The organism is Philodulcilactobacillus myokonensis (genome assembly GCF_027923585.1).
Classification (GTDB): Bacteria; Bacillota; Bacilli; order Lactobacillales; family Lactobacillaceae; genus Philodulcilactobacillus; species Philodulcilactobacillus myokonensis.
Genome location: NZ_BRPL01000002.1, coordinates 115,343 through 173,013 on the forward strand (window position 1 = coordinate 115,343; position 57,671 = coordinate 173,013).

Sequence of the window (57,671 nt, forward strand, 5' to 3'; positions counted from 1 at the left end):
GAACGTCCAAATTGTGAAGGATGCCAGTAGTAACTTAATTGGGACTTTAAGTGGGGATATGTTCACGATGGGATTAGGCCTGATGTTGCTGGATCAAACCCATTCAGCAATTAGTTTTGGTGTTGATATGTTAATTTCACCTATTGTTGGTATTTTATTTCTGGTGCCGATTGGAAACATTGTTGATACATACAAGCATAAAACAATTTTAATTTGGAGCATGATTGCTAGAATTGCTGCGATTATCCTTTTAGGACTGACAATTAATTTATTTCATGATAGTGGAAAACTTATTCCAGTTGTTCTATTTTTAATTTGTGATTCGATTTCAGTTAATTTTAATGGAACTAGCTATAGTGCTTCTGTTCATGAGTTAGTGAATAACCATAGCCTTCAACGCCTGAATTCATTGACCCAGAGTGCTAGTTCATTTTCCTCTATTTTTTCGCAAATGTTAGGTGTCGTTCTTTATAGTGTCGTTGGATTTGAAGGCTTCCTAGTGATTGAAGTGATTTCAAATGTAATTACATTATTAATTACTTTGACGATGCACTTTCATTATGATGCTGATATGGACGTTGAAAAGAAAAAAGAGGAAAAATTATCTTCATGGGGCAAATTTAAGGTGGCGATGCAATACGTTAACCATTTTAAATTGATTAAGTACTTTATGATTATTGGGGTAGTATTCAATTTTGGATACACTGCTTTGACGGTTGGGATGCCATTCATGATTAAGACCCGGTTAGGTTTAGGTAATTATCCAGTCGGGGTTCTGAGCACCTGTATATCAGTTGGAATGCTGGTTGGCAGTATTTTTATGAGCATTATTCCAGATCGAAAACCACACTTCTTTTTGAAATTCGTGATTCCAATTTATGTTTTTAACCTTTTACTAATTGCTTTAGGATTCATATTTATGAATGTGCATACCGCAATGACCATGTCAATTTTAGGTGGCTTAGACGTCTTCATCATGGCATTTGTACTTCTAATTATTAATATCACCGCCCAGGTTGTGATGCAAAAGAAAGTCGCTCCCCATTTGTTAGGTCGGGTGAGTTCTACTTTGATGACCGTTAATATGTCAATCATGCCAATTGGAATTTTGCTATTTACCTTTTTATTCCAAACTATTCATAACGGTGGAATTCTTTATGTCGTAATTGGAATCGTTTTAATTACTTACATTAGTTTATTATTACCCCGCATTCCAAAAGTTCTAGAGAATATGAAGTCAATTAAATAAAGGATGAAACTTATGAATGAGCAGATCAATTTAAAATGGGTCATAAGCAAACTGCCGTGAACAATTACCATGGTTGTTATCGTTCTATGTATTTTAAGTTCTTTTGAGGCGGTTTTAAATGGTTTTGTAATTGGTCAAATTGCAAAATTAAATTTTAATGATTTACATGCCATTTCAATTTTTTTAATACCGTATTCTTAGCTTACTTAATTACATATCTATCCGCTTTTGGCTTCTTAATCGTTAAAAGTAAGGCAATTCAAATTTTAAACCAAAATTTAAAAGCATTGTTTTTTAAAACTAAATTTAATGATTCATTTAATCAAACGGTGGAAGCTTCAGATGCGATTAATACGGTTTCAAATGTTGCCAAACAAATTGAACAACAGTATTTTTCACCAGTATTTATGATGGCGCAAACTGCAGTTGCGGTTATCACATCAACTGTTTTTGTCTTGAAAACTAATCTAGTTTTAGGATTCATCTATATTATGTTGTCAACATTATCATTCTTGCCAAGTCATATTGGTAAAAATGAAATGGGGCGGTTTGCTTCCCGATGGAGTCTAGCTAATGCAAAATTAGTTGCCATTATGAAGGATATCTTTCAGGGCCGAATGGAAATTCGTAATTTTAACGTTAAAGCAATTTTCATGAATAAATTTGCTCAAAAATTGAATCATGAGGAAGCCAAATACCAAAAAATGACGGCATTTCAATATTTGATTCAATTCTGTGCATGGGTGTTTGCCATTGTGTCCTTCTTTTTACCAATCATAATTGGAATTGCATTATCGCATGTTCCAGCATTAAGAATTACACCTAGCGTGATCATTACATTAATGCTAACGGCAGATTCAGTCGTTGGTGGGATTCGTGAACTAACATCATTTCAAAGTATGATTGTAAGTACTAACAAATTAAGAACGGTTAAATTAGATTTTGGGCCAAATCATGGAAATGATCAGCCTAAATTAGATGTTAATCAAGGCCTAAATATTAGCCATTTAGCTGCTGAACGAAACCATAAAGTGATTTTTAAAAATGTTAATTTAAAAGTGGCTAAAAATAAAAAGGTCATCATTACAGGGCCATCAGGCGTTGGTAAATCAACACTACTTGATATGATTGCAGGACAGCTGACCTCTAGTTTCGGAAGTGTTAGATTTGAAGATGGTTCGATTCAGCCACAGGATTTCGTCTTCATTTCACAATCAGTATGGCTTTTTGACGGAACGATCCGTGATAATTTGACCCTTTATCAAAATTATTCTGATCAACAGTTGGAAAAAGTAATGACAGCGGTTGGATTAAATCAAGAATTAGGACACCACGCATTAGATTTTAAAATTATAAATAACGGTGGTAATGTTTCCGGCGGACAAGCACAACGAATTGCAATTGCCCGTGGTTTGTTAAGAAAGAAACCCATTTTTATACTAGATGAAATTACATCAAGTTTGGATGAAAAAAGAGCAGATGAAATTCATCAATTAATTTATCATTTACCATCAATTGTTTTAGAAGTTGCTCATAATTTTAATGTAAAATTAGCACATGAAAATGGTGTTAGTATTTATCATTTGTCATCTAAAGGATTAAAAGAAATATAACATTATAAAACTGTCATTTAACTGGCAGTTTTAATTTTTGAATCCATGGTAAAATAGTAGGTATCTATTATTTGATTGAAGTGGGGTTCAGAAATGAAGTTTAAAAAATTAATTGCTTTGGGTATCATTGCACTATCAGGTGGATTATTAGTGGGATGCCAAAGCTCATCTGATCAGAGTCAGTCTGCCAGTATGCAGAACCAGCAGGTTAAACAGACTGCTAAAAAGAAACATGTTACAAAGACTGATCTAGCAAAATTAAACTATCAGTCGGGAAATGTAGCCTACGTGGAATTAAATCATAATCATTCAACGTTAAATCCGAAAGATTGGAAAACTAATCACGTGATTTATAGTGATCTGGATTCATTAAACCGTGCATCTTCCGGTAATACTGCCTATTTGGATCGTAAAAATGTTGCCAATGACAGTTTAAGAACGACGCAGTACTTCCAACCAACTGGATGGCACCAAAAGTTCGTTAATAATGAAGCCATTATTAACCGTGGGCATGAAATTGCTTACAGTTTATCCAAGGGCATCAGTGTCAACGGTAAGTATGAGCCGGATGTTCAGAGTGGGGATCAAAACAATCCCAAGAACTTGTTTACCCAAACCGCCTTTAGTAATCAAAAGGTTCAAACCATTTATGAAAGTAAGGTCCGCAATGCACTTCGAAACGGGAAAAAAGTTATTTATCAGGTTCAGCCAATCTTTAGAAATGACGAATTAATGGCACGGGGTGTTCATCTGCAAGCTATTTCTACCGATAAAACGCTAAATTTTAATGTCTATCTATTTAATGTTCAACCCGGTATCAAATTTAACTATGAAAATGGCCGTTCTGAAATTGACCGTTCAATGAAAGTACCAACACCAGCCGGTGCACCAACTTTTAATGACCGTCGTGAAAGTCGGACCGGTAGATACTATCCTCACCACCGTCATCATTATGTCCGGGATGCGGTAATCGCGGGTGCCGTTCATCATGCAGTTAAACGACACTATGAGCGGAAATATGAGCGGAGATATTACCGTCATTACTATCACCACTATGATTATCATTACCATCCATATCACCATTCTTATTATCACCGCCATCGTTTCTAATTGAACGCAAAAACACGTTGCCAATTTAATTTTGGTAACGCGTTTTTATTTTTTTATATTTTGATTTGACTTAGTGTTACTGTAACCTAATATCATTAATAATTGTTTAAAGGAGGAATTAAAATGAAAAAAACCGGAATTTTATTATTTCACCCTAATTTTAATCAATCAAATGTAAACCGCCACTTAGCAAGTGAAGCAACTAATCATGGAATCGAAGTTAGAAGAGAATATGATTTATACCCAGGTGGCAAGATTGATGTTGAAGCTGAACATCAATTTTTATTAAAATACGATCGAATTGTCTTACAATTTCCAATGTATTGGTATAGTAGTCCATCTTTGTTGAAAAAATGGGAAGACCAAGTTTTGACTTACGGCTGGGCCTATGGTTCTTCTGGTAATCAATTAAAAAATAAAGAATTATTAATTGCCGTTTCACCAGGCGCGACTGGCTACAGTCATGATGGTCAAATGCACTATACCGTTCATGAATTGTTAAGACCGTTTCAAGCTACCAGTAATTTAATCGGGACCAAGTTCACTAAACCATTCATTACTGAAGGGGCTTCAAGTATTTCTGATGATGATTTAAAACGTCAGGCTGTTAAATACGTTCAATATCTAGAAAAAGATCAATTACCGATTTTAGGTATGAATGAATAGGAGAGTGATTTAAAATGGACGTAATTCAAATCAAAATTACTAATTTCGATGACGAAAAAATTAAAGGTCACAGACAATGGTTCATGAAATACTTTAAAAAGGGGAATTTCTTAATTTTAGGACCTAGTCAGACATTTAAAAATGCTGGTGTCATCATCGCTAAAACCAAGAACGATGATGAACTTCATCAAATTTTAAAAGGCGACCCATTCTACCCTAACGATGCTGAATATCAGATTAACCACTTTATTCCGAAGGAAATTAATTCGAAGATTGTTAAATAAAAAGAGGATGATTTAATATGGCAATTACCTTGCATTTGTTTTACACCGGAAAAGGCGACAATGCCTTTCAATTTGCTAAGGAAATGGAGTCGAAGGGGATTGCAGATCAAATCAGGAATGAAAAAGATAACCTTAGTTATAAGTATTATCAGCCATTTGACGATGCACACACGGTCCTTTTGATTGATAAGTGGACGAGCCAGGAAGCATTAAATGCTCATCATGGTACTAAGATGATGAGTGAGATTGCTAAATTAAGGAACAAGTATGACTTGAAGATGAAAGTGGAAATGTTTCATCAAATCAATGTCAATCCTGAAAACGATAAATATATCCGAAAATAAAATAATCCGTTAACAGAAAATTGATTCTGCTAACGGATTTTTATTTTTTAATCATTTAGTTTAACAGCGGTTCCATATGCCACCACTGATTGCATATCTTGACCGATCGATGCGGAATCAAAACGCATCATCACGATGGCATCGCCACCCTTATCAATGGCTTCCTGTTTCATCCGTTCAATTGATTTTTCCCGGGATTCTTGGAGCATTTTAGTATAACCTTTAATTTCACCACCGACAAGGTTCTTAAGACCGGCACCAATGTTGGAAAAGACATCTCTTGATTGGGTGGTGACACCAAAAACTTCACCAATCACTTCATACGTATGGCCAGGTAAATTTTCGGTCGTTGAGATCAATACATTTTTCATTTTATAACCTCCATTTTTAATTATTTGAATTATAACATAGTCATTTTAAAATGGGGATGTAAAATCAATATGGTGGGGATGATGATTTGGATTATCGAATGAAAAAGATCAGTAAGCGGATGTCATATGTTCTGAGGCACCATCCAGATAAAATTGGGGTTCATTTAGATCCATATGGACGCGTCAACGTTAATTTATTTATAAAAAAATTCAATAATCATTATGGGCATCCAATTGATATACCAATAATTCAAAAGATCATCCGAAATGGTGATAAAAAACGGTTTGCAATTGAAAACGGCCAAATCAGAGCTTTATATGGTCATAGTATTCCAGTTAAATTACTGACGACTAATAAGATGCCACCGGATATTTTATACCATGGCACCACCCATTCAGCTACTAAATTGATTTTAGTTGAAGGCATTAAAAAGATGGATCGTGATTTTGCCCATTTATCAACCACTACAAAAATGGCGCATCAAGTTGGCGCTAGACGGGATCCAAATCCAATTATTTTAATTGTACATGCTAAACTGGCAGCTCATGATGGATTATCATTTTATCCGACCAAAAGTGGAATTTGGCTGGTTGATTACGTTCCAGTTAAATATTTAGAAATTATGAAGTAAAATATTTGCCTTCTAGTTACACGAGGGTGTTTTAATACAGATGAAATACGAAATGAATGGAGGAATTGATATGGCAAAAGAATGGACTAAAGAACAATTAAATGGATTTGCAAAGGCTGATGACATGCACATTTCACCATTTTATTCCGATGGTAAAACGTACGGAACCCCAACATGGATTTGGTCAGTTGTTGCTGACAACCACCTTTACGTTCGGGCATTTAATGGTCAAAATTCTAGATGGCATCAATCAGCAATGACTCAAAAAGCTGGCAAAATCCATTTGAATGGACAAGATTATGAAGTGACTTTTAAGGATGCTTCTGGCGATAAAAATCTGGATGCTAAAATTAATCAAGCATATCAAACTAAATATGCTGGAAGTCCTTACATGCCACCAATGTTAGAAGATGGACCCGTTTCAGCAACGGTTGAAATTGACCCTAGATAAAACTAAATAAATTGACCTTGATTGAAAAATCCTTTCAAATAAAGCCCACATTATTAAAATGTGGGCTTTATTTTATTTGATTTTAAAGTAGTAATTATTGGGATTAAAGATATCTTCATCCTGATCACTATGCATTAATTTTTGGTATGCATTCAATTTAAATTTTAAAAAATCCATTTGTTTTTGATCGGCTTTAATTTTATCAACTAATTTTTGCTGTTGTTTAACTAACATTTGATATCTTGTCGGAACGGTTTCTTTGCCCACTAAACAAAGGTGGACATATTGTTGTAACTGTTTGATGGACATGCCAGTCTGTCTAAGGTATTTGCATACTAATAGCCATTCTAATGCGATGTAATCATATTGACGTTGGTTATTATTATTTCTTTTAATGGTTGGAATTAATCCCTTATCAGTATAGAATCTAACGGTATAAGTGCTTAAACCGGTTTTATCGGCGGCTTGCTTGACCGTTAATAATTGTTCTTTGGTTTTCATTAATTTCACCTCAAATCTTCAGTCTTATAGTTACTATAAGGGAAGATTAATTAATTGTGAAATTATTAGCACCGTTTTAAATAAATAGTGAGAGGGTAAACATTATTACAACAATCATACTTGCTCCAATAAATCCATTTAAAGCACCTTTAGCCTCGTTAACATCCGTGTGACGATTTTCAAAATAGTTGAATAAAAATAAGATGGCAAAGACTAAACAAATCCATTTAACGACTTTAGCTGTGAATAATAACAGAGTTAACAGTAACATTATTATCATTTCCTTTATCTGATCTACCATGCTATTCTATGTAAAATAGTATACGACATATAATATAGTATGTAAAGTAATTTAATAAATTTAAAATGAATAGAAAAAAAACCGCTTGATAGAGCGATTCTTTATTATTGATCGTTGAATTGTAAACTATAATTTTCCATTAATAAATTGCATTTCACCATCACCAAAGCTCCAGTCATCGTCGTGATTAGACACCATCGTGAAAATAACATCTTCTTTTCTGATGTGCAGTTCCTGATTTAAGCGGTTGACTAGCGTTGTATAGAATTGTTGCTTTTCTTTCGTTGATTTAGGACGGTGAATTACGTTAAATATGACAACGTTTTTAGTGTGTTTATATCCTAAACCAGTGTCACCGATTTGCATTTCAAATGGTTCGTGCTGAGTTAAAACTTGATAACGATCACCGACGGGGGTGTGAAAAGCATCGGTTTGAGTTCTGTAAGCAATTTGCATTAGTTTCTTTAAAAATTCTTGGTCGTGACCCTTGATAACATCGATTCTCATTAGTGGCATTTGGCATTCCTCCTTGGTGGCTAAAGTTATAGTAGCACTAAAAATCACAAATATCTAATAAAAAATTCAATGAAAACAAGTTTGCTTTCATTGAATCTTTTAAATTAAATATACTGGATAATGGTCATCAAAATTGGAATAACAACGATGAACAGAACGGTTGATGTTGTGACAATGTTGGTTGCATATTTAACATCACCGTGGGCATCAGCAGCTAGAATTGGAAGAACCGCTAACATTGGTGTTGCCGATTGAATAATCATGGTTTGTGATAGCAATTTTGGTAAATCTGGAACCATGTGGCCGGCAATGATCATTAAGATAATCATGACAACCGGGGACATTACGAAACGGCCTAGTAATGCAACCACGGTATCACGATCAAAACGAATACTCTTTAATCCAGCATCAGCTAAGACGATTCCAATGTAGATTAGTGATAATGGTGTAACTAAACTGCCGACGTACCCTAGACTTTGGGCAACAAATGGTACCTTTAAAACTGGAATGTTAGTCAACAAGAACACAAGGGCGACAAGAAAACCAACGAGTGGCATCGGCAAAACTTGTTTCCAATTAATGTGATGCTTTTCTTTTGGTTGATTTTCCTTGGTCGGATCATCATTACTAATTAAGAAGACCCCAAATGCCCAGGTAGAAACGGTATTAATAATATAATAAACCAGGAAGTAAGTCATACTATTATCACCAAAGAGGGCAAGGTTTAGTGGCAAACCAATGAAAATGGTGTTGGCATTGACGATGGCATTGATGAATACACCACGACGCCCCTTCCTGACTTTTAATACTTTGACTAGGATATACGAAATGATGTAGCCAATAATGACTGAAATGATTCCCCAAATCAGATAACTAGAGAAACTAATTAGTTTATCACGGGTTAATTTTTGCAAAACCGAAACAAAAATGGATGCTGGCAGTGCGATGTTTTTGATAAATTTAGCAATGTTAGCACCGAATGTATCAGCAAACCAGCCGGTCTTTCTTAAGATATAGCCTAAGATCATAATGATAACAACGACTAAGACACTTTGGATTGAGTTTAAAAAGGTACTCATAATTTCACTCCTTAAAATTTAAAATTACTGTTTAAAATATTACATTGATATCCAGCATATAGTCAAAGCAACGTTCCTTAATAAGAAATATTAATAACTCTAAATTCAAATGGACATATAGTTGTTATCGCTATGACTTGGTGCTATTATTCACTTATAAAGAGTTAGTAATAAGGGAGAATCCAATTGCGAGGGGTAAGTCGTAATGCTAAACTTAATTGGAAGTATTTTACTAATACTATTAATGTTATTGATTGCTGTAGTAGCCGTTATTGATGCTTTTAATGAATTAAAGAATGATGATTATGAAACGGGAATCATCATCGCTGATATCATTACTTTTTTAGCTGGCATCATTCCATTAGAATATTTTATTGTTAGCCGCGAAACTTTCATTGTAATTTCCATCGTATCAAGTATCGTTGTCGTTGCATGTGCGATTGCTAATGGCATTTACTCCCGTCATTTTCACATTATGCACCACGTCATTCGGATCATTATTTTAGGAATCTTATTAACAATGATTATCGTTTAAAAATGAACATGAAAAAAGTCCCATGATCACGATGTGATTGTGGGATTTTTTATTGATTATATTTCATCGACCAATTTTTCATTTGATACAAAATTGGTGCTAGAGCTTTTCCTTTTGCTGTGAATGTATATTTAACGGTTGGTGGATTGTTATCTAAAATATGACGTTCAAGAATATTTTTTGTTTCTAGCTTTCTTAATCTTAATGATAATGTCCTTGTACTAATTCCGGGGATACTACGTTTGAGTTTTCCGTAATGATTATTTCCGTTATAGATTTCCCACAAGACGATTGCTGACCATTTTCCACTAATAATTTCAATAAATGGTTGAATTGGGCAGTCATTGGTTTGATTCTTTTGCAAAGTAACACCTGCTTTAACTTTACTTTAGTAAAGTATGAATATTTTTTGATAGATAGTGAATTAATTTTGCCTTCTTATATTTATCATTACGATTCATTATGATAAATAAAAGGGGATGAATTAACATCAAAATTCTAATTATTTATGCTTACCCTAATCATACTGGTTTTAACCATATAATTGAAGAAAATATTATTCAACATCTTTCAAATCAAAATCAAATTAAGGTGATTGATTTGTATCAGGATCATTTTGATCCGGTTTTGCATTTTGATCGAAAACATCGGAGACGGAATTTAATTTATGATCCTGAAATTCAAAAATACTGTGAATTAATTAAGTGGTCTGAAAAAATTATCTTCATTTTTCCAATTTGGTGGAGCGGAATGCCAGCTATTTTAAAAGGATTTATTGACCGAGTGTTCGTTAAGAATTTTGCGTATTATTATCAAGGATTATTTCCGATTGGTTTATTAAAGGGCCGGACTGCATGGATTGTTAATACCAATGATACTCCAATGATATACGTTAAACTATTTCAACAGGATTATGGAAATGTACTGAAGAAACAATGCTTAAAAATGTGTGGAATCAAATCAATTAAACATACTTCTTTATACTATATGCGTGGTATTTCACAGCAAAAACGGAAACGCTTCTTAAAGAGGATTGCTAAGATTGCGGAATGTTTTCGTTAATATTTTTATAAAATACATGTACGTAAAATAGGTACATAGTATAAATAAATATACAGAAAGGTGGTACTTATTATGACTAATAAAACATTCTTTTCTCCTACTTCTGCACGTCAAAAGTTTTTTGGAATCTTAAAACAAGTTAATGAAAATCATTCTCCAGTCATGATCAATAGTTCTCAATCCACCGGTAAAGAAGCTGTTATTATGAGTAAATCAGATTATGATGCATTACAAGAAACAATGTCATTAATGATGAATGGACAACTTCCTGAAGCAATTAAGCGTGAGAAAAAAGGTGGAAAGGTAACTCCTTTACCAGAAAATAAAAATGGAAATATTGATTGGAGTAAAATTTAATGTGGAAAATTCAAATCTTGAATTTGGCATTAAAAGATATTATTAAAATAAAGAAATCTAATTTAACTAAACAATTTGATTCTGTTTATAGTCATTTAAAAGTTAATTCTTATGAAAATAATCAGCGCTTTGAAAAATTATTTCTACCTGGTGCTGGTAAGTATTCAAGAAGAATAAACATTCTGTGGTATATACAATTGATGAAAATAACAAAATGGTTTTAATATTATCTGCTTATGGGCATTATTAAGAAGAAAAATTCTAAAAATAGAATTTTTCTTCTTTTAATTTTCGTTAATATTACCAATCGTTTCTTTAATAATATCAATGATTTTTCGCTGGATCGGATTAAATACCTGTAGATGACGGGTTGCCATGCTCATAACAAATTGGGGAACATCATGATCTTTTAATGCTAGCTTGGTAATTCGATTTGGATCGACAGTTAATGATGACATGAAGAACCCAATCCCGACGTCATCAGCAATCATGTTCAGTAAACTATTAGTGGTGTACGATTGAAAGGCAATTTTAGGTGTAAATTTGTTGCGCTGTGCTAGCATTTTAAGGGCTTCATTTTGAATAAAACCATTTTTAAAAATCACAAAATCATAATCTTTTAGTGCTTTGAAATGAAGATTATGATTGTTGTTTAATCGATTATTCTTGGATACAAAAATTTTGAAGGGTTTTCTGGCAAATTCATGGAGGTCAATATCATTATCATTTAATGAATTGAGGGTTCCTAAAAAGGCAAAATCAATTTTACCCTGCTTTAATTGTTTCAATAAATTTTCGGAACCAAATTCAAAGGTTTCAATGGATTGAAGTAGGCCATTATCCTTTAATCGTTTCGCAATTGGTGCAAAGTATTCGGCTTCGATGATCGGTGGTAAACCAATCCGTAGCTTCTTTCGCTTTAAATTAGCAATTTCTTTTTTGGATATTTGGCTGCTTTTCACGATTTGCTTGGCATGCTTTAATAACTGCCTACCGCTATCCGTAACGATTAATCGTTGATAACGGTTTCGAATGATTAATTGAGCGCCCATTTCATTCTCTAATCGTTTCAAAGCAAGGGTAATGGTCGGTTGTGAAACATGAAAATGTTTAGCGGTTCTTGAGAAATTTTTTAGCTCAACGAGGGTAATAAAATATTCGAGGTCGCGGATGTTCATGGATAACATTCCTTTTTCAAATTAATTAGTTTTATTTTATCATTGTTATAAAAATTACTTATAATAAATGCTTCTTTTGACTATATCTGAGGCGGCATTCTAAAATGACGTTATAAATTTTAGCAATGAAAGGGGAATTATAATGAGTAATATTTTAAACGACCCATTTAAAAATAAAGGAACCGCTTTTACAAAAACTGAACGAAAAAATTTACACTTAGAAGGCATGTTGCCACCTTACGTCCAGACGTTGGATGAACAGGCTAAACAAGCATATGCTCAATACAAAACGAAACCATCTGATTTATTAAAACGCCAATTCTTGATGGAAATTTTTAACGAAAACCGCGTTTTATTCTACAAATTATTTAGTCAGCACGTCGTTGAATTTATGCCAATTGTCTACGATCCAACAATTGCAGATTCAATTGAAAATTATAGTGAAATTTTTGTTGATCCACAAAATGCCACTTTTCTTTCAATTGATGAACAGAAATCAAAAGCTTCCATCAAAGAAGCATTGAAAAATGCTGCTGATGGTCGCGATATTCGTTTAATCGTTGTTACCGATGCAGAAGGAATCTTAGGAATTGGTGACTGGGGAACCAACGGTGTTGATATCGCAGTCGGTAAACTGATGGTTTATACTGCCGCTGCCGGAATTGATCCGAGCCAAGTCCTTCCCGTTTCATTAGACGTTGGAACCAATAATCAAAAATTATTAGATGATCCAATGTACTTAGGTAACCGTCATCAACGTGTAACTGGTCAACCTTACTATAACTTTGTTGATCAATTTGTTCACGCCGCTGAAGAATTGTTTCCCAAAATGTACCTTCACTTTGAAGACTTTGGTCGCAGTAACGCTGCCAACATTTTAGACAAGTATAAGGATCAATACACCGTTTTTAACGATGATATCCAAGGAACAGGAATTATTATTTTAGCTGCCATTCTAGGGGCTTTGAATATTTCCAAAGAAAAAATGGTTGATCAAAAGTACCTTTGCTTTGGTGCGGGAACCGCTGGTGCTGGAATTACCAGCCGGGTTTATGATGAATTTTTGCAACAAGGGTTAAGTCCCGAAGAAGCTAAGAAACATTTCTACATGGTTGATAAACAGGGCTTATTATTCGATGACGATCCTAGTTTGACACCGGAACAAAAACCGTTTGCTAGAAAACGAAGTGAATTTGATCATCCCGAAAAATTGAATAATTTATTAGGAGTCGTTAAAGCGGTTCAACCCACCATCATGGTCGGCACTTCAACCCAGCATAATGCCTTTACCAAGGAAGTGATCCAGGCAATGGCGGCTCATACTAAACGGCCGATTGTTATGCCAATTTCTAACCCCACTAAATTAATCGAAGCAACCGCTGATGACATTATGAAGTGGACTAATGGAAAGGCACTGGTTGCAACCGGAACCCCTAGTGAACCAGTCAATGTCAATGGTGTTGATTATGAAATTGGTCAGGCTAACAACGCTTTAGTTTACCCTGGATTAGGTTTAGGTGTGATTGCTTCACAAGCTAAGGTCTTAAACGATGAAATGATTTCTGCCGCTGCCCATTCACTAGGTGGGATTGTTGATCCTGAAAAACCAGGGGCTGCCATTTTGCCACCAGTATCAAAGTTGAATCAATTTTCTGATACGGTTGCTAGAGCCGTTGCTAAAAGTGTTGTTAAACAGGGATTGAATAAGCAACCAATCAAAGATATTGATCAAGCCATCCAAGACACTAAGTGGGAACCAAAGTATTAATTAAATCATTTAAAATTAAAAACCACAATTTAGTTTAAAAAACTAGGTTGTGGTTTTGTTGCGTTATATATCATTATGATAAACAATTGTATGCTACAATTAACAAAATGGAAAATTGTTATATATTTGGAGGTCGTATAAATGCGCAGCTATAGTAAAAGTGATTTTAAATCGACCGTAAATCAATTTGTTGGTAAACCTAATCTAAAAAAGGAACAAAAAGAAATACAGAAAGTAGCAGATTATTTTAAATGCGTAATAAAACATTAGAAGACGTTCTTGAAATCCATGGTGAGAATATTAATTCTTCTCTTTTAAATTTATCAAATTTTAATTGCGGATATAATAATTTAAATGAATATTTAAAAGAAACAGCAAAAATAGATTCCAAAACTGGCGTTAATAAATAGTATTAATAGTGAGGGTAACAAGAAGCCGTTGGGATATTATTCGATTGCTGCTTCTTTAATATTAATATCTGGAAAAATAGATGCTGATAATTTTTCTGATATAGATTATTCCAATTCATATATTGAATCAACTGTCAGATTTCCGGTTATTAAAATAAATGATTTTGCTGTTGATAAAAGATTTCAAAGAAATAAAATCGGAACTAAAATGATGTTTTATCTTTTCAATAATCTTTATTTGATGTATTCGATTGCTAATATTGGAATGACAGCGATAACGTTACAATCAAAAAATAGTGCAGTTGAATTTTACAAAAAATTTGGGTTTAAATATGTACATAAAGACTATAATGATTTGAGAGTCGATCCATTTGGGAATAAAGATTACTATCCAATGATGATAGGAATGGATAAAGTATTTAAAATAGTTGAAGAATCTGGATTTCCTGTTTCTAATGATCCTTATAATCCTTAATACTTTATTATGTTTAAAAAATTTAAACAAAGCTTTTTATTAATACAAGAGACGCAATTTAATTTTAAAAATAAATTGCGTCTCTTGTGTCACACCCAAAATGTTTCACGTGAAACATTTTTGTTAAACATTGATTGTAACAGTGATTTCACAGCCTAAATTATGTTATGATTTCATTAAATCAATTTACTAAAGGAAATTGTAAAATGAAAAATTTAGATATTCTATTAATTGAAGACGATGCGACTTTAGCCAATAGTGTTGCCACTTTTTTGAAACCATTTGCGAACGTTAAAATTTCACACGACGGTTATGAAGGTCAGGCACTGGGTGAAGAAAACATCTATGATTTAGCGGTTTTAGATTTAATGCTCCCTGGAATTAGTGGTTATGATATTTTGAAACACTGGCGGGAAAAGGATCAATTAGATTTACCAGTATTAATTTTAACCGCGAAAGATACTTTAAACGATAAGATTAAGGGCTTTTCTGATGGGGCGGATGATTATTTAACCAAACCGTTTCACAGGGAAGAATTAATTCTACGGATCAAAGCACTATTAAGAAGGTCGGGTGTCATTAGCGACACACGAACGCTTAATAAAAATCATTTTGCTGTCGATTTAGATAATCGGTCGACGACGTATTTTAACCAGCCCCTAAAATTAAACGGGAAAGAATACGATTTACTGGTTTACTTTCTCCAAAATCCTAACATTATCATCACAAAGGAACAGATTTTCAATCGGCTCTGGGGATTTGAATCTGATACTTCAATTACCGTGGTGGAAGTTTATATGAGTAATTTAAGACGTAAAATTAAAGCCATTCATAATCAACAGCCAATTAAAACCGTACGTGGCGTTGGCTACATGATGGAAGATGACGTTCAAAAATGAATACAGAGCAAAGACAGCAATTTAAATTCTTCATGGAAGAATTAATTACGTTTGCCATTCTATTCTTGACCCTTGGCATCATCATTAATTTTGCCTTTCAAAAATTGAATGATCATAACATTAATGGCGAATTAATGAATCAGAAGATGCAAATTACCAAGAATTTAGTGCATCAAGATTATCAATCACAACTTGGATTTAGGCCCCAGCCACCAACCGCTCATTCACCATTTCAAGCTAATATCATCATGTTTAATCGGGAAGGTCAAATCTTGAATCAAGCATCGTTTAACAAACGTGATCAATACATGATCAAGAAGGTTAAACTAAGAACCCAAGATTTAAACCGTTCCCACCGTTTAACGTTGAACAATGGCGGATCCGATAGTAATTTTCAAGCATTATTGATTCGTAATCCCCAGGTATATCCGAATGGAATTGCATATGTTTTAATTTTAGAAAATATTGACGGTAACTTGGCATCGTTGAATACACTGCGGATTGCTTTAGCAATTACTTTGATTACTGCTTGGATATTGGCAATCGTTATTGCGTACGTTCTTTCGAAGAATACAATGCGGCCAATTGTTAAAGCTTGGCAAAGACAACGGGAATTTAGTTCGAATGCCGCCCATGAATTAAGAACACCACTGACGGTGATCCGGAATCAATTGGAATATTTGCTAACCAAACCGAATGCGAAGGTGATCGATGAATCCAGATCAATTTCAACGTCGTTAAATGAAACCCAGCATCTGCAAACGTTAATTCAACGTTTATTGACGCTGGCCCGTTCTGATTCCGGATTGATTCAAATTCAGAAGGCTAGGGTTGATATTAAACAATGGTTTGCGCAAATTATTCAACCGTATTCAGTTGGTATTAAAAGCCAGCATAAACAATTTAACGTTCAAATTAACGCCAGCGGAACAGCTGAATTTGATCCGGATTTGATTCATCAATTGCTAGTGATTCTGTTAGATAATTCTGTTAAATACACGGATTATCATAATGGCAAAATTAGTTTTGAAGTTTCAAAAATTCATCACAATAAATTAAGAATCATGGTTGCCAACAACGGCACCACTATTTCTAATCAAAATAAGCACCGCATTTTTGAACGCTTTTATCGGATTGATAAATCGCGGAATAGTAAAACTGGCGGAAATGGTCTCGGTTTAGCCATTGCTAAATGGATCGTAAATGAACACCACGGTTCAATTACGGTCGCTGATAATCAACCGCATGGGGTTCGATTTATTGTGACATTACCAATTTCATAAGCAAACAAAAGGCCCTGAAGACGGGAGAAATCTTCAGAGCCTTTTTATTTTATTCGAAAGAAGTGGTTTTAGTTATTCACATGAGTGATTTTAATTTGAAGGATGACATTATTTTGAAATGCCTCTGTTTTGAAAGTTAATATATGAGAAATTTTAATGGGAGTAGGGATAGTTTGAAACGACAATGACGCTATTCTTGCTGCCTCATCAAACATTGAATATGGATGATAAGGTACTTTTGAGTAATATCCATCTTAACTCACCTCGATTAATGAATTGAACTTAAGTCATACAGAACGCCATTACTGCCACCCATGCCACCAGATGGTTGTTGCATTGTTTTCATTTGGCTATGTTGACCTCCTTTTTGTGAAGGCTTTTGATTAGGCTTACCACGGTGATTAAACTGATGGGATGGCATCGATGAACTTGAATTTGGCCTTTGCATTGGTGAATTGCCTTGGTTAGAACTAGATGAACTTTGATATTCACTAGTTGCCACCTTCTTAGCGTGCTTCTTGATCCAGTTAACAATCGTATTATTAGCTGAACCAGATTTACCGCCACTGTAGTAGTACTTAACCTCACCATTCTTCACCAGTTGTTTGAACTTACTTAGTGAAATGGCAGGGTCGGTTCCATTGAAACCACCCATTGCCATGACTGCTTTACCAGTCTTAATAATGTAAGGAGAGGCGGTACTTGAATCATCAGTAGCAAATAGATACTTAGCGTTGCCAGCGTGTTTTTCAAGATAATTCAACATTTTAGTATTGACGCTACTTTCACTGCCCATCTGGTTGCCACCTGAACTTAATAGGTCAGGACCAGAAGTCGGAATGCCAGATGATTCGGCAGAAATAGTGGGTGTTAACGACCACCACGTTGGTGCAGCCATGATTAGCACTAGGCCAATTCCAGCAAGTGGCTTCATCATTTTAACCAAGTTCCTGATGCTAAAGAAAATTAAGTTAATCGCAATCAAGCTACCGGAAATCACAATTACCCATGATAGCCATGGATAATAGCTATAAACATAGACGGCTTGGAGGGATGCCGTTATGAAAATGGCGATTGGCAACAGGTATGATTGCCAATTTTTAGTTTTCTTTAGAACGGATTTAATTAAAATCGGAACGCTGATGCCGAAGAACGCCGCAATTGGCGGGGCCAACATGATCATGTAATATGGATGAAAGAAACTAGCAACTGAGAAGAAGCCAAAGACTGGAACAAGCCAGCCGAGCCATAGTACCAACTGTTTTTGTTTGAAGCTTAAGTGGTACCATTTTTTCTTCTTGTCAGAATAGAATGCCCAACTGGCAATCATTCCAATAATACTAAATGCTAATAGCCAGCTGATTTGAGGACCTAATTGAGTTTTGAAGAGTCTAAAGATACCGGCAGATCCGATGTTGAAGGCACCACCGCCAGCTCCTCTGTTACCCGCGTGACCTTGCATCCCACGCTTATGATTGAGAGGGGTCATGCCCTTGGCACCCTTCATACTTCGGTTACCATTCATTCGATGTTGACCATTTAACATTCCACCTCGTTTCATATTGCCTGATTTCTGGTGTTTTTGATTCCCCATTCCTGGGAAGGCGCCACCGGTTCCCGTTGATTGGCCTAACAATCGTTGGGTGCCGTTATATCCGAAAGCTAATTCCATGACGGAATTATGTTCAGATCCACCTTCGTATGGACGTTTGCTTGCTGAAGTCATATCAACAGATAGTGGCCAGAAAAGGGTGGCAATAATTAAAACGATCGTTGAAATGGAAAGCACTTTCACCTTTGATAACCAGTGCTTTCTGACTGCCAACCAGTAAAAGAGATACATGGCAGGTAAAATCATGAAAGCCTGCAGCATTTTGATGTTGAATGAAATACCAATCAAGCCAAAACTGATGATGATCCAACGTGATTGCTTTTTAATGTTTCCTTTTTCCAATAAAATTAGTGATAATAATAGGAAGAAGATTAAAATTGAATCCATGTTATCAGTTCTAGAATCGGCAACGACAATGGGTGTAATGGTCATTGCCAGTGCTGCTAGACGACCGGCAGTTGCACCAAAGTATGGTTGAACCAATTTATAAATTAAATAAACGGATCCTACACCAGCTAAAGCCGATGGTAAGACAACGCTCCAACCGTGGACACCAAAGATCTTGGCACTGATGGCCATGAACCATAATGCCACTGGTGGTTTGTCAACGGTAATGTATCCAGCTGGATCAAAACTAGCAAACCAGAAATTTTTAAAACTCTTGGTCATACTGGTAATGGCAGCCGTATAGAAACTGTTAGCATTGCCGGCTTTCCAGATTTGCCATCCGTACAGGAATGCCGCTGCCAGTAAAATTGCGGCTAAAATCCAATCAAATTTGGGATGTTTTGATTTTAAATATTTTGAAAAATGCTCCATTAAAATCACTTCTTTTCCTTAAAAATCCAGTACTTGCTCAAAATCCAGTTGATGGGAATTACAAGCATGAGGTTAACAATTGGGATTAATAAACCATTTAAATGTAGATACCCAATTGCAAAATTTGTGAAGTAGTTACCAAGCATCCATGTAAAGAAGTATGCTAAGTAATATTTAATTGTGATTGTTTGAATTGATTTGCCGGTACATACCCGCCATTGTTTACTGAAAATTAAGCCAATCATGGATGTAATTCCGTAACCAATGGTCGATAGAAATGCCGGACTGAAGAGCTGTCCTAAAAACATAAGATATGATAAAACGGTATTTATAAAATCAGGCAAACTGGTTGAGACGATTTGCCTAACGACTTTCACCAATTGAATCACCTTCTTTGTTAATTTAGAACCTAGTTTATCTGGCGAACCATAAAATAACCTTAAAAATATAAAAAAATTATTTTTTTATTTAAAAATCATGTATAATGCAGATAAATCACGTCATAAAAGAAGGAAAATAATGAATCGAATTAAGAAGTGGCTATGGAAATCAATTGTGGATACGTTTTGGGATACGATCTTTACAATTTGCGCCTGCCTATTTATCTTAGCTATTATTGGAATTGGTGATTTAATTTATATTTTTGCTTTTCACGGTACCCATCCTATTTTAATGGGGAAAGAAAGCTTAATTGGCTGGTCAATTAAACTTCCAGCGGTTTTACTGCTTTGGAATTTAATTTCAGATGGGCATAAGATTAAAAAATCAGAAGCAAAATAAAAGCCAGGCCTGAATATTTAGGCCTGGCTTTTATTATCTAAACTTTTAATTATAGCACAATCATAGGCGTAAAAGGTGCCATGTTTATGACAAAATAGTGTCAATTAACTGCCATTTTTATGTCAGATTAGTGCCAAAAATATGTCAATAATGTGTCAGTTTTCTGACAATATCCTGCCATTTATCTGCCAAAAACATGTCAATTTTATGCCAAATTCATGTCAAAACTCTCATTCACCTGTCAGAAATATGACAAGGTGATGCCAGTATTTTAAAATTAAATGAAAGCGATTACTTTATTTTAATGATCGATTTAGATATAATTGATTTGATTTGAAATTAAAGGAGCTAATTAAAATGGCAAATGTTTTTGGCAGTCCTTCATCATATGTTCAAGGTAAAAATATTTTATTTGATAGCAAATCATACATTCAAAAATTAGGTCAGCGTTTAGTTGTCTTGGCTGGACCGAACGCGTTAAAAGTAGTTGGAAACCGTTATATTAAGTACTTAAAAGACAACGGTTTTGACGTTCAACCAGTTACTTTTCAAGGTGAATCATCTGATCGCGAAATTAAGCGGGTGGTTAAAATTGGCAAGGACTTTAAAGCCGATGTGATTGTTGGTTTAGGCGGCGGGAAAACATTAGATACTGCCAAAGCGATTGCTGACAAGTTAAAGATTAAAGTTGCCATTTTACCTAGTTTGGCATCCACCGATGCACCATGCTCGCGCTTATCCGTGATTTATCATGATGACGGTTCATTCTCAAACTACCTTTTTTATAATCAGAATCCGAACCTGGTTTTAGTTGATACTAAGTTACCAGCTGAAGCGCCTGCCCGTTTCTTGGCTTCTGGAATGGGCGATGCCTTGGCAACCAATGTGGAAGCCCAAGCTGTTGCTAAGCATGATGGTAATACGATGCTGAATGCTAAACAGACTTTGGTTGGAAATGCAATTGCACAAAAATGCCAGGAAACTTTGTTTAAATACGGCAAAGAAGCTTTGGTATCGGTTGAAAATAAGGTCGACAGCAAGGCTTTAGATCGGGTTGTCGAAGCCAATACATTAATGAGTGGCCTTGGTTTTGAAAGTGGCGGATTAGCTGCTGCCCATGCTCTTTATAATGGGATGACCGTTTTACATGGGGATGTTGATACCATGATGCACGGTGAAAAGGTTGCTTTCGGAACGTTAACCCAATTATTTCTTGAAGGTGCTGATAAAGCACGATTAGAGAAATTCTTGAAATTTGATTTAGAACTTGGTCTACCAACGACCTTCAAAGATTTAAAGATGCCAAACGTTACCGATGAAGAATTACGCAAGGTCGCTCATGCTGCGAATGCATCTAACGATACCATGAAACAGATGCCATTTGAAATTTCAGATGACGACATTGTGCAGGCAATGAAGGCGGCTAACGCTTATAGTACTGATTATAAGAAGCGGATGGCTAACTAAATTCATTAATAAACTAATATAAATTTATCAATTACACTATCGAGGAGTGCTAGTTATTTCAATTCAAGCCGATTACATTAAAAATTTAGAATTACAAAAACATCCAGAAGGTGGTTGGTTTAAAGAAACTTACCATAGTGATGATCAATATTTTGCTAAAGAAAGTAACGGGATGCGCTATCGTTATACATCAATTCTTTTTCTACTTGATTATAATCATCCATCACATTTTCACCGTTTAAATCATGATGAATTGTGGTTTTATCATGATGGTCAATCTATCAGTGTTCATTGCATATTTCCAGATGGAAAATATAAAGAAATTAAATTAGGTAAAAATGTTGCCAATGGAGAAGTTTTGCAATATCGAGTTCCGAAAGAAACAATATTTGCATCAGAAGTAAGAAACAAAGGTGCTTTTGGTTTAGTTAGCTGTGTTGTTGCACCTGGTTTTGATTATCATGATTTTGAATTGTTAAAACGTAATGATTTGAATTCAAAGTATCCAAATTTGAAAACACTAATTGATCGTTTAGCTAACTAAACCAAACACCTCCATTGATTTCACTACTAAGCATGTGCTATTACGGTTATGAATAGTAATATATCAGTTCAAAGGACGTGATATTTTGAAGACGATTTCAGTTGATGACGCAAGAGCATTTGATCAATATACAATCAAAGAAGTCGGCATTCCATCATTAGTCTTGATGGAACGGGCCGCATTGAAAAGTACTGAGAATATTCTTAGTTTGAAATGGGATCTCCAACACGTTTTAATCGTTGCTGGTTCCGGTAATAATGGCGGTGATGGTTTAGCCGTTGCCCGTTTACTTAAAAATAAAGGGGTTGATGCCGAAGTACTATTGGTTGGTAATCCAAAACATGCTTCGATCGAAAGAACGCAGCAATTAAACTTTGCTAAACACTATGGTGTCAAAATTTTAGATCCTAATCGGATTTACTGGTCTAAATATACCGTGATTGTTGATGCCATTTTTGGCACCGGATTATCACGCGATGTTGCTGGCAATTATCCGCCAATCATTAAATCCATTAACGATGCTCCCGCAAAGAAATTCTCGATTGATGTTCCATCCGGTTTGAATGCCGACACTGGTAAAGTTATGGGAACATCCGTTCAAGCAGATGGCACTTCCACTTTTGCCTATGCTAAAAAAGGGATGGTCACTGATAACGGCAAAGATTATTGTGGAAAATTATTTGTCGATGATATCGGAATTTATGATCCCAAAACATTTGAAAAATAATAATTATATAGCCTCCTAAAGTTAATAATTACTATGATTTAGCTTTAGAAGGTTATTTTGTCTATTAAAATTAAATTAAAATGATTGAAATAATTTAAATAAGAAACTAATATAATATAAAATATATATGAATGGAGTGGTCTTATGGATAAATCGATTGATAAAAACAGTAATCATAAAAGTAGTAATCAGTCTAATTTTCTCAACATGGTTTTGCGAACAATCATGGCATTTGCCGGGGTTAGCTTAGTGGGTTTAGGTGCCGCATTCATGCGTGAAGGACACGTTGGTTTAGATCCCTTCACAGCTTTAAACATTGGAGTATCTAAACTTTTGGGAATGGATCTTGGTTCATGGCAATTGATTGCTAACCTGATTATTTTCGTATTAGTTGTGATTTTTGACCGTAAACAAATCGGGATTGGAACCATTATTAATATGGTATTAGTCGGGTATGAAATCCAATGGTTCTCAGCAATGTATGAATCATGGGGAATCCATTTAGACTTCTTTGTTATTATTGGTGATGCCGTCATTGGCCTGATTTTATTTACACTAGGAACTTCTGTCTATATGTCATCGAAATTAGGGGCCGCTCCTTATGATGCCATTGCACCGATTATTTCTGATAAAACGCATGGTAAGTATCAGATTGTCAGATCAATTCAAGATATTTTATTCATGGTTGCAGGATATTTTGCAGGTGGCTCTGTTGGTATCATGACTGTTATTACTGCATTCTTTGCCGGTCCATTGATTGCTGTATGGAACAGAAATGTTAGCGATATTATTATGAAACACATTGAGCACTTTAGTAATCAACCAACATTCTATGGTGTTGAACATGGTGTGATTGATTTTAGTAAATTAGGCTATAAATGGTTGAACTACGCTTATAAAAGAACTGTTTATATGCAGAGACATCTTTCTGGCTATTCTGACCAAGAATTGCAGGATTTAATCGATGAAAATACCCGCCATTTAAAACAGAATATGCTTCTTAATCGTCAAATTGAACGAGATCGAAAACAATTGATTGGTGAATTAAAACGACGTCAGATTCCGACAGATGATGAAAATACTAAGAATCAATAATTAATTTAAAAATAGAGTCCCCGTTGATTGATTTCAGTGGGAGGAGAGTGTTCCAGATAATACTGTTGACCTGCTAAAGTGATTAAGAAAATTTAAATAACTGAAATTTATTAAAAATAATAAATAAAAATGCCACCAAATTTAATTATTTGGCAGCATTTTTAGTCTAAATTTTATTAAAAATTATCTATTTAATTACTTGGGCACCCAAAACGTGTTGGAAATGGTTTAAAGCCCACTGATTACCAGCAGGAGTTAAACCGGCAACACCACCCTTATGGACAACGATGTTGTAGCACTTATTGTAAGCATCAATGGCGGTATGGAGAACACAAATATCAGTACAAACGCCAACTAAATGAACGGTGTCAATGTGTCTTTCACGAAGCCGCATGTCTAAATCGGTACTAGCAAACGCACTGTATCTAGTTTTATCATACATGTAGACTTTGTCGTCATTGTGATGTTTTTGATACCAGTCGTTGACTTTGCCGTAGAATTTATGTCCCCAGGTTCCTTTAACGTTATGGGTGGGGAACAACTTAGTTTCAGGATGATACGGGTCGTTCGGATGGTGAGCGTCCGTTGGGAAGATAACCCAGTTGCCACTTTGTTGAAATTGATCGGCTAATTCGACAATGTTGTTTTGAAGCTTTTGGCCGGGCTTACCAACCGTCAATGAACCCTTGTCGTCAACAAAATCATTTGTATAGTCAATAATGAGTAATGCTTGTGCCATTTTCAGATCTCCTTGGGTAAATCAAATCAATATTCCACTTTAATCAGTTCGATTATATCAAATTACCGTTGAAATGAAAGGATTAACGGCCGTGTCTGATTTGATGTAATTTGGTGTAAGGCCGTTGAATGTGTTCCAATTTACGGTCCTTTCTAAAAATTTCAAATGCCGAACTGCTGTAATATTTATGGTTATTAGTTTGCCAAACGATGCTGTCGTTCACAATGTAACGATTGGCACCACCGTGGTTAACGACCGCAATAAAATGCTTCTGTTTTAACGTTTTGGTGCCGCGATAAATCGTCTGCCGACTTTTGCCAGTAATCTGGGTTAATTCAGCAGATGTAATTTCACGCTGGTTACTTTTGTCCATGATGTCGATGAGGTAAAACAAAATCTCACACGCGTTGGCATCGTGTTTCATTAAATCAATGATATTACCCATTTTAGCTTTGTTGATCCGCAACCAACTGTGGTAGATTGATTCGTTTTGGTTTGCCATTACTTTCCCTCCATATTGAATATCGTATCATAAAGTGATACATCAATGTAGCATGATTTGATACATTAGCTTAAAGCCCCTTGGACTGTTAATTCAGCCTAAGGGGCTTTTTTATTTTGCATCCACTCTATATCTATTAATAAGACAAAGTGGTTTCAAGTAATTATTACCTCTTAATTAAATATTAATTTCAAAAGTAAATGTCGTGGCGAGACGCCACGATACTTTCCAACTTGAAGAAAAAGCAAGACCGAACTGGTTAATTCTAGTTCGGCTTTTTGAATTCAAGGAGGATGCAAAATGAAGTGTGAAAGAAATTTGGTATATGCCAATCATGATGTTCAGTTTTACTATGTGAGAGTGACAAGCAGAAGTTCGTTTTCGGGGCATCAGTTGCAGATTAAATATATTTTGAAACGTTATGATTACAGAGAACATCTTGGTTACCAATTAGCACCATTTTATAATGATGATTACTTATTTGAGACGTTGAAACTAGCTAGCCAAGTTGGTAAATCAAAGGTGAATCATGATTTTAAGCAGATCGTAAAATTAGTTCGAAATGATGCTAGAAAAGGCATGAAATTGCCGCAATTCAACGATTTTGAAGCAATTCAAGATATAATCGAAACGTATCCATTGAAGAATCAGGGATTAGTTGAATCAACTTTGGTTTACTGGTACCTAATCATGAAATTAGATGCTTTCAACGGCGTTGACTGCCGGACAACGCACGTAATTGAAATGAAACAAATCTTGCAACAATCGTTCGATCCTGAAAGCGTTGATCGTGAATTTCAAGTTAACTATCGAAAACAAATGAAGGAACATGTAATTAAGTAAAGTAAAAGAGAATCCAAATTGGATTCTCTTTTTTATTACCGATTAGATTTATAATTCAATTTACTTCTAGTTTTTCGCATGGATTTCTTGAAAGTCTTTGGATTTAAATCTTCTTTGCTGATGTTGGGATGCGTTAGGGTAATTAAATGGCCATCCGGATCTTTAACCACTGCTTCAGTCGCATTCCATGGCTTTTGTTCAATTGGGGATTGAATTGCTTTTGGGGAAACTGATTTGAGCATTGCTTTTACATCATTGACCATTAAGTTTAAGTAAATGCTGTTACCAATTTTCACGTTATCACTTTGAATCAACATAATATCTTGATACTTGTTTAATCTAAGGTGATTTAATATTACTTCATTCTTGCTATTTCTAAATTTGTAGATTGATTTGAAACCAAGTGCTAATTCGTACCATTTCGTTGATTTTTCAATATTTGTGACCATGATTTTGGGAAACATCAGCATCGGGTAATATTCTGTCATGTTAAACACCGCCATTTTATTTTCAAGATAATAATACCATAAGTAGGATTTTGACAAGTTAATTATGAAAGCGTATCGTTCGAAAATGTTGCTTAATATTTTAACGATTGGGGTTTGGATCCATATTTATAAATATAATTTTGTTGATTTTACTAATCCTTTTATATTTTAAAGATGGCGAAATTTCGACGTTGATTTTCGGATCGAATGTCATCATAATTTTGTTTGATTTACTAATAAATTATTTTAAAGCTTAAAAAAGATTATAAAAGCCAAATTCCATTTTGATTGAAATTTGGCTTTTTTAATATTCTATTTTGCTAACCAATTTGATGTATCAAAGTATTGCGGGGTATCATGATGAACCTTGTGCCTAGTCCACGTTGTGATTTGTGAGAAATATCCCATATTGGTGTACACTTTCAATGATCTTTGACCATTCTTTAATTTTGCACTCCAGTAGATAATGGGAGCACCTTTTTTAGCATCCTGCTTACCAGTAATGGTATAGGATAAGCCCTTATGGTGATTTAAACCATTTTCACATGTTTTGACATATAAGAAATGGGTGTTGCCATCATGGTGGTCGTGACGATTAATCTTAAAATTGTTAACCGTCACTGAATGTTTTTTGACCGTCATGATGTCATATTTATGTTCATATTGATTGTAGCGGTACCACCTGCCGCGAAGTTCGGTCGGGGTTGTATAATGCCCTTGATAACTGGCATGGGCAGGGGTTGCAGTAAAACTGACAATCGTTAGTAAAAATGCAACACTAGCTAAAATGCTAAATAGGTACTTTTTAAAATTCATCTTGGATCATTTCCTTGTATCATATTTTATATTCAATATATACTTTTTCAGGGGAAATGACAAGGTGAAATTAACGGCCTATTTGGTGGTAAATTAATAAATGATTATTTATTTCTATTTTTTACAAGATAGACAACAAGATTAGTTAAAATATACAAACAAATCACTACCGTAAAGAATAATATAACTTGAATTTTATTCCATTTCATAAAAATATGAAAATGACTGCTCATTCGTATTAGGAAAAAGATTATCCCAGCAAATGCGATATGCATATATTTCACAAATTTATTTTTCTTAATGTTTGTCAGCTCCTAATATTTATTTCTTATGATTATTTTGAGAAATTAGTGGAATCGATACTAAAACTATGAAAAAATCAATGCTGAAAAATGATCATTACTTAATATTTTTTCATGATTAAATAGTGAAACAATAGTCATTCCAACTATGAAAGATATTGATAAAATAATTACTTTGTATGTCTTCTTTAATTTCAAAATTAACCCACCTTTTAGAAAAGATTTATTTTAAAATAGCATTCATAATATAATGAAAACAACCTATAAAAAATAGAAAAATGCAATCTATTTTTTATAGATTACTTTTATTCTTGATATGAGAGGGACAATAATGAATTTTAAAAATAAAATAAAATTTTATAGAAAACATAATAAATTAACTCAAAAAAATTTAGCAAATAAATTGAATGTTTCTAGTAAAGCTGTTTCACGTTGGGAAACTGGAAAAAACTATCCTGATATAGAAACGCTTATAAAAATCGCTAAACTATTTAATACTTCTGTTGATGATTTATTAAATAATAAAGATGTAGAATTTTATAATAATGCAGTGAACGGTGGGCATAAATTATCAATAATAAAAAAATTTTTATTATATTTAAACGTATTACTGATTGTTTTGGGTTATTTAGAGTTGATCCAACCATATGGAATTCATATTAGTATGATTCCACTATTTTTATTTGTTTTCTCAATTGTTTCATTGTACTTAACTTATAATAATAGAAAAAGCATTTTTAATGATAAACATAAAATAATCGTGATTTTTTCAATTATATTAGTAATAAACACGTTGATTGGTACTCTAGGTGTTGATGTTAAAAATTTGATGTTAATAAATGATAAATTTTATGTTCAAGGATTTATTTTTGGAAGAATAATGCTAATTATTAATGTCTCTTTATTATTTGCTGCTGAAATTTCAATTATAAGAAATAAAAATTGAATAAATTTATGCATTGTTATATATTAAAATTGTTAGTTATAATGCAATCAGTTTCATTGTAATAAGCCATAAAAAAGAACCAGTGTCCCTCTAAAACACTGACTTCTTATTTATTTTGTTTTATATTATCATAATGATTGCCAGCACGATGTTAAACATAATTTCCCAACGCAGGATTCTAAAAATCATGTTTTGAGTATGAAATGATTTGGTGATTTTAATTTGGACTAATGAAACTAGAATAGTGTAGATACATACAAAATTCATCCCATTTTGCGGATGACTGCTATTAACTGACAAAACGATAAATTCCATAAAAGTTAGTAAGATTAAGATTGACATTAGCGTTCGATCATTGATGTTGGACCATTTAAACATGATTGATCACCCCTAAGATATTCTAATTTCTATTTTGATTCTAAATTATTTTAAATACCAACAAAAGCATTGGATATATGCTAGGATGGTTCTAAATAGGGGCATCATAATGAAAAATAAAACTAAATTTTCACTCGCATCAATGGTTGCATTAATATCTGCTTTGTTGATTGCTGGGAAAGAATATTTGAATATCAGTTCTAAATTTAATGATAAAAAGTAATTTTGAAATCATTATCAGTTTACTTAAATTGAAATGAGCTATATAATAATAGTGAAATAAAAAGAGCTTAGGAGTGTGATCCTAAATCCTTTCTAAGCAAGCTGTTTAAAGAACAGTGACTTTTGTTTACAAACGATAATTAATTAAAATAGTTGCCCTTCAACTAGCCAAAGTATCTGGGACGGCTTTTTTAATTACTTCTTGTCAATATAAGTCAACAAGGCAATTAAAAAGATGCCAAAAGTATAAAAGATCGTAACTTAGCTCAATTGCTAGATTACGATCTTTTATTTTTTAAAGAATATACATATAAATAAAATATCCAACCACTAAAATAACGTTTAATATTGCTAATAATACCGTAAATTGAATGACGACCTTTAAGTGATTAAAGGAAAATAATAATTTTAAATGAAGGATAAAGCCGATAATTAAATATGTAATAATATAGGAATCACTGCTAGGATTATCGCTACTGTTTGCAAATATCACCATACATTCCATGAACAGCAATAACAGAATTACGAATGCCAACACATAATCGTTGACGCCTGACCAATCGAACCACTTTTTGAGCATTTAAACAACTCCTAATTTATATTTATTGTGTAGCCAGCTTAGCAACCACACTCTAAATTCCGTTCTACAAATTATGTATTACTGTGATGAGGCATCCTCCAGCATAGAGGGAGTGAAGGGTTTTTGAGTCGATTTTGCCCCTGGTTTGGGAAGAAACAAAATCAATTCATAACTAAACTAAAGCACCCACAGCACGTCGGTCGCTCGAGCCCCGTCATCGCCTATGGCATTTCGGACTTGTCGTTTTAGGCAAGTCGCCGTTAACTGCCGATCCTACTTTTTCGGATCAATCCATCAAAAAAACGCCCTTGATGGACGTTACTAATACGTATTTTTATTATAGTTCGATTAATAACACATTTAACGACCCCTGATGCTTTTAACATCACGTTCAGCCACCATGCTTTCCGTAGCACTCACGTTCGGTATCCTTGTCGTGTCATAGGAAACTTACGAATACCTAAAGGCAATTATTGCAGTGGCTACCTTACGACCTGTCTACTTTTTATGTTCCACCGTTAATTGCGTCGCCTCATCTGACAATCACAATTAATTTAGTACTGGGGTTGATATTACTATCGAGCCCTGTGTGGCTTGGCTCCCACACGGTCTAAGCAGCTAAATCATACCCAATAATCTTTGACAAACAATTATGTAATAGGATATTATAAACATGTATTCGAACATACATTTTCAGTTTCCCCAGGGCCTAATCTGGGGAGCTGCTTACATATTCAATTTTAAGAGGTAGCCATTATGTCGGCTACCTTTTTTGTAAGCTTGATAAAATCAGGTCACTTACAAAATTGAAGCACATTTGTAATTATATCCGATTATGGTAGGGCTGGCAAGATAAATTGAAACTAATTGTAGTTTATTTATGATTTTACGTGTTAATATATATTTAACATTAAACGGTGGGGGGTCATACTTATGAATAAAAGTCGAATTGAAGCCTTTACTGATGCTGTCATTGCAATTATTTTAACGATTATGCTGCTAGAATTAAAGGTTCCCAAATCACTTCATTTTTCAGCTATTTTCCAACAGCTTCCGTATATTTTTTCGTACTCAGTTGGCTACTTGTACATTGGAATCACTTGGTATAACCACCATTATATGTTTTCTAAGGCCCACTGGATCAGTAATAGAATCTTTGCTTACAATTTGCTATGGATGTTTATTACATCATTTATCCCACTTGCAACTGCTTGGGTCGGAGAAGGAATTAACGCGCGTGGGCCAGCTTTGTTTTACGCGTTCATTTATTTAATTTGGACCATTTCTTATATGCTTTTATCGCATAGCATTATCGAATCTGAAATTTATCTAAATCATATGAATTCTGCTCATAGTATTCAAACGATGAAGACATACCGGAACCTGACCAATCCTAAATTTGTGGTAATAGCACTGATTATTTGGGCATTGATCTTAATTTTCATTCCTGCAGTTCAACTCGTTGCCATCACTATTTTTGTCCTTGCTTTTGGTACTTCGACTAATGATGATGGTGATAAAATGTTTAAGAATTAATTGTCGAAAAAAGAACTAGCGTTGACTAGTTCTTTTTTGATTATTCAGCTTGTTTTGAATGGGTTCTGTTTTGCATCAAATACATAATAAAGTAGACGTCTAAAACTACAAACGAGAACATCCATAGGAAAATGTAATAACAGTAAGCAAAGAGAAATTTAAATATTAAAATGAACATCGAATGGTTGGCGCCGCTAAGGGTCCTTCGATCCCTAACAAATCCATACTGAACTGAATCGTGATCAACGAGCCATTGATTGCGGCCTAAATATTCGCCACGGAATGAAACGACTGGAATGCCCGAATGTAAGTAATCATCGTATAAAGATGCTGATGCGGCAGCAGTTTGCATCACTGATTTAGGCATCGGAACATGCAGTTTATACAATAAACTGATAATCATCGTATTGGCAGCTCTGAAATTGAAGAAACCTAGTAGGACTAAGCAAACCATGAACAATTGATTACTTTTCACAATCGTGATGATTGGGCCAAATGGAGAATCAGCGAGTGGATAGATGACCGTATTGATATCAGGCATGATAGCTGCTGGTGAATAGGATGAAATGTCCGAAATAATCACGCCAATCGTAATGATGATGGCTAATGCAAATATGATGGGATGTTTCTTACTTCCATAAGCTTGATTGATGTAGGTAACTAAATCAATGTGGGTCATTAGCATATAGACACAAAATGCCAATGCCACTTGGAAGAAGATATCACCGATTGAATCTGGGACACCCATTAAAAGTCGAACCACTAAGTTTAACAGAATCCCAGCTGGAAACAACAGCTTATAGTTAGTAAAAATTGATGTAATCATCGCTGCCGATCCGATTAAATAAACGATGAATAAAATATTAAGGTATCCAGAGAAGAGGCCCCGTAATAAGTTATCAATCGCAAAGAGGAAGACAATTACATTAATATAAGTGATTGATGCTTTGAAATTAATCCCTTTAGAATTATTAATATCATCATAACCTTTCAATATATAATATAGTTATAATTCTAAAAAGATTTTTGAACCCTAACAAGTGTACTTTTGGTTTACAAAAGGGTGTAAATTGGAATTTTATTTAAAAATATCAAAATAAAAAGTCAGTGCTTTATACACAAGCGCTGGCCTTTTGTGGTTATCACAGACATGTAATAACTTCTTAACTACCAACTTCAATATATAACTTTTTATTTTCCAATCAACTTCTTCGCGTTGGCATACGTGCCGTGATAAGTAAATGAATAGTTATGATAAATTTTATTTCTGGTCATAATTTCAAAGTCAGCCGAAAAATGTTTGTGATTGGATTTATTAACGTCAATTTCCATTAAAACGCGGTGCCCATTGATTTTACGATGGGAAAGCCAGAAGACACTATCGTTAGTGATATTCTTGATTGATTTAACTTTCGTCATTGTGTATACCGTTCCAGCAAAACCAGTTTTTGATTTTGGAAAACGATAAATATGAGCGACTTCACCTTCACAATCGGAATATTTGGTGGATAAAAATGGAACTTTATCAACTAGCAAAGTATCTTTAGTGTATTTAATTGGAAATGACGCAAATTTACTGTGGCTTTTACTGTCAACGTACCAGGTACCTCTGATTTCAGTTGGGGAAGCATGGTGGCCGGCATAACTAGCGTGGGCTTGTTGATTAACGTTACCAATCCCAATTGGTAAGACTAATGCTAAACTGGCAAAAGCAATTGCAAATTTTCTTTTAATCAACATTTTAAAATAGCCTCTTTTGTATAAATTTATTTACCAATTTCCTTTACAACTTTTTTGAAGCCACCCTTTAAAGAGTATGAATAATTATGATGGATCTTGGTTCGAGTCCAAACACCAACATCAGCTGAATAATGTTTTTTACTATGAATATGATCAAGATCCATTGTAATTAGGACATGGTGACCACCAATTTTACGCTTTGAAACGTAAACAATCCCATTTGAAAGTGATTTTTTCATTGTCTTATCTTTTACAATTGTATAAACGTTTCCAGCGAATCCCGTCTGCTTAGGGGCGTAACGATTTACAGAAACAAATAAATTATCGCCACGATTATCAAAGCTGTTATATCCAGTTTTCAAAAATTTAATTTTATTCATATAAAGATGGTGCTTAGTAAACTTAATCTTAACGGTTCTGACGTGGTTACTAACATTTTTAAATGTTTGGTACCATGTGCCTCTGAGTTCGGTTGGAAATTGGTTTGGTCCCTTATAACTAGCGTGGGCTTGCTGATTAACGGCACCGATTCCAACTGGTAATACTAATGCTAAACTGGCAAAAACGGTAGCAAATTTTCTTTTGATTGACATAGATAGGGCTTCTTTTTCATAAATTATATTTATGTTAACTTGCCGATGAAATTTTGACAAGTCGAAAATTATCCACAACTAAATGGTTGTGGATAACTTTTTATAATTTAGTTTTGCTTTAAAATGTATGTCCATTTATACCAACCATAGATTGAATTGGTCAAACTGACGACGTAGAAGGCAACCATGATCGGATTGAAACTTAAAATCCAGAGAATAATTTCTGCCATGTTGGCAATGTTCCAAAGCAACCACTGACTTGAACCGTAACGCATGACCATTAGTGCCATGGCGTAAAATTGAACGATGGCGCTTAGGGCGTCAAGCCATGGATGTGGATCCAGCGTTGTGGATATAAATGGAACGTGGAGTAGAAAGATTCCCATACCGAACCAACTAATTGCGAAAAGGATAATCAAAATGAACCAGCCTTTAAATGATAGTGATTTAGATTCAACGACATTTTTCGTTTCAGAATCACTCTTCATATTTTTAGCAGTCCAGGTGTAGATGCCGATAAATTCAAGCACCAAGAAATACAAATTTAAATAAACCTCACCGTATAAATAGCTAACGAACGAAATATAAATATAACTAACATTGTTTAAAATCGCCCAGAAATAATTAGTAATTTTTCCATCAGCTTCAATCGTGACATTTAAAATGCCGGTGATTCCTGAAAATAAACCGAGTAATCCGATAAACGTTGTATCGGGTGCGATCGACAGGTGGTGGGGTGTATAAATGATGAAGAATGAGCAGAGTTGAATTAAAAGTAAAAAGATGATGTATAGTCCCCGCCCCAGTTGCATATGGAACAATTCCTTGATAATATTCTTCGGATTAAAGGCGAGGCTAGCGGCTTCTTTGATGATTGCTTTTGTTGATGGTGTTGAATGGTCCATGGTGATTCCTTCCTTATGATTTGAATATAAATTGGCTATATCTTAACTCGAATCATGAATTTAAACAATTGAAACATAATATATGACTTGTATATTAAGTGTGCTATAATACGACTTATAAAAAGTAACCAACATGTTTTTTATAAAGAAGGTTTTAAAAATGAAAAATGGTATGCTAAAAGACCTCTTGCATCTACACAATTTGATTAAAAATAACTACGAGAATGAAAAATATGAAGAGTTTGGAAACTGGTATAGTAATCGCAAAAATTTAGCAAATAAAAAATATTACCATCGCAATGATGAACAAGAAAGCGATGCGAAGAAATAAAAAGAAGCCTCACAGCTACGACGTTAAATCGTGGTTGTGAGGCTTTTTTGTTCAGTATTAATTTACTATCCCTCGTATTTTTGCAATGAAACTAAATCCAAACCATTAATATTCTTGCGGCCATTTAACTTGGTTAATTCAAGAATGACGCCAGCACCCACGACGGTACCACCTAAATCCGAAATTAAATTTGCGGTCGTTTTTAAGGTGCCACCAGTGGCGAAGACATCGTCAATGATGACAACGTGTTTACGGTCTTGAACGTCTTCTTTTCTGAGGTTCAATGAATCTTCACCATATTCCAGTTTGTAGGACATGCCGACTGAATCACCAGGAAGTTTGCCTGGTTTTCTAGCAGGTGCAAACCCGATGCCCAATTTGTAGGCGACAGCGGATCCAAAGACAAAGCCATTTGCTTCTGGTCCAACAATTAGATCAGCGTGGTTTGATTTAGCATAATCAGCTAAATGGTCAATGATATATTTAAAAACATTCGGTTCTTCCATGAGTTTGGAAACATCGTTAAAACGAATCCCGGTCACTGGAAAGTTATGATAGACATCGATATATTTGAGTAAATTCATGATAGGACCTCCATATTCAACATTCTTAATATATGAATATTATACACTAAAATATGGATAAATGTTCGTAAAAATAAAAAAATAATTTCTCCTAATGTAAAACAGAAGTACACTTGTTAATAATTACGATTATATTAAAATAAAATAAAAATAATAAATATAAAAATATTTTAATGTTTTATGGATTTGAAAAATAATTTAATAACAATTATACTTATTTTATCAATATATATTTAAGAAAAGGAGAAATATTGTTGATATGAATGATGAAAGAAAGTTACCTAAAATGATTGGCGAACAATGTCGAATATTATATTTACCTGATGATGATAATCAAGTTGTTTTAGGCGTTGCGGGTAGTGGAAAATCTGTTGAAGCAATTTATCGCGCATTATGGATTAGTATTTCAAATCCAAAAGATAAAATTGTTGTTTTAACTTATAACCGTAAAGTTAATGACACAATCGATACATATATAAATAATTATAAAAATAATGATGATATTAACGAATATAATAATATAAAGGTAAAGACAATTTTTAGTTATTGCTATTATTTAATTAATCATTATTCTGCTAAACCTAATAGTATTCTATATGGGTTAAAACATAAATTAAATAATGAATTAAAGTATCCTTTACGAGCAATTAAATCATCAAAAGATGATGAAATAATATCTAAAGCTGTTCAGATAGTCAAAGATCAATTTCCTGATGCAAGTCTTTGGCAGAAAAATGATTATATTAATTTTATTAAAAACGAAATTGGATGGATGCAAGATAATAGAATTGGTTACTATAGAGGTGCTCGCAAATACTACATTCATGTTTCTAGAATTGGAAGAGGTAGTGAACGAATATCTAGTCAACAAAGAGAAACAATGTATAGTATTTATAAACATTATTATTTTATAAGGACGTTAAAATATTATAAATTATTTAATTTTAAAGATATTTACAGATTAATACCGGATTTAGATATACCTGAAAATGATAAACCTAAATATATTATCATCGATGAAGTTCAAGATGTATCACCTAGCATGTTTAACGCACTTAACTATATTATTCGAAATGATGGGCGTTGGAGTGTGTTTGGTGATTTAGCTCAAAATATATTTGGACAACAAATATCATGGCAATCATTAGGATTAAATAATATTAAAAAACAATACCGCTTAAAGAAAAATTATAGAAATAGTAGAGAGATTGGTCTATTAGCTAAGAGTATATTGCGAAATAAGTATTTTGATGATAATAATCATAAATTTATTCAACCGATTCCTTCCGATAAAAAAGGTGAATGTCCAAGAATAATATCTGAAGACGAAGCATTATCTTCTAGTGAAGGTGTAATTAATAAAATAAATAATTGGTTGAAAAATGAAACCAGTATTGCAATTATTACCATGAATACTTATGTAATGTATCAAGTAAAAAATATTTTAAACGATTATTATAAAAATAAAATTCCTGATAATATTAAAATTTTAACCATTAATAAAGTAAAGGGATTAGAATTTGATAATGTGGTTCTTTATGGAATTGATACTCCACAAATGTATGGGAATGGTTATTACGATCGACCAGAAATAATTTCTGATGAACACAATTTAGCTGATCGAACACTTATTGAAGATAAAATGAGTGATGATGATAAAGCAATTATTGCTAAAAGAATATACGTTTCAATTACTAGGGCTAGAAAAGGTTTGCTTTTAGTATATAAAAGAAACAGTTTAGATTTTCTTTTTTCTAATTTAATTAATATATTAAGAGATAGTGGTGATTAAATATGAACATAAATAAAATATTTGGTTTCATGGAGGAGAAATTAAAAAAGACAAAAACTAGACCAATTAGTAAAAATTATGGTGTAATTTCAACACCATACAAGAATATAATTCAAAAAAGAGGGATAACTTGTTTATGTCATTTTACTAAATCTAGTAATTTACCATTTATTTTTGGTAATGATGATAGTAATAATGGTCTTATGTCTACAACTCACATTGCTCAATCCAAATATTTACAGCAAATTGATAAAAGGCGTTTTGATGGTCATGAAGATTACATTAGCTGTTCGGTTCAAAAAATTAATACCCGTTTTTATAACTTTAGAGAACGGAAAAATAAGGATGATCTTTTTCATGAATGGGCAATTGTATTTATCGATCCGAGTGTAATAAATAATACGTCATTATTTTGTCAAACTAATGCAGCTGTTCGTAATGGCGCACTTATTGAAAGCGGACCAACAGCATTTGAATCATTATTTAATAAAGTAACTCTTGCCGCACGTGGCCGTAAAACATATCGTAATGCTAATTATCCTCCTAATCGTCCAACTGATATGCAAGCTGAAGTTATGATAAAAGATAGAATCCCTAAAAATAAGTTACTTGGCGTAGCTTTTCCTGAACATTCTAGAAATTATGAAATCAAAAGAATGAAATTTTGGAATTCAGATAATATTGATATTAGACCATGGGAGGAATGGGAATAATGGCTCGTCGTTTTGTTTATTATATTGATAAATCAAATCATTATAAGAAAGTTAGTATTGACTTTAAATGGGAACCTGGATTTGCACTATCACAGAAGCAAAAATCTGTTGATAATTTGCAAAATGCATTTAAGAATAAATTTCCTAATTTAAAAGTAATTGAGACATCTTCAGCATCTAAATCATTTTTAGGTAAACATGCTAGTGCATTTAATCTAGACATGGAAACAACCCATGGTAAATACAAAGTTGAGCAATTATTTCAAGCAGGTAAAGTATATGAAGAAGCTGGATCTCAGGAAAAACTTTTAGAATTAAAACCATGGGAGGCTAAAAAGCAAATTCACAGGATTAATGATGATGATCAACTGAATTCTTTTATATTATTTAATAAAGTTTTTCCGTTAACTCCTAAGACTCTCTTTTACAATTGGATTTATATTAATGCCTTAAATCAGAATCGAAAAATTGCTAAAAGCATATTAGAATATGATGCTTTTACTGATATTTATGATAATCCTAAAAGAACCATTAATACTCAATCTGAAGCATGTTCAATTTATGTTTCTTTATTTAGGCGAGGGGTATTAAATGAAGCATTGAGTGATAAAAATAACTTTAAAAGAATTGTTTATGAAGAAAATTAAGTTTTAGATGACGAGATTATAATAACTTGTTATCTATTTTTATTATTTTCGGAGGTTTAATTATGAATTTTAATGAACAAATAATTGATAAATATAAAGACGATAATATTCATGGATACATATTGGGATATTTTAATTCAGAGAATGGGATTCGAATTAATCATCATAATAATGAAAAATATATTTTAATGAAAATTGTATATTTTAACTTAGAATTACCTTATCCAATTCATAATGGACAAGTATACATATCATTAAGAAAAATATCTGATAATGAAGAAGATGTGGACGAAAATTATTTTAATAACAAATTGATTATTGTTGATTTATTTAAATTATATAAAGAAGAAGATCATTATAACTGTATTTGTAATAATGCGTATGTGATTGAGAATAAATGGAACTTTTCAAAAATATCTTCAATTTTTATTACAGATAATAATTTTAAAAATAATATCTTGAATGATAATAATGAATTGGACAGTAATAAATCAAATGAATTCTTGAATAATAGTTATTATTTGGAGGATACAAATGGTCAGGTTGATTTATTATCATCTAAATTAATTCTGAAATCTGTAAATGAATATTCTTATATTTTTTGTGATATTAGTTTAAATATTATTAATAATTCGTCAAAGAAGAATCAAAATTTTAATCCTTTTAATGATAGTAAATATATTAAAGTTAGTAATTCTGAATTAAGGCAAAATTATTCTCAAATTGAAGACAAGTATTATTTATCAAATATTTATCTTGATAATACAATTAATTCTTTAAATGTTGATGAATCGATTGTTAATTCATTTTTTAAAACACTAAATGAATATCAATTGCATTTTAAATTATCAGATATAATTAACTTACATACTTCAATCAAAAGTAATTTATTAACGATTATCTCCGGATTAAGTGGGATGGGTAAATCTAAAATTATAACAGCTTACGCTGATGCATTGGGTATTAAAAATGATTCTCAATTTAATATGATATCGGTTAGGCCATTTTGGCAAGATGATGCTGATTTATTAGGATTTGCTGATACTATGAATAATATGTATCATCCTGGAGATTCTGGATTAGTTAATACATTAATTGAAGCTAATCAACATCCAGATAAGTTATATATTATTGTTTTTGATGAGATGAATTTAGCTAGAATCGAATATTATTTTTCACAATTTCTTTCTGTGATGGAAAAAGCTCCTCAAGATCGGTATATCAGATTATATGATAAAAGTTTAAAATCTAAACTAAATGATAGTGAACAAATAGATTATAAAATAAAATTACCATCAAATATTAGATTTGTAGGAACTATTAACGTTGATGAATCAACGTTTACTATCTCTGATAAAGTATTGGATCGTTCTAATATTATTAGTTTACAGAGAATTCCATTTCAAAATGATAATAATTATTATAAATATGATGGGAAAAACATTTTAAATGGTTCATGTTCTTGTGATAGTTATAAATTAACTATCCATAATAATTATTCGTTTAATAAAAATGAATTAAAATTCTTTGATAATTTAAATCAAAGCATTTCTTATTATTTGCCAGATGTTGGAATTAGTTGGCGTAATTTAAATAGTATTGGTAAATTTCTTTCAAATGTTTCACATTTTGAATCATTTTATAATAAATTAGGATTTAATGAATCGAGTGCATTTGATTATCAAATTGCTCAAAAAATTATTCCTAAAATAAGAGGAACGCGTGAAATGTTAATGCCATTGATTGATTATAAGAATGATGATAATGAAAACAATATTAATTTTATTTTAAATAGATATAATGATTTATCCGATTTTCGTATCACTAAAAAAGCATTAAGAAATAAATTACGAGAATTAAAGGTGATGGGATTTGCTAAATAATCATAATTCGGATCAAAAATTATCTAATGTTATTAAGATAATATCAATCGATAATAAAAGTAATTCTAAATCATTAAGTTTTTCAAGAAAGGGATCAAACTTAAAAACTGAAAATACTTTTACAATTTACGATGAAAATACTAAATATGAATTCATTATTAATTTAAAAAAAGATGATAAGCTATATATTGATGGACTTGAAATGTTAGGAATAAATAATATTAAACACTTTGATTCTAATGGTTACTACATTAAAGGTTTTAAACATGATTTAGAATTAAAACTTTACGATGAAAACAATCAGTCTAACAAGTATTTACCAGGAAAATATATAATTCATTTAATTCGAAATCATTGTGATTATTATTCTTGGTTAGTAGTTAATCCCAAGTTTTTACAGAGTAGTGAATATAATAAATTATTATACGATTTAGAACATAAAATTGATGCGTTGTCTATGGGATCTTCTTTTGGAATTCACGGGGCTAAAAATGGTCCATTAATATTAAAAAATGATCTAAAATTATTAGAAATTTTTGAAAATAAATTTATTGATTTTAGAAATGCAATTTTTAAAATATCTAAAAATCCTAGAAATGAAATCTCCACTACACATAAATGGAGTAAGAGTACTAAATTCATTGGTGGTTTGGATTATTTAAGCGTTATGAAAATGTCTCAATATCATTGTAGTAATAACTTTTATGTTAAATATCATTGCATTAATTATGCTATACCAGATAATATAAAATTAAAAAATGAATTATATAAAATTAAATTAACGGCATATGATTTATATAAAAGGTATAAAGATGTAATTAATTCATTTAAAACTATTAGACTATATAATTATATGAAATTAATCGATCAATTATTTAGTGATTCATGGATGAAAACGGTTCCTTTAAAATTTGATTATAATCCTTCTTTAGGTAATTATTTGTTAAATCATAATTATTTATTTATACATAATTTACTTAATCAAATTTATAATCTTCGTTTAGACACAATTAATTATCCACGTTATTTCTTATTTGATTCAAAACCAACAGAAAAACTTTATGAATTATGGGGATTTTTAGAGACAATTGAAGCATTGAAAACAATGGGGTTTATTATAACTTCTGAATCATTATTAGATTGCTTTGAAGAGACCGATTCAATGCAAATTGTTAAAAATGGTCTTAGCCAAGAACTTCCTATTAATATGGTTTTAAATCATAAAATGCACCATGATTTTAGAAATATTAAATTAAGTATCATCTATAATAATCATATTAAAGATAAATCAATTGAAGAACCCATTAGAACAGTTAACAAGCACGATAAACCAGATATCAGGATTCATGTTTTTGATGCTAAAGATGTTTTTATGGGAACCATAATTATTGATACTAAATATAGAAATCCACAAAATGTTTTTAGTCATCATTTTAGTAATAATGCTAGAGAACAGTTATTTGAATATAGTCATGGAATATTTAGCAATAATATATTTTCTTCCGATACTTATCCAAGAGAATTAAGAAATTATGCTAAAAAACACCCAGTGGTTGAATCAGTGGGTGTAATGTTTCCTAAAATAAATGAAGTTAGTGATAAATACGACAAACTAAAAAATCTTCATAATATAATTTCATTCCATGCTAATCCTGATAATAGACAGCATTTGATTAATTTTATTAAAAATAGTATTAACTCAATTTTATCCACTTTTAATTAAATTGAGTAAAAGACTAGTTACCTCAAAAAAGGCAACTAGTTTTTTGTTTACTATTATTTTTTATCAATCACACTCGAAAAATCCTTATAATACTGTTTAACGCTCTGGTAAGCTTTCTTATACATCTCAAAGTAACGGTTGTAAAGTTGATGATTCTTCATGTTCGGACTGACCTTTTGATCAATCTTGATCCATTTTGAAACATCTTCAGCGTTCACTTCATGAATTCCAATTCCAGCTAAAATAGCACTACCCAGATTGGCTTCACCACCGGTTTTAGTGGTTAAAACAGTCTTACCGGTTACATCAGCAACCATCTGGACCATTTTTTTGGAGTGGCTAACTCCACCAACCAACGTGATGACCCCATCTGGTTTCGCACCGAATTGATCAATCCCATCACGAATAGCGTAAGCCAAGGCTTCTTGAAATGCATTGTAGATTTCGTATTTAGTGGTCTTCAATGAAATGCCTAGGATGGTTCCACGGACGGTGGAATCCCAGAGTGGGCTGCGTTCGCCCATAAAGTATGGCAAGACAATCAAGCCATTACTGCCAATTGGTACGTTTAAACTATGCTGATTCAATTCATTAATGGAAGCTTTATCCGTTAATTCAATTCCGAACTCTTTTGCAAACCAAGTGACAATCGCACCGGCAGTATTAGCACCGGCAAAGTTATAGTAGTATTGCGTCGGTTTATAAGCGTATGGCCAAATGATGAGGTTGTGGTTTCTGAGCGGATGATCGGTTACCATGGCTGCACTCATAGAAGTGCCAGCAGCTACGGTAATCTTACCCGGTTTAAACACACCGGTACCGACCGTAGCAGGACCCACGTCAACACCAGTGTTAAAGATTGGGATCCCAGCTTTCAAACCTAATTCTTTAGCCCATTCATCTCTAAGGTAGCCAGCCGGATCCGTGCTTTGAATGAATTTCTGTGGTAATTTTTTTAAATCAATCCCAAGTTTAAACGCAATCGAGTTCGACCACTTATCATGGTCAATGTCGAAGATTCCGGCGAGGTTACCAGCAGCGGAATAGTTCATACTTAAGTTGCCGGTTAAATGGCGAATTATGTATGATTCTGGTGGCAGAAATTTGGCCGTTTTTTGGTATAAATCGGGATGGTGCTTCTTGATCCACATGATTTTGGTGAAACCATAATAGGGGTCGGCAATATTAGCAGATACCTTTTCTAATTCTTTATTGCCAACAATTGTTTCGGCTTCAGCGGCTTCATGTGTGGCACGACGATCCATCCAAATTAAAGTGGGGCCAATAATCTTGCCACTTTGATCAACTGGAATGCCAGAACCGGCGTATAGTCCATCAATGCCAATTGCGACAATGTCTTTTGCATCAACTTTAGTAGCTAGAATTCTGATTAACGAGATGGCTGCCTCGAACCAGTCATTCGCATTTGCTTCCACCCATCCATAGTGGGGTGTTTTAATTTGATAGCTAGCTTTTTCCTGATCAATAATGCTGCCATTGCTTGAAATGAGAATGGCTTTCGTGCTAGAAGTTCCGATATCAATACCAATGAGATATTTAGCCATGGTTAAGGCCTTCCTTTAATGTTTATGATGTGTAGTGGTTATGCTTAAAATGCTTCATACTTTTGTAACCGCTTACACATATAGTATAGCATTAATCGGATAAATAGGTATCTTTAATATTTATTAAGATATTAAAAAATCGCATTAAGAAATTATAATGCGGTTTAATTATGATATTTAGTTCTTATGTGCTTCATTATGAAATAAATGATACTTTCCAGTAAAAACATTATTAATAGAAATGAAATAGAATAATCACTAAAGAAGGGTTTATGGAAGAAGATGCTTACTAAAGCGATTCCAATAATGCCCCCTGACATTGGAGGCCAGATGCTATTAAAATATGTATTTTTTATTTTCATAAGATTGTTCAGCTTCCCTTTAATAAATTTATTTTATTGTAACATTGGTGGTTTTTTAATCCAATTTAATTCATAATTTAATATAAACAAAAATGGACTCTCACATTATAAAAATGTAGGCGTCCATTTTTAATTAATGTTAATTATTTTAACGATATACGTTCCACTGCGGTTTTTTACCTTCCAAAGTTTTCACAATTTCACTAGCAGCATCATATGCCATTCTGCCCATGCATTCAACTGTATTTGATGCAATATGAGGAGTTAGTAAAACATTTTTAAAATTGTATAGTGGACTATCTGATGGAAGTGGTTCTTTGTCATAAACATCCAAAGCAGCACCCTTAATTTTGCTATTCTTTAAGGCGTCAATTAAATCATGGGTCTTAATTAGGGGACCACGAGCTAAGTTAATTAGAACGGCAGAGTCTTTCATCATGCCAAATTCACGACTGGTAATGCTTCCCTTAGTTGATGGTAAAACGGGCATGTGTAACGTAATGATATCGGATTCTTTGAACAAGGTATCACGATCAACGGCTTTGCCAATTTCAGGATCTTTTAGGTTAGGTGAATAAATAATGATATTGACATTCATGGCACTCATTTTCTTAGCAACCATTTTACCAATCCGACCATATCCTAAAATGCCAAGGGTCTTACCTGCTAAATCAAACCCCATGTGGAGTTTCTTATAGTTCCAGTTGTTTTTGTGCATTGCAATTGAATCATTTGTTAAATTTTTAGATAAATCAAATATTTCCGCTAACGTGGTTTCAGCGACAGTCGAGGCATTGGCAAGTGGGGTAATGGTGACGTAGATTCCATGAGCTTTCATAAAATTAACATCGATATTATCGTAGCCAACACCATTTCTAGCAATAATTTTTAGATTAGGCATTTTTTTGACGGTATCATTTGGAAACGGAGCGGTGCCTAGAATGATTCCGTAAGCATCGCTGGCTAAATTAAGTAATGTTGAAATTTTTTTATCTGGTAATTCAACAACATCAAAACCATGATTCTTTAATAATTCTTTTCCAGAATCTGATAATGTTTTTTGGACAGCAATTTTTTTAGTCATAATTGAATCCTCCTAACTGAATAAATAGTAGTCTTTTATTTCAAACTATGGTAGAAATTGGCTAATTCTTTTGGAGTTGGATAACCATCATTGTCACCAGGGGTCTGAACCTGAAGTGATCCAATGGCATTACCCCGTGTAACAGCCTCTTTTAAGGATTTATGTTCTAGCAAAGCTGAGATGACACCAACTGCAAATCCGTCACCAGCACCAACGGTATCGACAACATGCTGGGCTTTAAATCCAGGGACGATATACGAATCACCGGCTTTAGTTTTCACATAGGCACCCCTTGGACCAATTTTAACTAAAACGGCGCTCGTTCTCCGACCATTTTTAAGATAATAATTAGCAATTGTCTCGGGATTATTGGTACCAATCAAAACTTTGCCTTCCTTCGATCCCGGCATGACGATGTCAGCATCCTTTGCTAATTCATTAATGGTCTTAATCATATCTTTGCGATTGTCCCATAGTGATGGCCGTAAGTTCGGATCAAAGGTAATGAAGATGTGCTGATTGATTAATTCCTGCATTAATTTCTTAAACGATGCCCTTGATGTTTGAGACAATGCCGGGAAAATGCCGGACATGTGAGCAATTTTAATTCCGGATAAATCGACATTATTAAATTGATCTGGACTTAAGTTGGCGGCAGCAGAATTAGTCCGGTAGTTAAACGTTTCTGGATCTCCGTGAGTAACCAACTGTTTTAATTGATGCCCTGTCCAGTGTTTTGAATCAAATGAAATGTAATTGGTACCAATTTGATGGCTTTCAATTACCTTTTTAGCAAACTTGCCGAGTGGATCGGTCCCTAACTGCGTAATGTATTCGGTTGAATGACCTAAACGCTGAACACCAATTGCAACGTTCAATTCTGCCCCACCTAAGATTTTGGTGTAGTGGGTGGAATCAACCAGGCTAGCGTCAGCATCAGTCGATGCAAAGGTAACGACCGGTTCACCCATTGTAATAAATTCACTCATTTTAAATCCCTCACTTTCGGATTAATTAACCAAAGAAGTGCCAAACTAAAATTTCATTAATGATCGATACAATCCACATAATCGGAACCCCGAATTTAAGGAGTCGCTGTGGAGTAATCTTCATGTAGCCAATCCCCCAGACATTCCATGACTGTGTGATATCGGTTGAAACGGCGAGTAAAGTTGGAACATACATTAGGGGCAACAAGTACATATCGCTAAACATGCCAGTTGCTGAAAGAACGGCAGCAGTGGCGGCACCAGCGCCCCAGACATGGAGTGGACCTCTGAATAGTGCTAGTGGCGATAGAATCCCGATTGCTAGTGATAATACAAGGGTGCTATGCGGGATAATGGCATTGAAAAATCCTTTGAATCTGGCAGCATTTAACTGGGCTGCAGCCGCAAACATTACTAGTGCCATTAAGAACATGATTAATCCAGAAATATCATTAATTGATTGTTTGATTGATTCATCCAAAAACTGTTTGAATTCCTTAATGTGTTTCATATGACCAGTAATCAACATGGCTAGGATACTTGATAAAATTAATGCTGGAACGGCATCCCACTTTAAAACCATGTTAAGAATGACTGGGATAACTGGAATGATGAATGCAAACCAGCTCACCTTTTTAGCTTCTTCTTTATTGGTTGCGCCGATGGCACTTAAGTTTTGAGCAGCTTTGGTGGGATCAATCTTTTTGCGTTTAATAATCAAGAAGATAATAACTGCGATCAATTGAATCACCATTGCCGACCACCCGAAAACTAGGTAGTGAGCATTATATTGGGCATTGGGAAACAATGGTTTCATTTGGTTAAACAAAACGACGTTGACGTACATTGCAGCCCCAATTGATAAGACGTACGTTGTTAACGCTATATCCCTTGGCAGTCCGAGTGATAGTAGGATTGGAAGTAAGATAACGCCAATGGCAATGACCGACCCGACACCGTATGAACTAACGAATAGTAGAGCGGTAACCAGGACAACGAGGATAGCTGCTAAAAGGGGCTTCTTGCGGCCGATTTTATTGGTATTGTATGAAATTGCTGGTGCAATTCCACTATTAACGAGGACCCTGCCAAACCAGGATCCAAAGACAATGTAAATAATGGTTGATCCATATTTTAGAGCAGGTTCGGTAAAGACATTCGTAAGGGCTGTTTGATATGGAATTAATCCAATCACTGACCACAAGATAGCCATGATGAAGAATCCCATCATTAAGTCGCCACCCTTAATGATGTAGTAGATGAAAATTAGAAATAAAATTAATAGAAGTGTAGCAATGACAGCGTTCAAATTACTTCACCTCATTCCTGACTAAATTCAATTGAGTTTTAATATCCTGATCATTTTTCATCGGAAATTCGAGTGCAATATCGATATTGGGATGAAATTTACTTAGTAACTTTTTCCAATGTAAAACACCACTGTTTAAATTATCACTGGTTGTTAATTTATGATCATTTGAAATCACATTTTTAACATGGATATAGTTAACAAATTTTCTTAATTCATTTGCGGCATAGTTAGCATCTTGGTGGGTGAAGACCCAGTTACCAAAATCAAAGACGTCACCAATTGGCAGCTGATCTTTAGTGGAATGGCATAAAAAGTACTTAATGTTTTTAACCCTTCCACTAATTTTGGTCTGGTCATTCTCAATGTTGAGCTTAATTTGATTGAGGGGAAGCTTATTAAAATCATCAACTAGGTTGCCCGTGTATTTCTTAAAGTTGCCTAAATTGAACTTAGTCTTCTGGGCATCCATTGCCTTCGCTTCACTAAAATAAAGTTGAAGTTTTGGATTGATAGCTCCATCTTTTTCAAACAATTCATCTGGAATACTGTAATTGATTAATAATCCTGTTTTTTTCCGTTCATCATTAATTGCCTTCAGCTCTTGATGGCTATCTTGGGGTAGATATTCTCTTCTCACTTCGATTCCATCGGCGCCAATTGCTTTTACACGACTTAACAAATCTGACTGCTTTACACCATGATTCTTGATGTCATTTTCAAAACACCAGGTGTTAATAAAAAGTGCCATTTGGATTGCCTCTTTTCTAGAAGCCACTTACAATATTCCTCTCTCTAAAATTATAGTAAGCGCTTACACAGAGGAAGTAAAGAATATCGAATATTTATTTATATTTATGACTTAAAGTGGTAATTTGATGGTGGGTGAAAGGGATTTTTATATAGTAATAGTTGTTTATATTTTATGATAATTTCATCAAGTGTTCGGATTAAAGTTGTAATCTGCCAAATAAATTAAATTTCCTTAAAAAATGAAAATAATATAAAAATAGCATACAGAATATATCTGAATGCTATTTCTTATTTATTTTATTAGTCCATCTATTATTTCATTAGCCATTCTAATGGAACGATTATTAATTTCATTATTTACAAAATTAAAATTATTTTGTTGCAAATTATTCATAATGTTCTTAAGTGTTATTTTTTTAAAGTATGATGATTGTTTAATTAAATTATTAATGTTTTCGATTTTATTATTATTTAATTCGTTTTGTTCCATATATTCATATAATGTTTTATCTTTTTTGTCATCATTCAATGATTTAGAAAGAAGCATTCCATTACCTAATGAACTTAAATGAACATTAAAAAGTTTTGGATCATTTTTTAAAACCCTATTTTTAGGTATGACGTGTTCGAATTCATAATCTTCTCCGTTATACTCAGTATATTTAGATACGTTAGCATGAATTGTAATTAAAGCTTGAACATATTTTGGAAAATTCTTTTTGTCTTTTTTGTTATTATCATCATTTAACCAGTTTTTAAATTCTGATTTAAAAGTATTCTTATTTACCGGTTTAGAATAATTGTTTTTATTATTGGACTGATAATATGGATAATATCTTTTTAATCTTTGATCTCCATGTGATCCCCATGTATTTGCTATAAAATCATAGACATAGTATGAAGGAATATTATTTAAATCATTGTTCATATCTTTTTCACTTTTATCCCATAAATCTGCAAAGTATGAAAGAATTTTGGCATTTGAAGATATTCCACCTGCATATGGGTATTTTTTGGAATTACTTCTGCTACTATGAGAAATATTTTGCTTAAGATATTGTTTGAATTTGTCATTTAATTTATTAGAAATTATTTTTGCATTTGATAAAATGATTTTGATATTATTTTGAATATTGTTGACGTGTTTAGTTTTTCCAACATATCCTATTATTTTTGGATCGACATTACTTATAATTGCCAATAAATTAAATCCAATTTTATCTATAGACTTATCATCATTATTAGTAATTAAAGCTGGAATCCTTTTTACAACAAATTTTCCTAATGCTCTTCCAAATTCTGCTAAATTTATTTTTCGTTCTTCTCTTAATTTATCTTCAGAATAATTGCTGATTTTAAATTCACCATTTTTAGTGAGTGATTCATAATAATTCTTTACATTATCTATTATTTCATCACAATTTTTGTCGTTTTCAGGTATATTTAGCAATATATCTGACCACGTTGCACTAAAGATTTCATATCTTGTTAATGGAATTCCACCTTTATTTAAATTTTTAAATACTTGTGGAAGATCTTCCTTTTTTCCTGTAAATTCAATTACAGGAATTTGAAGTTCATTTAAATTAATATAATTATTAATTCTTTTCTGGAGTGATTTAATTGTGTCTCTAAGCTGCTTTTTAATTTTGGAATTTAAATTATCATATTTATCTGTCCAATCAGCGAGTTCATTCATTTTTAAATATTTATTAAATTCATTAATTGTTATTTGATTATATCCATTTTCTTTTAGGATATTGTTTATTGAATTAAGAGTGTTATGATAATTTTTAGGGCTTAAATCCTTATAAAAACTTACTTTATTTTTTTCATATTTTTTAATTGTTGATAATCTTTGTTGACCATCAATCAATTGTGAATTTTGTGAATTTCTTATTGAGGAGACAAGAAAAACTCCAAATGGGAAACCATCATGTAGTGTTTGAATTAAATCCTTTTGTTGCTTGGGTTTCCATACAAACCCTCTTTGAAATTTTGGCAATTTTATTTGATCAATGTCACTATATGGTATGTGATCATATTTGTAATTTAACATTTATTTATAAAACCTCTTTAAAATAATAAAATATAAATTAATTTTATCAGAATATATATATTCTAGCAAAACCAATCTATATTATTGATAATAAATGCTATAATTATAAACTTTCTTTATATTTTTTACTTTTTACATAATAATCATTATATAAATCCATTAAACCACTCATCATTAGATTACATAGGCTTTTATCCGTTCTACCAGTATTAAAGTGGGATATTGAATTTCTTGCCATAAATAACATGTTGATAAATGATTCTTTTCGATCATCAATTTTTATTGGATTTTGTTTAAATCCTCTTACATAATCTTTGGCAGTGGGTCTGTTACTTAAAATTGAATTCAATCTAATTCCATGTTTCCTATAATAATTACTATAATTTTTAAGTGTTAAATACATTAAATGTTCTATTAATCCACCCATTCCGGATGCACATAAATACCATTTAGCATTATTATAAGCAAAAATGCATTCTTCCAATTCATCAATGAATTGTTTATCTTCAATGCCACTAATTAAATTTGAAAAATGAAAATTAGATTCAAAGAATATTTGTTTCTCATATATAATATTCACGTCTGGTTGATTTTTTAAATAATTTTGACTATTTTTAAACTCTTTATTAAATAATTTCTCGATATAAGATGAAAAACTTACTTTGGGCGTATTTTCAAAAAACATTTCCGTTGAAAATGATTTTTTTATGGAATCATTTAGAATCGTTTTACTTATTATTTTGTGTGAAATTAAGAAATTTAATTTATTATGGTCATTAAGTGTTGTAAAAACTGCTTTATCTGTTTCTTTACGTTTATCTAGTATAGTTAATTTATTGCTATTAGATTTTTTAGCCCAAAAGAAGTATATTGGTGCATATTGGTCATTTGTTATTAATGAGTAAAAATGTAATTGATTATTTTTATTCCACATAAAATTATTATCATTAAGTTGCATTTCATTCTTTTCCATTAGATTTTTATATTTATTTTTCATAAAAATTAATAAACGTTGTTCTTCATCATCCATATTATTTATCTCCTTAATTTTATATGTAAGTATATTATAATCCCAACCACCAGTCTTCATATTTATCAAAGAAGATTTTGATACCATCGATTCTTAAAATGTTAAAAATATCTTGATAATTATTTTTATTTTTAATATTGAATCGGGCACAAAATTCAACGGTAGGGTTAGGCTCTTTAGAAATTTGATTAACTATTTTTTGATACATCTTTCTTTGTGTTCCTAATCCTAGTACTTCTTCATCATTGACCTGTGTGTATTCTTTAATAATGTAGATCGTATTATTGGTTAGGTTGAAAAATGCTGTATCTGGCTTTAAGTAGCTGACTTGTTTAATTCTTACATGGCATAAAACAGACAGAGCTTTATAAAATTTATTACCAACAGCTATGATCCCAGCTTTACGGTTATTTTGAATATTGATGACACTAAAAGCACCACTATCAATTTGTTTTAATTGGTAATGGTGCTTTAAGTCGTACTTGATATGCTTGATGAAATTTGTTCTCAATAATATTTACCACCTTATTATTTTTAGATCTATATTATTGATCAGAATAAGGTAGGAGTAAATAAAAATTTAGAATTTTAAATATCTAATGCATATAGATATGATATAATAATATGGTTTGTGTATTAAATTTAAACAAAAAGGGAAGATTTTATGTCGACTTTTACTTCTGAGGTAAGGCCTCAGGTCCTAAGCATGATGGACGTATTCAAGGACAATAATTTTAGAATTCCATTTTATCAGCGTGACTATTCGTGGGGTAATGATGAAGTGGGTGACTTCTGGGATGATTTAATGGATGTTTTTAATAATAATCAAAATAATCATTTCTTTGGTCAATTAGTTACATTTGAACATGCTGACGTTCAAGATTTAATTGATGGTCAGCAACGGGTTACCACCAGCACTATTTTCATGTCAGCTGTTTTTAATATTGCTAGCGATATTATTAAAAATAATAAATTAAGTGATGATCCGCTAATAGATTTGAAATTATTACAAAGATCCATTCAAAAATCAATTCGGCAAAACAGTCAAACACCAGCATTAGTATTGCAAGCCCAATCGAAGAGCAGCAATCTATTGCAGAATTATTTAATTGGATTGTTTTCAAATCAAATTGAAATTACTGATGAATATAAAAACATTGAACCGATTAAAAATATTAATAATGCATATAATCAGCTTTATCAATATGTTCAAACTTTAATTAAATCTGAAAAGACAATTAATGGTCGAATTAATGCTTTAAATCAAATCTTTAATTCATTTTGTGATAAATTCTATGTTTCAATGATCACCGCGCCTAACCGTCAGGATGCTTTTATCATTTTTGAAACGTTGAATAGCCGTGGAAAGGATTTGGCACCTTCTGATATCATTAAAACCCACTTAATGTCATTATCTAGTAGCCAATCTGATGAACAAAGCGAAGATGAAGAAAAATTCCAAAATAAGTGGAATTTTGTCTCCAACCGTTTAAGCAAGAATAGTAATAGTTTAACTAAATTCATCCGTTCTTACTGGTCTGCTAGTCATAAATTGGTTATGTCTAGACAGCTATACCGATCAATTAGTAATTACATCACCACTAAAAATGAAGCTGAATCATTTCTGGATGATCTAAAGGAACTAGTTGATTTATATAACGTTTTAAATAGTCCTAGACAAACTAAGAATAATCTTAACTACCTAGAAGATTCATATTTAACGGATATGATTTCAATCTTGCGCAGTATGCAAGTTAAGTTATATTATCCAATTATGCTTGCAATGTATCGAAGGGGTTATAATCCAAGTGATATGCGGAAAGTGATCCGAAAAGTACTATGTATTTTTGTCCGTCACCGCATGATCTGTAATGACGGAACGAATAAACTTGAAACTGGTTTTTCAAATGTTGCTCAAGATATTTGGAATCAGAATACAGTTGACGTGAATGATATTATTGGTGAGTTAAATCAACATCTTTTGAAGAGCAGTTCTGAAACCAAAGCTAACTTCAACGTTCTTCAAAAAGAAGGTGGATCAGCCGGTGCTAAGCGTTGGTCATTAACTTATTTATTATTTAAACTATATCAAGTTGATCAGCATTCTGATTTTGAGTCTAATTCAATGTATGATCCCGACATTAATCTAGATGGTTATAAATTAATTCGAATTGGTAATGATGAAGTTGCTGATGAATACCAAAATTACATTGGTAACTGGACGTTGATTGAGCCCCAATTATCGAACATTAAGAAAATTGGATTAATTGATGCTTTGAAACGCTCTGATTTGAACAATAATAAATATTTAGCTCAATATATTAAGAATCATGGTAATCAATGGACGGTTGACGATATTCAAAGTCGACAACAGGAATTTAGCGAGTTGGCCACGATGATTTGGTAAATAAAAACACTCAATAATCTGTGAAAAGATTGTTGGGTGTTTATTTATTTTATCCTAAAAAATTGTTTTTACTAATATTCGTAAATAACCTATGTTGATTTATCAAAATCTGTTATAATAATACTAGGATGTAATAGGATGTGAAAAAATGAGATTTATTGGAAATAAAACTAGACTTTTACCATATATTGATGAAATGGTTTCTAAACATTTAAAAGGTGACGAGAATACTTTTGCGGATATATTTGCGGGAACTAATTCTGTTGGAGAACATTTTAAAAATAGATATAAAATAATAAGTAACGATTTATTATATTTTTCTAAGGTTATTGCTGAAGCTACAATTAAATTAAATGATTATCCTAATTTTAATAAATTAAAAAAATATGGAATTAATCATCCATTTAACTATTTACAAAGCAAGGATTTATCTGATTACAATGGTGATTTTATAACACAACACTATTCACCTAACAGTAAGGCTCATAGAATGTTATTCACTGTATCTAATGCAAAAAGAATAGACTTTATAAGAACAACTATTCAGAAATGGTTAGATGAAGGTTTAATTGAAAAAAAAGAATTTTATTATATTTTAAATTCATTAATACAAGCTGTTCCATTTGTTAGTAATATGACCGGCACATATGCTGCATATTTAAAAAAATGGGACAGGAGAGCTTTTAAACCATTGGAATTGGTACCAAGTAATATTATTGATAATCACTGTAAAAATGAAGTTTTTAATCAAGATGCAAATTTATTGTGTAAAAAAATAAAGCCAGATATTGCTTATATTGATACCCCATATAATTCTAGGCAATATGGATCTAATTATCATGTTTTAGAAACAATAGCTCGTTGGGATTATCCAAAACTTCATGGGAAAACAGGGCAGAGAAATACTGAAAAATTAAATTCTGATTTTGCCAGGAAAAGAAAAGCTAAAGAAGCAATGAATGAATTACTTAATAATTTAAATTCAGAACATGTATGTCTAAGTTATTCTTCAGACGGAATTATTAATGTAGATGATTTAAAAGAAATGCTAATAAAGCATGCTAAAAATGGTTATGTTGACGTGAAAAAAATACCTTATAGAAAATATAAATCAAAATTATATAATAATGATAATAAAGTTTATGAACTAATATATTATTATCAACCAATTCAATATAATAAAAGACATAGTGTTATTAAATATAAAAATGATATTCATTCTTCTACTAAAATAAACGTTAAAGATGGATTGATAAAAAGTCCTTTAAATTATATTGGTGGCAAATATAAGCTTTTAAATCAATTAATACCTTTTTTTCCATCTGATATTGATATATTTGTTGATCTATTTAGTGGTGGAGGAAATGTTGGAATTAATGTTAAAGCAAACAAAATCTATTTTAATGATATTAATACTAAAATAAATGGATTATTTAGATATTTTCAAGGAAAAAATCCACAGAAATTAGTAAGTCAAATAGAAAATAGAATTAAATATTTTTCTCTTTCTAAAACTAATGAGCGTGGTTTTAAGAATTTAAGAAATTATTATAATAAACATCCCAATCCTTTAGACTTATACGTTTTAGTATCATATAGTTTTAACTATCAATTTAGATTTAATAATGATTTAAAATATAATAATCCATTTGGAAAAAATCGTAGTCATTTTTCTAAAAATATGAAAAATAATTTAGTAAAATTTGTTACTAAATTAAATTTGATCAATGCAAAATTTACCGATCAATATTTTAATAAATTTAATTTCAATATATTAACAGATAAATCTTTTGTTTACGCGGATCCACCTTATTTAATTACTACAGGTAGCTATAATGATGGTAATCGGGGATTTGTAAATTGGACTGAAAAGCAGGAAAAAGAATTATATCAAGTGTTAGATAATTTAAATTCTAAACATATTAAATTTGCTTTGAGTAATGTTTTAAAGCACAAGGGTATTAAAAATACACTATTATTAAAATGGTCAAAAAAATATAATATACATCATTTAAATTATAGTTATCATAATTCATCTTACAATACTAAAAATTTATCTAGTGATGAAGTATTAATAACTAATTATTAAATACTTCGTATATTTCTTATTTTGCAAAAATATTGATATTCTAATAAAATAATTATTATAATTTCTTTTATTAATTTTGAAATTAAATTTATTAGAATTGGATGTTTTTATGAAATTAGAAAATACAATAAGTATTAACGAATATAATAATATTCCTAAATCTACATCAGGTTTGGGACAAGATGTATCTCAAAATCTTAATGATGTAGTAAAAGTTCCATCTTTATTTGTTAAGAATTCAAATATTTATAAAATGTTAATTAATGGAAAATTAAGAGAATCAACCTTAGGATTGGGATCTCCTAAAATTATTTTTGATAAATTGAAAAAAGCGTTATTAAATAATAACAAAATATCTAAAGAGAATTTAATAACAATAAAAAGTAAATATGGAAGAGAAAAATATGCTTCTGGTCTTATTAGATTATTATTTAAAGGACAAAAATCACCCAATATAATTGATTGGGCAGCTAGTAATTATTTAAGTTTGGCTGTAGGAATGGGTTTAATTGATTTTAATTATAATGATAATTGTTATCATATTACTAAAAATGGTGAAAAAGCAGTTAATTTACTAGATTCAAAAAATAATAAAAAATTAAAAGAATTTATGTTAAAAAGACTATTTGAATATCCTTATGCTGCTTGGTTAATTAGACTTGTTAATAAACAACCTAAAAAATTATTCACTAAATTTGAATTAGGAGATAATTTTGGTTTTATTGATGAGCCTGGATTCATTTCATTACCTGAAGATATGTATGTTTCAGCATTACTTCAAGCCAAGGGAGAAGGAAATAAAAAAAGAATTAAAGAGATAAGGCAAAATTCAGAAAGTACTTCTGATAAATATATGAGATGGATTGCTGGATTAATGGTTAAGTATGATTTATTAACCAAAGAGTATAAGAAATTTTCGACATATTATAATAAAAAGAAAATAGAAATTAAAATACCTGCATATAAATGTACAATCTTGGGAAAATCAGCATTAAACAATGTTAATGGCGGTTCTAGTCATAAAAGATCTATTAAAAGAATAAAATGGGATTATTTAGCATCTAAAGTAGATAATGCAGACAGAAGAAAAACTGAAAGAGCTTTGATTATAAAATATTTAGCTGAAAATAAATCTTTAAGTTCTTATGATTTAACTAGTAAAATTAATAAAGTCTCTCCATCTATAAAAATGACGTCATCTAAAGTTGCAGATGATATAAAAGGATTGAACAGAATTGGTATTGAAATAATTGATAAAAATAATAAATATATTTTAAAAGACAATGTATTTAATTTTGTTATTCCTGTAAAGAAGAATTATACTTTTACATCTTCTAGAGCTGAAAATTTAATTAATACTATTTCCCCTAAAATTAATAAATTAAGTCATCAATATTTTAAAGCAATTTATATTGCTTTTAAAAATTCAACTTCTAATAAAGAAAATGAATTATTTGAAATGTTATCTACTAAATTGCTTACTAAGGAAATTGGATATAAAGGTATGCATATTGGTGGAATCAATGCTCCAGATGGATTTTCTTATAATAATAATATAGGTTGGATAATCGATTCTAAAGCTTATCATAAAGGATTTACTTTGACTAAGAAACATACAGATGCTATGGGACGT

Annotated in this window: 62 protein-coding genes and 2 pseudogenes (2 of these 64 running past the window's edge); 35 read left to right on the top strand and 29 right to left on the bottom strand. The window is 32.2% G+C overall.

The features are described 5' to 3' along the window. From WR164_RS00570 to WR164_RS00600, 7 genes and pseudogenes are all read left to right on the top strand, one after another. Positions 1-1,249: the 3' portion of an MFS transporter gene (locus WR164_RS00570; protein ID WP_286135598.1), read on the top strand. The gene continues 56 nt to the left of window position 1, outside the view; 1,249 of the gene's 1,305 nt are visible here — the last part of the coding sequence; its start codon lies beyond the left edge, outside the window; the stop codon is at positions 1,247-1,249. Positions 1,250-1,449: 200 nt separating this feature from the next. After that, positions 1,450-2,064, top strand: a pseudogene (locus WR164_RS00575) (ABC transporter transmembrane domain-containing protein); the annotation flags it as partial. 84 nt (positions 2,065-2,148) lie between these two features. Beyond that, a complete protein-coding gene (locus tag WR164_RS00580; RefSeq protein WP_286136866.1) occupies positions 2,149-2,862 on the top strand; it encodes an ATP-binding cassette domain-containing protein in 714 nt (237 codons plus the stop codon). Positions 2,863-2,955: 93 nt separating this feature from the next. Beyond that, positions 2,956-3,741 (top strand): annotated as a pseudogene (locus WR164_RS00585) (DNA/RNA non-specific endonuclease); the annotation flags it as partial. 354 nt (positions 3,742-4,095) lie between these two features. Then, positions 4,096-4,638 (top strand): NAD(P)H-dependent oxidoreductase, encoded by a 543-nt coding sequence (locus WR164_RS00590; RefSeq protein ID WP_286135599.1) that lies wholly within the window; start codon positions 4,096-4,098, stop codon positions 4,636-4,638. A 14-nt stretch (positions 4,639-4,652) separates the two neighbouring features. Further along, on the top strand, positions 4,653-4,922 hold the full coding sequence (locus WR164_RS00595) for a YciI family protein (protein ID WP_286135600.1): 270 nt from the start codon (positions 4,653-4,655) through the stop codon (positions 4,920-4,922). A 17-nt stretch (positions 4,923-4,939) separates the two neighbouring features. Continuing rightward, on the top strand, positions 4,940-5,266 hold the full coding sequence (locus tag WR164_RS00600) for a putative quinol monooxygenase (protein ID WP_286135601.1): 327 nt from the start codon (positions 4,940-4,942) through the stop codon (positions 5,264-5,266). A gap of 47 nt (positions 5,267-5,313) precedes the next feature. Here the strand turns inward: WR164_RS00600 and WR164_RS00605 are convergent, their stop codons facing one another. Beyond that, a complete protein-coding gene (locus tag WR164_RS00605; RefSeq protein ID WP_286135602.1) occupies positions 5,314-5,637 on the bottom strand; it encodes a heavy metal-binding domain-containing protein in 324 nt (107 codons plus the stop codon). 86 nt (positions 5,638-5,723) lie between these two features. Here WR164_RS00605 and WR164_RS00610 point away from each other — a divergent pair, with 86 nt between their 5' ends. Next, positions 5,724-6,269 carry an RNA 2'-phosphotransferase gene (locus WR164_RS00610; RefSeq protein ID WP_286135603.1) on the top strand — a complete coding sequence of 182 codons (546 nt, stop codon included), beginning with the start codon at positions 5,724-5,726 and terminating at the stop codon, positions 6,267-6,269. Between the two features lie 70 nt (positions 6,270-6,339). After that, the gene (locus WR164_RS00615) at positions 6,340-6,720 is read left to right on the top strand and encodes a DUF2255 family protein (protein ID WP_286135604.1); all 381 of its coding nucleotides are present in this window, start codon (positions 6,340-6,342) and stop codon (positions 6,718-6,720) included. Positions 6,721-6,792: 72 nt separating this feature from the next. Here WR164_RS00615 and WR164_RS00620 read toward each other — a convergent pair whose 3' ends face one another. From WR164_RS00620 to WR164_RS00635, 4 genes are all read right to left on the bottom strand, one after another. Continuing rightward, on the bottom strand, positions 6,793-7,221 hold the full coding sequence (locus tag WR164_RS00620; RefSeq protein ID WP_286135605.1) for a MerR family transcriptional regulator: 429 nt from the start codon (positions 7,219-7,221) through the stop codon (positions 6,793-6,795). Positions 7,222-7,297: 76 nt separating this feature from the next. Beyond that, positions 7,298-7,492, bottom strand: coding sequence for a hypothetical protein (locus WR164_RS00625; RefSeq protein ID WP_286135606.1), 195 nt, complete (start codon positions 7,490-7,492; stop codon positions 7,298-7,300). A 156-nt stretch (positions 7,493-7,648) separates the two neighbouring features. Further along, positions 7,649-8,038, bottom strand: coding sequence for a tautomerase family protein (locus WR164_RS00630; protein ID WP_286135607.1), 390 nt, complete (start codon positions 8,036-8,038; stop codon positions 7,649-7,651). A gap of 104 nt (positions 8,039-8,142) precedes the next feature. Then, complete coding sequence (locus WR164_RS00635) at positions 8,143-9,117, bottom strand: AEC family transporter (RefSeq protein ID WP_286135608.1); 975 nt, start codon at positions 9,115-9,117, stop codon at positions 8,143-8,145. A gap of 205 nt (positions 9,118-9,322) precedes the next feature. Between WR164_RS00635 and WR164_RS00640 the strand changes: the two genes are divergently transcribed. Then, positions 9,323-9,652: a hypothetical protein gene (locus WR164_RS00640; RefSeq protein WP_286135609.1), complete on the top strand. Its 330-nt coding sequence runs from the start codon at positions 9,323-9,325 to the stop codon at positions 9,650-9,652. Between the two features lie 49 nt (positions 9,653-9,701). On the opposite strand, the gene WR164_RS00645 is transcribed toward WR164_RS00640, so the two are convergent. Continuing rightward, positions 9,702-10,016 carry a winged helix-turn-helix transcriptional regulator gene (locus WR164_RS00645; protein WP_286135610.1) on the bottom strand — a complete coding sequence of 105 codons (315 nt, stop codon included), beginning with the start codon at positions 10,014-10,016 and terminating at the stop codon, positions 9,702-9,704. A 125-nt stretch (positions 10,017-10,141) separates the two neighbouring features. Between WR164_RS00645 and WR164_RS00650 the strand changes: the two genes are divergently transcribed. From WR164_RS00650 to WR164_RS00660, 3 genes are all read left to right on the top strand, one after another. Continuing rightward, positions 10,142-10,714 (top strand): NAD(P)H-dependent oxidoreductase, encoded by a 573-nt coding sequence (locus WR164_RS00650; protein WP_286136867.1) that lies wholly within the window; start codon positions 10,142-10,144, stop codon positions 10,712-10,714. Positions 10,715-10,786: 72 nt separating this feature from the next. Further along, entirely contained in the window at positions 10,787-11,071 is a 285-nt protein-coding gene (locus WR164_RS00655) for a type II toxin-antitoxin system Phd/YefM family antitoxin (RefSeq protein ID WP_286135611.1), read from the top strand. After that, a complete protein-coding gene (locus WR164_RS00660) occupies positions 11,071-11,295 on the top strand; it encodes a hypothetical protein (RefSeq protein WP_286135612.1) in 225 nt (74 codons plus the stop codon). The genes WR164_RS00655 and WR164_RS00660 overlap by 1 nt, the downstream gene beginning before the upstream one ends. Before the next feature lie 60 nt (positions 11,296-11,355). Here the strand turns inward: WR164_RS00660 and WR164_RS00665 are convergent, their stop codons facing one another. Further along, on the bottom strand, positions 11,356-12,249 hold the full coding sequence (locus tag WR164_RS00665; RefSeq protein WP_286135613.1) for a LysR substrate-binding domain-containing protein: 894 nt from the start codon (positions 12,247-12,249) through the stop codon (positions 11,356-11,358). A 142-nt stretch (positions 12,250-12,391) separates the two neighbouring features. Between WR164_RS00665 and WR164_RS00670 the strand changes: the two genes are divergently transcribed. The 5 genes from WR164_RS00670 (at position 12,392) to WR164_RS00690 (ending at position 17,084) form a co-directional block, all read left to right on the top strand. After that, positions 12,392-14,017 (top strand): malolactic enzyme, encoded by a 1,626-nt coding sequence (locus tag WR164_RS00670; RefSeq protein ID WP_286135614.1) that lies wholly within the window; start codon positions 12,392-12,394, stop codon positions 14,015-14,017. A gap of 251 nt (positions 14,018-14,268) precedes the next feature. Further along, on the top strand, positions 14,269-14,427 hold the full coding sequence (locus tag WR164_RS00675; protein WP_286135615.1) for a hypothetical protein: 159 nt from the start codon (positions 14,269-14,271) through the stop codon (positions 14,425-14,427). A 28-nt stretch (positions 14,428-14,455) separates the two neighbouring features. Then, positions 14,456-14,902, top strand: coding sequence for a GNAT family N-acetyltransferase (locus tag WR164_RS00680; protein ID WP_286135616.1), 447 nt, complete (start codon positions 14,456-14,458; stop codon positions 14,900-14,902). 206 nt (positions 14,903-15,108) lie between these two features. Next, on the top strand, positions 15,109-15,801 hold the full coding sequence (locus WR164_RS00685) for a response regulator transcription factor (protein WP_286135617.1): 693 nt from the start codon (positions 15,109-15,111) through the stop codon (positions 15,799-15,801). After that, positions 15,798-17,084 carry a sensor histidine kinase gene (locus tag WR164_RS00690; protein ID WP_286135618.1) on the top strand — a complete coding sequence of 429 codons (1,287 nt, stop codon included), beginning with the start codon at positions 15,798-15,800 and terminating at the stop codon, positions 17,082-17,084. The genes WR164_RS00685 and WR164_RS00690 overlap by 4 nt, the downstream gene beginning before the upstream one ends. A 268-nt stretch (positions 17,085-17,352) precedes the next feature. Here the strand turns inward: WR164_RS00690 and WR164_RS00695 are convergent, their stop codons facing one another. Together WR164_RS00695 and WR164_RS00700 are read right to left on the bottom strand one after the other, a co-directional pair. Continuing rightward, on the bottom strand, positions 17,353-19,515 hold the full coding sequence (locus WR164_RS00695; RefSeq protein ID WP_286135619.1) for a glycosyltransferase family 39 protein: 2,163 nt from the start codon (positions 19,513-19,515) through the stop codon (positions 17,353-17,355). A 5-nt stretch (positions 19,516-19,520) separates the two neighbouring features. Then, positions 19,521-19,895: a GtrA domain-containing protein gene (locus WR164_RS00700; protein WP_286135620.1), complete on the bottom strand. Its 375-nt coding sequence runs from the start codon at positions 19,893-19,895 to the stop codon at positions 19,521-19,523. Between the two features lie 139 nt (positions 19,896-20,034). Here WR164_RS00700 and WR164_RS00705 point away from each other — a divergent pair, with 139 nt between their 5' ends. The 5 genes from WR164_RS00705 to WR164_RS00725 all read left to right on the top strand — a co-directional run bounded on the left by WR164_RS00705 (position 20,035) and on the right by WR164_RS00725 (position 24,128). Further along, positions 20,035-20,295, top strand: a complete 261-nt coding sequence (locus WR164_RS00705; protein WP_286135621.1) for a hypothetical protein — start codon at positions 20,035-20,037, stop codon at positions 20,293-20,295. 357 nt (positions 20,296-20,652) lie between these two features. Continuing rightward, a complete protein-coding gene (locus WR164_RS00710; protein WP_286135623.1) occupies positions 20,653-21,762 on the top strand; it encodes a glycerol dehydrogenase in 1,110 nt (369 codons plus the stop codon). Between the two features lie 46 nt (positions 21,763-21,808). Further along, positions 21,809-22,306: a cupin domain-containing protein gene (locus WR164_RS00715; protein WP_309297708.1), complete on the top strand. Its 498-nt coding sequence runs from the start codon at positions 21,809-21,811 to the stop codon at positions 22,304-22,306. Between the two features lie 85 nt (positions 22,307-22,391). Continuing rightward, positions 22,392-23,033 (top strand): NAD(P)H-hydrate epimerase, encoded by a 642-nt coding sequence (locus WR164_RS00720; RefSeq protein ID WP_309297709.1) that lies wholly within the window; start codon positions 22,392-22,394, stop codon positions 23,031-23,033. A 144-nt stretch (positions 23,034-23,177) separates the two neighbouring features. After that, entirely contained in the window at positions 23,178-24,128 is a 951-nt protein-coding gene (locus tag WR164_RS00725; protein ID WP_286135624.1) for a YczE/YyaS/YitT family protein, read from the top strand. Positions 24,129-24,315: 187 nt separating this feature from the next. Here the strand turns inward: WR164_RS00725 and WR164_RS00730 are convergent, their stop codons facing one another. Both WR164_RS00730 and WR164_RS00735 read right to left on the bottom strand, forming a co-directional pair. Beyond that, positions 24,316-24,867 (bottom strand): cysteine hydrolase family protein, encoded by a 552-nt coding sequence (locus WR164_RS00730; RefSeq protein ID WP_373876890.1) that lies wholly within the window; start codon positions 24,865-24,867, stop codon positions 24,316-24,318. Positions 24,868-24,949: 82 nt separating this feature from the next. Next, on the bottom strand, positions 24,950-25,369 hold the full coding sequence (locus WR164_RS00735) for a replication/maintenance protein RepL (RefSeq protein WP_286135625.1): 420 nt from the start codon (positions 25,367-25,369) through the stop codon (positions 24,950-24,952). Positions 25,370-25,669: 300 nt separating this feature from the next. On the opposite strand from WR164_RS00735, the gene WR164_RS00740 reads away from it, so the two are divergent. Then, positions 25,670-26,212, top strand: coding sequence for a hypothetical protein (locus WR164_RS00740; RefSeq protein WP_286135626.1), 543 nt, complete (start codon positions 25,670-25,672; stop codon positions 26,210-26,212). A 35-nt stretch (positions 26,213-26,247) separates the two neighbouring features. On the opposite strand, the gene WR164_RS00745 is transcribed toward WR164_RS00740, so the two are convergent. The 3 genes from WR164_RS00745 to WR164_RS00755 all read right to left on the bottom strand — a co-directional run bounded on the left by WR164_RS00745 (position 26,248) and on the right by WR164_RS00755 (position 28,016). Further along, positions 26,248-26,700, bottom strand: a complete 453-nt coding sequence (locus tag WR164_RS00745; RefSeq protein WP_286135627.1) for a VOC family protein — start codon at positions 26,698-26,700, stop codon at positions 26,248-26,250. Between the two features lie 312 nt (positions 26,701-27,012). After that, positions 27,013-27,516 carry a hypothetical protein gene (locus tag WR164_RS00750; RefSeq protein ID WP_286135628.1) on the bottom strand — a complete coding sequence of 168 codons (504 nt, stop codon included), beginning with the start codon at positions 27,514-27,516 and terminating at the stop codon, positions 27,013-27,015. Positions 27,517-27,884: 368 nt separating this feature from the next. Then, a complete protein-coding gene (locus tag WR164_RS00755) occupies positions 27,885-28,016 on the bottom strand; it encodes a hypothetical protein (protein ID WP_286135629.1) in 132 nt (43 codons plus the stop codon). 133 nt (positions 28,017-28,149) lie between these two features. Here WR164_RS00755 and WR164_RS00760 point away from each other — a divergent pair, with 133 nt between their 5' ends. Further along, the gene (locus tag WR164_RS00760; protein ID WP_286135630.1) at positions 28,150-28,764 is read left to right on the top strand and encodes a helix-turn-helix transcriptional regulator; all 615 of its coding nucleotides are present in this window, start codon (positions 28,150-28,152) and stop codon (positions 28,762-28,764) included. Positions 28,765-28,884: 120 nt separating this feature from the next. On the opposite strand, the gene WR164_RS00765 is transcribed toward WR164_RS00760, so the two are convergent. Next, positions 28,885-29,142: a hypothetical protein gene (locus tag WR164_RS00765; protein WP_286135631.1), complete on the bottom strand. Its 258-nt coding sequence runs from the start codon at positions 29,140-29,142 to the stop codon at positions 28,885-28,887. Positions 29,143-29,659: 517 nt separating this feature from the next. Then, positions 29,660-29,944, bottom strand: a complete 285-nt coding sequence (locus tag WR164_RS00770; RefSeq protein ID WP_286135633.1) for a hypothetical protein — start codon at positions 29,942-29,944, stop codon at positions 29,660-29,662. Between the two features lie 933 nt (positions 29,945-30,877). Here WR164_RS00770 and WR164_RS00775 point away from each other — a divergent pair. Further along, positions 30,878-31,480 carry a TMEM175 family protein gene (locus WR164_RS00775; RefSeq protein ID WP_286135634.1) on the top strand — a complete coding sequence of 201 codons (603 nt, stop codon included), beginning with the start codon at positions 30,878-30,880 and terminating at the stop codon, positions 31,478-31,480. A gap of 40 nt (positions 31,481-31,520) precedes the next feature. On the opposite strand, the gene WR164_RS00780 is transcribed toward WR164_RS00775, so the two are convergent. The 4 genes from WR164_RS00780 to pnuC form a co-directional block, all read right to left on the bottom strand. Next, entirely contained in the window at positions 31,521-32,474 is a 954-nt protein-coding gene (locus tag WR164_RS00780) for a hypothetical protein (RefSeq protein ID WP_286135636.1), read from the bottom strand. A gap of 197 nt (positions 32,475-32,671) precedes the next feature. Continuing rightward, positions 32,672-33,220, bottom strand: a complete 549-nt coding sequence (locus WR164_RS00785) for a hypothetical protein (protein WP_286135637.1) — start codon at positions 33,218-33,220, stop codon at positions 32,672-32,674. A 26-nt stretch (positions 33,221-33,246) separates the two neighbouring features. Then, on the bottom strand, positions 33,247-33,813 hold the full coding sequence (locus WR164_RS00790) for a hypothetical protein (RefSeq protein ID WP_286135638.1): 567 nt from the start codon (positions 33,811-33,813) through the stop codon (positions 33,247-33,249). A gap of 107 nt (positions 33,814-33,920) precedes the next feature. Further along, entirely contained in the window at positions 33,921-34,718 is a 798-nt protein-coding gene (gene pnuC / locus WR164_RS00795; RefSeq protein WP_286135639.1) for a nicotinamide riboside transporter PnuC, read from the bottom strand. 160 nt (positions 34,719-34,878) lie between these two features. On the opposite strand from pnuC, the gene WR164_RS00800 reads away from it, so the two are divergent. Further along, on the top strand, positions 34,879-35,049 hold the full coding sequence (locus tag WR164_RS00800) for a hypothetical protein (RefSeq protein ID WP_286135640.1): 171 nt from the start codon (positions 34,879-34,881) through the stop codon (positions 35,047-35,049). Positions 35,050-35,114: 65 nt separating this feature from the next. On the opposite strand, the gene WR164_RS00805 is transcribed toward WR164_RS00800, so the two are convergent. Beyond that, positions 35,115-35,633, bottom strand: a complete 519-nt coding sequence (locus WR164_RS00805; RefSeq protein WP_286135641.1) for an adenine phosphoribosyltransferase — start codon at positions 35,631-35,633, stop codon at positions 35,115-35,117. 259 nt (positions 35,634-35,892) lie between these two features. Here WR164_RS00805 and WR164_RS00810 point away from each other — a divergent pair, with 259 nt between their 5' ends. From WR164_RS00810 to WR164_RS00830, 5 genes are all read left to right on the top strand, one after another. Then, positions 35,893-37,425 (top strand): 3'-5' exonuclease, encoded by a 1,533-nt coding sequence (locus tag WR164_RS00810; protein WP_286135642.1) that lies wholly within the window; start codon positions 35,893-35,895, stop codon positions 37,423-37,425. Between the two features lie 2 nt (positions 37,426-37,427). Beyond that, a complete protein-coding gene (locus WR164_RS00815) occupies positions 37,428-38,138 on the top strand; it encodes a DarT ssDNA thymidine ADP-ribosyltransferase family protein (RefSeq protein ID WP_286135643.1) in 711 nt (236 codons plus the stop codon). After that, complete coding sequence (locus tag WR164_RS00820) at positions 38,138-38,785, top strand: DarT1-associated NADAR antitoxin family protein (protein ID WP_286135644.1); 648 nt, start codon at positions 38,138-38,140, stop codon at positions 38,783-38,785. Before WR164_RS00815 ends, WR164_RS00820 begins: the two co-directional genes overlap by 1 nt. Before the next feature lie 62 nt (positions 38,786-38,847). Then, positions 38,848-40,668: an McrB family protein gene (locus WR164_RS00825; RefSeq protein ID WP_286135645.1), complete on the top strand. Its 1,821-nt coding sequence runs from the start codon at positions 38,848-38,850 to the stop codon at positions 40,666-40,668. Beyond that, the gene (locus WR164_RS00830) at positions 40,658-42,391 is read left to right on the top strand and encodes a nuclease domain-containing protein (RefSeq protein WP_286135646.1); all 1,734 of its coding nucleotides are present in this window, start codon (positions 40,658-40,660) and stop codon (positions 42,389-42,391) included. The genes WR164_RS00825 and WR164_RS00830 overlap by 11 nt, the downstream gene beginning before the upstream one ends. 53 nt (positions 42,392-42,444) lie before the next feature. Here the strand turns inward: WR164_RS00830 and WR164_RS00835 are convergent, their stop codons facing one another. The 8 genes from WR164_RS00835 to WR164_RS00870 all read right to left on the bottom strand — a co-directional run bounded on the left by WR164_RS00835 (position 42,445) and on the right by WR164_RS00870 (position 52,053). After that, positions 42,445-43,956, bottom strand: a complete 1,512-nt coding sequence (locus WR164_RS00835) for a xylulokinase (protein ID WP_286135647.1) — start codon at positions 43,954-43,956, stop codon at positions 42,445-42,447. 510 nt (positions 43,957-44,466) lie between these two features. Beyond that, complete coding sequence (locus WR164_RS00840; protein WP_286135648.1) at positions 44,467-45,402, bottom strand: phosphoglycerate dehydrogenase; 936 nt, start codon at positions 45,400-45,402, stop codon at positions 44,467-44,469. A 35-nt stretch (positions 45,403-45,437) separates the two neighbouring features. Then, positions 45,438-46,391 carry a sugar kinase gene (locus WR164_RS00845; RefSeq protein WP_286135649.1) on the bottom strand — a complete coding sequence of 318 codons (954 nt, stop codon included), beginning with the start codon at positions 46,389-46,391 and terminating at the stop codon, positions 45,438-45,440. 25 nt (positions 46,392-46,416) lie between these two features. Next, the gene (locus WR164_RS00850; RefSeq protein ID WP_286135650.1) at positions 46,417-47,700 is read right to left on the bottom strand and encodes a gluconate:proton symporter; all 1,284 of its coding nucleotides are present in this window, start codon (positions 47,698-47,700) and stop codon (positions 46,417-46,419) included. 1 nt (position 47,701) lies between these two features. Then, a complete protein-coding gene (locus tag WR164_RS00855; protein WP_286135651.1) occupies positions 47,702-48,478 on the bottom strand; it encodes a sugar phosphate isomerase/epimerase family protein in 777 nt (258 codons plus the stop codon). A 267-nt stretch (positions 48,479-48,745) separates the two neighbouring features. Further along, entirely contained in the window at positions 48,746-50,512 is a 1,767-nt protein-coding gene (locus WR164_RS00860) for a DUF262 domain-containing protein (RefSeq protein ID WP_286135652.1), read from the bottom strand. A gap of 103 nt (positions 50,513-50,615) precedes the next feature. Next, positions 50,616-51,542, bottom strand: a complete 927-nt coding sequence (locus tag WR164_RS00865; protein WP_286135653.1) for a hypothetical protein — start codon at positions 51,540-51,542, stop codon at positions 50,616-50,618. A gap of 34 nt (positions 51,543-51,576) precedes the next feature. Next, complete coding sequence (locus WR164_RS00870; RefSeq protein WP_286135654.1) at positions 51,577-52,053, bottom strand: hypothetical protein; 477 nt, start codon at positions 52,051-52,053, stop codon at positions 51,577-51,579. 153 nt (positions 52,054-52,206) lie between these two features. On the opposite strand from WR164_RS00870, the gene WR164_RS00875 reads away from it, so the two are divergent. From WR164_RS00875 to WR164_RS00885, 3 genes are all read left to right on the top strand, one after another. Next, on the top strand, positions 52,207-53,949 hold the full coding sequence (locus WR164_RS00875) for a DUF262 domain-containing protein (RefSeq protein WP_286135655.1): 1,743 nt from the start codon (positions 52,207-52,209) through the stop codon (positions 53,947-53,949). A 148-nt stretch (positions 53,950-54,097) separates the two neighbouring features. Continuing rightward, positions 54,098-56,038 carry a Dam family site-specific DNA-(adenine-N6)-methyltransferase gene (locus WR164_RS00880; protein ID WP_286135656.1) on the top strand — a complete coding sequence of 647 codons (1,941 nt, stop codon included), beginning with the start codon at positions 54,098-54,100 and terminating at the stop codon, positions 56,036-56,038. Between the two features lie 109 nt (positions 56,039-56,147). Continuing rightward, positions 56,148-57,671 carry the 5' portion of a restriction endonuclease FokI C-terminal domain-containing protein gene (locus tag WR164_RS00885; RefSeq protein ID WP_286135657.1) on the top strand. Its footprint extends 303 nt past the window's final position, so the window shows 1,524 of its 1,827 coding nt (coding positions 1-1,524); it begins with the start codon at positions 56,148-56,150; its stop codon lies off the right edge, out of view.

Coding starts and splice junctions, on each gene's coding strand:
- WR164_RS00730 (WP_373876890.1), bottom strand. CDS start 24,867: ATGGCACAAGCATTACTCATTATTGACTATACAAATGATTTTGTTGAC.
- WR164_RS00615 (WP_286135604.1), top strand. CDS start 6,340: ATGGCAAAAGAATGGACTAAAGAACAATTAAATGGATTTGCAAAGGCT.
- WR164_RS00820 (WP_286135644.1), top strand. CDS start 38,138: ATGGCTCGTCGTTTTGTTTATTATATTGATAAATCAAATCATTATAAG.
- WR164_RS00815 (WP_286135643.1), top strand. CDS start 37,428: ATGAACATAAATAAAATATTTGGTTTCATGGAGGAGAAATTAAAAAAG.
- WR164_RS00800 (WP_286135640.1), top strand. CDS start 34,879: ATGAAAAATGGTATGCTAAAAGACCTCTTGCATCTACACAATTTGATT.
- WR164_RS00605 (WP_286135602.1), bottom strand. CDS start 5,637: ATGAAAAATGTATTGATCTCAACGACCGAAAATTTACCTGGCCATACG.
- WR164_RS00785 (WP_286135637.1), bottom strand. CDS start 33,220: ATGTTGATTAAAAGAAAATTTGCAATTGCTTTTGCCAGTTTAGCATTA.
- WR164_RS00620 (WP_286135605.1), bottom strand. CDS start 7,221: ATGAAAACCAAAGAACAATTATTAACGGTCAAGCAAGCCGCCGATAAA.
- WR164_RS00625 (WP_286135606.1), bottom strand. CDS start 7,492: ATGTTACTGTTAACTCTGTTATTATTCACAGCTAAAGTCGTTAAATGG.
- WR164_RS00805 (WP_286135641.1), bottom strand. CDS start 35,633: ATGAATTTACTCAAATATATCGATGTCTATCATAACTTTCCAGTGACC.
- WR164_RS00670 (WP_286135614.1), top strand. CDS start 12,392: ATGAGTAATATTTTAAACGACCCATTTAAAAATAAAGGAACCGCTTTT.
- pnuC (WP_286135639.1), bottom strand. CDS start 34,718: ATGGACCATTCAACACCATCAACAAAAGCAATCATCAAAGAAGCCGCT.
- WR164_RS00740 (WP_286135626.1), top strand. CDS start 25,670: ATGAAGTGTGAAAGAAATTTGGTATATGCCAATCATGATGTTCAGTTT.
- WR164_RS00790 (WP_286135638.1), bottom strand. CDS start 33,813: ATGTCAATCAAAAGAAAATTTGCTACCGTTTTTGCCAGTTTAGCATTA.
- WR164_RS00590 (WP_286135599.1), top strand. CDS start 4,096: ATGAAAAAAACCGGAATTTTATTATTTCACCCTAATTTTAATCAATCA.
- WR164_RS00840 (WP_286135648.1), bottom strand. CDS start 45,402: ATGACTAAAAAAATTGCTGTCCAAAAAACATTATCAGATTCTGGAAAA.
- WR164_RS00595 (WP_286135600.1), top strand. CDS start 4,653: ATGGACGTAATTCAAATCAAAATTACTAATTTCGATGACGAAAAAATT.
- WR164_RS00660 (WP_286135612.1), top strand. CDS start 11,071: ATGTGGAAAATTCAAATCTTGAATTTGGCATTAAAAGATATTATTAAA.
- WR164_RS00745 (WP_286135627.1), bottom strand. CDS start 26,700: ATGACAGAATATTACCCGATGCTGATGTTTCCCAAAATCATGGTCACA.
- WR164_RS00710 (WP_286135623.1), top strand. CDS start 20,653: ATGGCAAATGTTTTTGGCAGTCCTTCATCATATGTTCAAGGTAAAAAT.
- WR164_RS00690 (WP_286135618.1), top strand. CDS start 15,798: ATGAATACAGAGCAAAGACAGCAATTTAAATTCTTCATGGAAGAATTA.
- WR164_RS00640 (WP_286135609.1), top strand. CDS start 9,323: ATGCTAAACTTAATTGGAAGTATTTTACTAATACTATTAATGTTATTG.
- WR164_RS00765 (WP_286135631.1), bottom strand. CDS start 29,142: ATGTTTAAATGGTCCAACATCAATGATCGAACGCTAATGTCAATCTTA.
- WR164_RS00685 (WP_286135617.1), top strand. CDS start 15,109: ATGAAAAATTTAGATATTCTATTAATTGAAGACGATGCGACTTTAGCC.
- WR164_RS00725 (WP_286135624.1), top strand. CDS start 23,178: ATGGATAAATCGATTGATAAAAACAGTAATCATAAAAGTAGTAATCAG.
- WR164_RS00760 (WP_286135630.1), top strand. CDS start 28,150: ATGAATTTTAAAAATAAAATAAAATTTTATAGAAAACATAATAAATTA.
- WR164_RS00825 (WP_286135645.1), top strand. CDS start 38,848: ATGAATTTTAATGAACAAATAATTGATAAATATAAAGACGATAATATT.
- WR164_RS00750 (WP_286135628.1), bottom strand. CDS start 27,516: ATGAATTTTAAAAAGTACCTATTTAGCATTTTAGCTAGTGTTGCATTT.
- WR164_RS00770 (WP_286135633.1), bottom strand. CDS start 29,944: ATGCTCAAAAAGTGGTTCGATTGGTCAGGCGTCAACGATTATGTGTTG.
- WR164_RS00875 (WP_286135655.1), top strand. CDS start 52,207: ATGTCGACTTTTACTTCTGAGGTAAGGCCTCAGGTCCTAAGCATGATG.
- WR164_RS00860 (WP_286135652.1), bottom strand. CDS start 50,512: ATGTTAAATTACAAATATGATCACATACCATATAGTGACATTGATCAA.
- WR164_RS00865 (WP_286135653.1), bottom strand. CDS start 51,542: ATGGATGATGAAGAACAACGTTTATTAATTTTTATGAAAAATAAATAT.
- WR164_RS00655 (WP_286135611.1), top strand. CDS start 10,787: ATGACTAATAAAACATTCTTTTCTCCTACTTCTGCACGTCAAAAGTTT.
- WR164_RS00835 (WP_286135647.1), bottom strand. CDS start 43,956: ATGGCTAAATATCTCATTGGTATTGATATCGGAACTTCTAGCACGAAA.
- WR164_RS00695 (WP_286135619.1), bottom strand. CDS start 19,515: ATGGAGCATTTTTCAAAATATTTAAAATCAAAACATCCCAAATTTGAT.
- WR164_RS00775 (WP_286135634.1), top strand. CDS start 30,878: ATGAATAAAAGTCGAATTGAAGCCTTTACTGATGCTGTCATTGCAATT.
- WR164_RS00665 (WP_286135613.1), bottom strand. CDS start 12,249: ATGAACATCCGCGACCTCGAATATTTTATTACCCTCGTTGAGCTAAAA.
- WR164_RS00845 (WP_286135649.1), bottom strand. CDS start 46,391: ATGAGTGAATTTATTACAATGGGTGAACCGGTCGTTACCTTTGCATCG.
- WR164_RS00880 (WP_286135656.1), top strand. CDS start 54,098: ATGAGATTTATTGGAAATAAAACTAGACTTTTACCATATATTGATGAA.
- WR164_RS00675 (WP_286135615.1), top strand. CDS start 14,269: ATGCGTAATAAAACATTAGAAGACGTTCTTGAAATCCATGGTGAGAAT.
- WR164_RS00810 (WP_286135642.1), top strand. CDS start 35,893: ATGAATGATGAAAGAAAGTTACCTAAAATGATTGGCGAACAATGTCGA.
- WR164_RS00630 (WP_286135607.1), bottom strand. CDS start 8,038: ATGCCACTAATGAGAATCGATGTTATCAAGGGTCACGACCAAGAATTT.
- WR164_RS00580 (WP_286136866.1), top strand. CDS start 2,149: ATGATTGTAAGTACTAACAAATTAAGAACGGTTAAATTAGATTTTGGG.
- WR164_RS00600 (WP_286135601.1), top strand. CDS start 4,940: ATGGCAATTACCTTGCATTTGTTTTACACCGGAAAAGGCGACAATGCC.
- WR164_RS00705 (WP_286135621.1), top strand. CDS start 20,035: ATGAATCGAATTAAGAAGTGGCTATGGAAATCAATTGTGGATACGTTT.
- WR164_RS00735 (WP_286135625.1), bottom strand. CDS start 25,369: ATGGCAAACCAAAACGAATCAATCTACCACAGTTGGTTGCGGATCAAC.
- WR164_RS00635 (WP_286135608.1), bottom strand. CDS start 9,117: ATGAGTACCTTTTTAAACTCAATCCAAAGTGTCTTAGTCGTTGTTATC.